We start from the raw sequence: 57671 nt of genomic DNA, 5'->3' as shown, positions 1-57671 counted from the left end.
ACACCGAAGACGAAGATTGGGATTTTTAAGCGTTCCCTATCGGTGCCCCACCCTCACTTTTATGGCATAAAAATGAGGCGATCCACATCCACTGGCAGCCGCAGCAAGGCTGCCCTCTATTTGGTGATGATTTAATGCCTCAATCACCTTGTAAACTCACCACCACTCATCCGCTATATTTACCTACGCAATGAACAGAACCACAACTAAAAACTGAAATTATTACCTGACTACTAATTTAGGCGCAGGCCAGTATATAAGGGGGATTCAGCATGTCTCTTGTGACGATAAAAATGTCATATCAGCACGATGACGGATGCTCAAGCCCAAGGCTGACCACAAGAAAAATCGAGGGAATATAATCAATAACAGTATATTCAATAGAATGAATATATATGGACAATATTCACGCTATTAACTGGCTAATTATAGCCCACTCAGCATATCAATATTAAGCAAGATGTGAACATCAAAAAACCACAATATTAACGTATGTAAATTAACAGATTAAAAAGATATATCCTGGGATAAGGTCTATTACAATTCAGATTATAAGAACATTGAGGGTTGTCTCAGATTCTCATTGTGTTAGGGTATATGGCGCTCTATTTTTTCATCAGGATAACATTGATCGAATAAACATAATTCAAAATTGACAGAGGAATACACCAGCTGCATGGCAATTAAACTCGAAGTAAAGAATCTATATAAAATATTTGGTGAGCATCCAGAACGGGCTTTTAAGCTGCTTGAATCAGGTAAGAATAAAGAGCAGATATTTGCCAAAACTGGTTTGTCCGTTGGCGTTAAAGATGCCAATCTGGCCATTGAAGAAGGCGAGATATTCGTCATCATGGGGTTATCCGGTTCTGGTAAATCCACCCTGGTACGCCTTCTCAATCGTCTGATAGAACCCACCCGTGGAGAAGTACTGATCGATGGCGAAGATATTGCCAAAATATCTGATAGTGCCCTGCGCACCGTACGCCGTAATAAGATCAGTATGGTCTTTCAGTCCTTTGCATTAATGCCCCATTTGAATGTTCTCGATAACACCGCATTCGGTATGGAGCTGGCTGGCGTCCCTTTGCAGGAACGTCACGACAAAGCGCTGGAAGCACTGCGTCAGGTGAGTCTGGAAAGCTACGCCCACTCCTACCCCGATGAACTTTCCGGCGGGATGCGTCAGCGCGTCGGTTTAGCCCGGGCGATGGCCAATAACCCTGACATCTTATTAATGGATGAGGCCTTTTCAGCGCTAGACCCCTTAATACGTACAGAAATGCAAGATGAGCTGGTCAAATTACAGGCCAAACATCAAAGGACCATTGTCTTTATCTCTCATGATTTGGATGAAGCCATGCGCATTGGTGATCGTATCGCCATTATGCAGGGCGGCGAAGTAGTACAGGTCGGCACCCCGGATGAAATACTGAATAATCCGGCTAATGACTATGTGCGCACCTTCTTCCGTGGCGTCGATATCAGCCACGTCTTTAGTGCCAAGGATATCGCGCGCCGTCGCCCGGTATCATTAATTCGTAAAACTCCGGGTTTCGGCCCTCGTTCAGCGTTAAAACTGCTTCAAGATGAAGACCGCGATTATGGCTATGTGCTGGAACGCGGGCAGAAGTTTATTGGCGTGGTATCGATAGATTCACTGAAAAAAGCCTTGGCGGAGAGCCAGTCGCTGGATAGTGCCTTACTGGCCGATCCAGCGCCGGTTCCCGCAGATATGCCCCTCAGTGAGTTGATTTCACTGGTTGCCCAGGCCCCGTGTGCGGTCCCTGTGGTCGGTGAAGACAACAGTTATATCGGTATTATTTCCAAAGCCATGCTGTTGCAGGCTTTAGATAAGGAGACGCCAAATGAGTGATCCAATTCAAAGCAGTACCCCCGTAGACAGTAATCCTTGGGCGACGGATGCGGCAGCTTCAGCAGCACCGGCGGCAACAGATACCGCCCCTCAGACACTGTCAGCCGCTGTTGACCCGTGGGGAGCGAGCATGGCTGAGGGTAGCCATGCCGCCAGCAGTACCAGCCATGAGGTTGCTTCTCAGGCCGTTCAGAGCACTGCGACACAAAGTACCGATTGGTTGAATAGTACTCCGGCCGCTGCTCCCGAGCATTTCAGTCTGATGGATCCGTTTCATAACACCTGGGTGCCACTGGATTCCTGGGTCACCCACGGTATCGACTGGGTTGTGCTGCATTTTCGCCCCCTGTTCCAGGGCATTCGCGTGCCGGTTGATTTTATTCTCAGTGGCTTTCAGCACCTACTACTGGGTATGCCAGCACCGATCGCCATTCTGGTTTTCGCGCTGATCGCCTGGCAGTTCTCCACCTTAGGAATGGGCGTAGCAACCCTGATATCACTGGTTGCTATTGGCGCTATCGGTGCGTGGTCACAAGCAATGGTGACACTGGCGCTGGTTCTGACTTCGCTGTTCTTCTGTATTCTTATCGGGCTACCGATGGGGATATGGCTGGCACGCAGTAATAATGCCGCACGTATAATTCGGCCGTTACTGGATGCCATGCAGACTACACCGGCATTCGTTTATCTGGTGCCCATCGTCATGCTGTTCGGTATCGGTAACGTCCCCGGCGTGGTCGTGACCATCATCTTTGCTCTGCCACCCATTGTTCGTCTGACCATTTTGGGCATCAAACAGGTACCAGAAGATCTTATCGAAGCCGCTGAATCCTTTGGTGCCAATCCACGCCAATTACTGTTCAAAGTGCAGTTACCGCTGGCGATGCCAACCATCATGGCGGGTGTGAACCAAACCCTGATGCTGGCACTGTCGATGGTAGTCATCGCCTCGATGATTGCTGTAGGGGGCTTAGGTCAAATGGTACTGCGCGGTATTGGCCGCCTTGATATGGGGCTGGCCGCAGTCGGCGGTGTCGGTATTGTGATTCTGGCGATCATCCTTGACCGCCTGACCCAATCATTAGGCCGCGATCGCCGTACCAAAGGCATTGGCCTCTGGTATACAGCCGGCCCGATTGGTCTTATCACCAAACCTTTTAGAAATACTAAGTAATTTCAAATTATTACGCTCAAATTTAAGCGTAATTGTCGCAGGCAGTTTGGACATGGACAGCGCGCAATCACCGCAATGTACACATAGTACGTAAGGATGATGAGCACTGTCCTCGTTCAAAATGGCAAGTAAAATAGCTTAAAAAGGAACAACTATGCGTTCGACAGGAATCTGGGCCTTGGCCCTCACCACACTGATCAGCACTCAGTTATCCGCCGCAGAATTACCGGGCAAAGGCATCACTGTCCAGCCGCTGCAAAGTACCATTTCGGAAGAGACCTTCCAGACCTCTCTGGTCAATAAAGCCTTGGAAAAACTCGGTTACGATGTCCAACCGACCAAAGAAGTAGATTACAACGTCGCGTATTCAACTATCGGCGCAGGTGATGCCACCTATCTGGCGGTAAACTGGGAACCACTGCATAACGACCAATATAATGCTGCCGGTGGCGATGCCAAATTTTATCGTCAGGGTAACTATATTGAAGGATTGGCACAGGGTTATCTGATCGATAAAAAAACCGCTGATAAATACCACATTACCAATATTGAGCAGCTAAAAGATCCGAAAATCGCCAAATTGTTTGATGCTAATAACGATGGTAAAGCCGATCTAACCGGCTGTAACCCAGGTTGGGGCTGTGAAGCGCCGATAAATCATCAGATCAAAGCTTATGGTCTGAGCGATACCGTTATCCATAATCAGGGTAACTATGCCGCGATGATTGCCGATACGATTACACGTTACAAAGAAGGCAAACCAATCCTGTATTACACCTGGACACCTTATTGGGTCAGTGATGTATTGGTGCCGGGCCGTGACGTAGTATGGTTGCAGGTTCCATTCTCTTCCCTGCCAGATAAAACTATCGACACCAAGCTGTCTAACGGTGCGAACTACGGCTTCCCACCGAGTGTGATGCATATCGTGGCTAACAAAAAATGGGCTGAAGCTAACCCGGCCGCCGCTAAGCTGTTCTCTATCATGAAATTATCGATTAATGATGTGAATGCTCAGAACATGCGGATGCACGCGGGTGAATCGTCAGATGCCGATATTGAACGTCATGTGAATGGTTGGATTCAGGCCCATCAGGCCACCTTTGATGGTTGGGTAAAAACAGCCGCGCAAGCAGGTAATGCGAAAGCTACGCAGTAAATTCTAAATGGGTTTATTGATGTGTTACCCAAGGGGGGAGTTCTATTATTTTGCCCCCCAGCGGCTTCAAGTACCAAGGGTATACCCAAAGTAATTGGAGTTGCAGGTAGGCAGCAAGCGAATGCATCCCAATGAGCTTACACAGTCAAGTGATTTGGGTAAGTGAGCGTAGCTAACACCCCTGCAGCTTCAAGTGCCAAGGGTATAGATACAACGAAGCCCTGAGTTAGCAATAACTCAGGGCTTCTGAATGTTGGCGGTGCGGACGGGACTCGAACCCGCGACCCCCGGCGTGACAGGCCGGTATTCTAACCGACTGAACTACCGCACCACGCTGCTGTTCCGGTTAAGAACGAGACGGATATTACGTATGGAATGCAATCTCGTCAATACTTTTTCCAGCAAAATAAGCCGGTTGCGCAGTTTTTCATCTGGAAATCATTTTATTCTGCATTTGCACTATCTTCCGATTCAAGCGGCATCCGCCACAAACAACTGCCGCCCTTCTTCATCACCAAATCCAGACGCGATTCATGGGCTGACAACTCCTCTTCAGCCGCATAAATTACTTTCAACGCAGATGCTGGCCGGGTAATACGCTGGATATTTTCAGAAGAATCATTCTGCGACTGATCACCTTCCATAGAGAAAGACAGAGACGTCTGGCCGCCGGTCATCGCCAGATAAACTTCTGCCAGAATTTCGGCATCGAGTAATGCGCCGTGCAACGTTCGCTTGGTATTATCTATCAGATAGCGATCGCATAACGCATCAAGGTTATTACGCTTGCCGGGGAACAGGCGGCGCGCCAATAACAGGCTATCGGTGATGGTACAGAAGGTTTCCGTTTTCGGAATATCCTGCTGCAACATACGGAACTCGTAATCCATAAAGCCGATATCAAACGCCGCATTATGAATGACTAGCTCAGCACCACGGATAAACTCGAGAAACTCCGGTGTAATATCAGCAAATGTGGGTTTATCGGCCAGAAACTCATCACTGATACCATGGACACCGTAGGCCTCTGGGTCGACCAGACGGTCCGGTTTCACATACACATGGAAGTTTCTGCCGGTCAGACGGCGGTTGATCACTTCAACAGCACCGATCTCAATAATCCGATGGCCTTCATAATGAACGCCCAGCTTATTCATACCAGTGGTTTCAGTATCCAGAACAATCTGTCTGGTCGGGGTAACTTGCATATTGCCAGTGCTCATAGCGCTCGTTTATGTCAGACTTAACGTTTAAACAGATAGGAAGAGTCTACCAGAGATGACTAAACAGGTAGAAATTTTCACCGACGGATCTTGCCTTGGCAATCCTGGCCCCGGTGGTTATGGCGCAATTATGCGTTACAAACAACATGAAAAGACCTTTAGTGCTGGCTACCGTTTGACAACCAACAACCGTATGGAGTTGATGGCTGCTATCGTCGCCTTGGAGGCATTGACATCACCTTGCCACGTGACGCTCAGCACTGACAGCCAATACGTGCGTCAGGGCATCACACAATGGATCCACAACTGGAAAAAGCGCGGGTGGAAAACCACAGACCGCAAACCGGTACGTAACGTCGATTTATGGCAACGGCTGGATCTGGCAATCCAAGGCCATACCGTACAATGGGAATGGGTTAAAGGCCATGCTGGCCATCCTGAAAATGAGCGCTGCGATGAACTGGCACGTCTTGCGGCCAATTCACCGACACAAGACGATATTGGTTATATCCCCAACTAACTCTTCTTACCTGACGTTGCCACGGTATTAGTGGCTTTCACACACCGAATCAAGGTTGGTCGCGATAACTTTTGGTTGCGCCAACCGCACGGCTAAACCAAGGCTTACGTGCACCAAACTTCATCGGATTAAATGTCAAAGGTATGGTGCGCTTACGGGCCACAATCAGGCTGACACACCCCAGCGCATGTAGATGGGTGCTGATAAAGCGCCCACCTTCTTTATGCCAGGGTAAAACGTGAAAGCACGACATATGCATAACTTCATAATTCAGCAAACTCAGCCAATCCAGCAAACGCATCTGAGTAAACATTCGGCTAATATAAGGCTGCCGCTGGCGTAATATTGGCACCAGCTTGCCGGCACCCAGCACACTCATCGGATTGAAGTTACTGATAATCAACCAGCCGTCATCAATAAGCACCCTATCTGCTTCACGCAAAATACGATGTGGGTCAGTGGCATAGGCTAAAGAATGAGATAACAGACAGGCGTCCACTGACTTTTCAGCAAAAGGTAACTGGTATGGGCTGGCCAGCACCTGCATATTAGTACCTTGTTCCCCCACATTAACCTGATGGGAGATAGCACATTTATCGCTGGCGATTTCCGCACTCAACTGGCCTATTTTCAACAGATGAAAACCAAATAGCTTCGGCCACCAAGGTTGTAATTGCTGTTCGAGCGCTGCGCGATAATACTCTCCCCAAGGTAACTCCGCCCAAGATGCAGGCGCATCGATCTGTTGGTGTGTTTGCGCTGGTTTCATGTTTCTACCCAATAGATTTCAAGGTGCAGGAAGGTGGCAAGTAAGTGAACCCCGATAAGCTAACCCCCGTAAGTGATGCGGATGAACGGGAGCCGCCAATACACCTGCGATTTGAAAGATGACGGGTATATTATCTTCTTTCACACTCAAGCGGTTGCCAACAAAAAAGAGGTATCCAATGAATCTTATCAGTATTCCGGCATTTCAAGACAATTACATTTGGTTATTGGCAAACCCACAAAAACACTGCGTTATTGTTGATCCGGGTGAATCAGCGCCGGTGCTGTCTGCACTGGCACAAGGCCAATACACTCCTCAGGCCATCCTGCTCACCCATCACCACAACGATCACGTCGGTGGTGTGGCACAATTACACCGCCATTTCCCCAATATTCCCGTCTATGGCCCGCAGGAAACAGCAAATAAAGGTGCGACAGTTATCGTAAATGGGGGTGATCACCTGACAATTGATGGTCAAAACTACACCATTATCGCCGTCCCTGGCCATACCCTTGGGCACATTGCATACTACAGCGAACCTTATCTTTTCTGCGGCGACACGCTTTTTTCTGCCGGCTGCGGCAGACTATTTGAAGGCACACCAGAGCAAATGTATGCGTCAATTCAACGGCTGGCGCAGCTTCCCGCTGAAACCTTAATTTGCAGCGCGCATGAATATACTCTCGCAAATCTTAAGTTTGCCCGTTTCATTTTGCCCGCAGATCAAGATATTGCTACATATCAACAACAAATCATGCAATTACGGGCAAAAAACCTACCTAGTTTGCCGGTAAAATTGCAATTAGAGCGTAAAATTAATGTTTTTTTACGTTGCGATGACATTGATTTACAAAGGAAAATAGGCGTTATCTCGCCACCAGCCTCACTTGCTTCAGTTTTTTCCGAATTACGCGCCCAGAAAGACCGCTTCTGAGCTTTTAGTTGTGTTTTTTGTCGAAGCAAAGTATGATTGGTCGTCTTTTAAGCAACTGACATTGACACACACATGAAGACCAAAGCGATATTTCTCGCCTCAGTCTTGCTTGTTGGGTGCCAGACGTCCAAGCAGGACGTACAGGTTCCCGTACAGCATGCGCAGAGTTTGTCTTCAGCAGGTCAAGAGAGTGAAGCAGGAGAGTACACAAATAGCGTCCGAGAGGGCAGCGCGCGATGGCTTGATAGTGAAAGTGGCCTCGCGCAGCAAGATTTGTGGAACTTCATTAGCGACGAGCTGAAGATGAAGGTTCCGGAAAATTCCCGGATCCGTGAACAAAAGCAAAAATACTTAAGAAATAAGAGCTATCTCCACGATGTAACATTACGGGCAGAGCCGTACATGTACCTGATAGTCGAGCAGATTAAGAAACGTAAAATGCCGATGGAACTGGTACTGCTACCCATAGTGGAGAGCGCTTTTGACCCACACGCGACATCATCCGCCAACGCCGCAGGGCTATGGCAGATAGTGCCGAGTACAGGTCGAAACTATGGCTTGAAACAAAACCAATGGTATGACGGCCGCAGAGATGTGGTTGCGTCTACCAAAGCAGCGCTTGATATGATGGAGCGCCTGAACAAAATGTTTGACGGTGACTGGTTGTTAACAGTCGCTGCTTATAACAGTGGTGAAGGCAGAGTCATGCAAGCGGTTAAGGCTAATAAGGCAAAGGGTAAACCGACCAACTTTTGGGCATTGTCGCTTCCACGTGAAACGTCAATTTATGTTCCAAAAATGCTGGCCTTGGGTGATTTAATCAAGAACAGCAAAAAGTACGGTATAAACTTGCCAGAACCCGACAAAGACCGTGCATTAGCACGTGTTGATGTAGGTCAGCAGATACAGCTAACTCAGGCGGCTGAGATGGCGGGGATGTCACTTACTAAGTTGAAATCCTTTAATTCTGGGTATAAGCGCAATGTAACGGCACCTGATGGACATGGTCCTCGTTATATTATGTTGCCAAAGGCCCATGCTGAGCAGCTTAAAGATTCATTGGCAGATACTGATATTGCCGCCGTTCAACCAACCAAGTTGGCACAGAACAGCTCAAAATCAGCATCAGGTTCGCAGTATAAAGTTCGCTCCGGTGATACCTTATCTACGATTGCCAAGCGGTTGAATATCAAGACCAGCGATTTGCAGAGTTGGAACAACTTACGTGCCAAGAGCACCTTAAAAGTTGGGCAAACCCTGCAACTGGCAAGCAATACAACGACCAGCAACAGCATCACCTATCAGGTTCGTAAAGGTGATTCTTTTGCCAGTATTGCCAAGCGTCACGGTGTAAACACCGACGATGTGATGCGATGGAATTCGGTAGTCAGCAAGGCTAATAGTTTACAACCAGGCTTGAAATTGACGTTGTTCGTTAACGGCAAATCGACCCCGGATACGTAGAGTCAGAATCGCGATTAAAGCTGTTAAAAAGCACCCTTCGGGGTGCTTTTTTTATGGCTGGAATTCAACCAGCAGTGGATTGTGATCAGAGGCTCGGGTCACTAATACCGATGCATCTGCCAGAGTAAGACCCCGATAAAAGACAAAATCAAGCGGTCGGCCAAACGCACGGCTACGGTTATCAGCCCGGAATTCAACTTCAGCTAACCCCACCACTTGGGCAAAACACTGTAAAGCATTAACCCGCTGTCGGCTCCAGGCATTAAAATCCCCCGCCAGAATCACCGGGCCACGATGCATCGCGATTTGTTCCCCAATGGGCTCGAGTTGTTTACTGTAAACATCAACACCAAGACTGAAATTCACCGCGTGAATATTCACCACCATCAATAAACGGCCGTCATGGATTGGGTAAACAGTAATTAAGGCCGATTTAGACAACCGCAGTAACGGCTCTCTCTCACGCAGGGGGCAACAGTAGACCGGATGGGTGGCTGCAAGCGTCATCACACCTGAAGGGTGCTGAGGCAGTGCAAAGGCAGGAACCTGATCGGCGGCCTGATAGTGAGACGTAGCAAACCGCACCAGCTCAGGTGTTGTTTGTGCTTCTTGCAGTAACATCAGTTGAGTATCACGCCCGAATTCTTTGAGCACCGAGAGCCATTGCGCCCGCTGTTGCTTAAAGATATTCCACACCATCACCCGCAAAAATTCAGATGTTGGCAATGGCGCGCCTGGCGGTAACCCCAGCCCCAGTTGCTTAGCAGAACCTGGGAAGATTTGTTCAACCGGTTGACCTGCAACATATCGCATTGCATATGTTCGTTTCGGCACTTTGATGGCCTATTCCTTATTCGAAATCACTCTGGCTCGAGAGGTAACAACAGCCGGTAGTTCACTGATTATACGCCCAGATGCTCCTGTCAGTAATTTCTTTTAGCCACGATATTATTCTGATGTTGGGATACACAAGCAGAGATTCAATCTATGTGATTCATAATGCACTAATAAGCCTTCTATTAACAAAGAAGCCCACAATCGCGGGCTTCAATAGATACTGGCAGGGATTTAGCTGACAGCAACTTGCCGTGGGTGCTTCTTATCCAGCTTGCCACTCAGTGTCACCAGTAATAGCGCACCAATAACAATCACGCCACCGATCCAAGGGGTCTGAGCCAACCCAACCCGGATAACTGTCTGCCCACCAATAATCGATCCTAACGCGATTCCGACATTAAACGCCGCGATATTCAGGCCCGAAGCCACGTCAACGGCATGTGGCGTATATTCTTCCGCTTTCTGCACCACATAAACTTGTAAACCGGGGACGTTACCAAAGGCAAAAATCCCCATGACCAGCAACGTAATTAATGCCGCAATACTGTGGTTAGCACTGAATTGGAAAACAAACAGTAAGACAGCAAGTGCGGTAAAAATAAAACTCAAAGCAGGTACTGCACCATGGCGGTCTGCGAGTTTACCGCCCCAGATATTGCCGATAGCGACCGATACCCCATACGCCAGTAAGATCCAACTCACTGCGGCAGGTGAGAATCCTGCCAGTTCTTGCATCACTGGCGCGAGGAAAGTAAACATGGTGAAGAAACCACCGTATCCCAAGGCGGTAATGGCATAAATCAGCAGTAAACGTGGGTGGGTGAGCACCTGTAGTTGCTGCTTTATACTGGCTGAAGCCTTATTGGGGATATTACTGGGAACCAAAATGGCGCTGGCAATAATGGCAATGACCCCAATCAGTGACACCGCAAGGAAAGTCTCCCGCCAGCCAAAATGCTGGCCGATAAATGTCCCGAGCGGAACCCCAGTCACCAGTGCCACCGTTAAACCACCAAACATAATAGCAATCGCCGACGCCGCTTTCTCCTTTGGCACCAAACTGGTAGCAATAGTCGAACCAATCGAGAAGAACACACCGTGAGCCAGACCGGTGAGTAAACGAGCAACCACCAGAGTCTCATAACCAGGTGATTGCCAGGCTAATAAGTTCCCTAGGGTGAACAAGACCATCAAGCCAATCAATAGCATTTTACGCGGTATGCGCCCGGTTAATGCGGTTAACACTGGAGCACCAATAGCAACGCCCAATGCATAGATTGAAACTAATAAACCGGCGGATGGCACAGAAACTGCCAGTTGTTCTGCGATGGTCGGAACCAGCCCGACAATCACAAATTCAGTGGTACCAATAGCGAATGCACTGATGGTCAGTGCCCATAATGCAAGTGGCATAATTACTCCAGAAATACGGGTCAATTTGATAGCGGCTATTATGTACCTATGGTTAAATGACAAAAATGCTCAAAATATCAAAATATTTTTGCTGGAGTGGCAACAATGAAAGCGCATTCAGATGAACTGATTACTTTTGTTACCGTAGTGGAATGTGGCAGTTTTAGCCGTGCGGCAGAGCAACTCGATCAAGCTAATTCAGTCGTCAGCCGGACAGTAAAAAAACTCGAAAGCAAGCTAGGGGTGACGCTGTTAAATCGCACAACCCGGCAAATCAGCCTGACACAAGAAGGCGAGCACTACTTTCGGCGAGTGCAAAATATTCTGCGGGAAATGGCCACGGCGGAAAACGAGATACTCGATAATCAGTTAAATCCCAAAGGATTGCTGCGTATCGATGCTTCTACTCCAGTGGTGTTGCACATTCTGGCTCCGCTGATGGCGGAGTTTCGTCAGCGTTATCCGTTGGTGACATTATCACTGGTTTCGTCAGAAACCTTTATTAACCTAATTGAAAGAAAGGTTGATATTGCTATCCGGGTCGGCACGTTACAGGACTCAACCTTACGAGCCAGAAAGCTGATGACCAGTTATCGCCATATTTTGGCCTCACCTGCCTACCTAAAGCAACATGGTACCCCGCAAACGGTGGCTGATTTACAGCATCATTTATGTCTGGGGTTCAATGATTTACCGGTGCTAAATCGTTGGCCGCTCGCAGGTGCTGATGGGCAACTTTATGAAATAAATTCAGATTTAACGTCAAATAATGGGGAGACGCAACGCCGCCTTTGCCTTGAGGGAAATGGCATTGCTTGCTTATCGGATTTCATGATCAGAGGCGATCTACAACGCGGGGACTTAGTGCCGCTACTGGTAGAACAGACTCTACCCGTCGTTATGCCGATTAATGCGGTGTATTACAGTGATCAGGTCGTCAGTAACCGGCTGCGTTGTTTTATTGATTTTATCAATGAACGTCTGGCACAAATGTTCCCTGCAAAATAAAAAACCACCCAACATAGGGTGGTTCAGATAATGGTTTAAAGCGTGATCAATCCCATGCAGGTGCCAGGCCTTCAGGGCTGACTAACCTCTCACCACGATCCAACGACGCTATCAGTGCCATATCTTCGGCACTCAAGCGCAATTCCTGCGCTAACATATTACTGGCCAGATTAGCGGCTTTGGTCGATGACGGGATCACACTATAGCCCAGTTGCATCGCCCAGCTTAAAATCACCTGAGCGGGAGTGGCACCATGTTGCTCCGCAATCGTTTTAATCACGGGTTCTTCTAGCGCTTTACCATAAGCCAGCGTCATATAAGAAGTGATCGCTATGCCATTTTCTCTCGCAAATTCAACGACCTTACTGTTCTGCAATAAGGGTGACAGTTCGATTTGGTTAGTAGCAATTACCTCGGCCCCCACCGCCGCAATGGCCTGTTTCATTAAATCGATGGTGAAGTTAGAAATACCAATCTGCCGGGTTAAGCCCAGCTCTTTGGCTTTCACTAATTCAGCCATAAATTCAGCGACGGGTACTTCATCGTTTGGTGAAGGCCAGTGAATCAATGTTAAATCCACATAGTCTGTTCTCAGCTTCTGCAAGCTCTCTTGCAGGCTAGGGATGAGCTTGCCCTGCGCTAAGTTAGCAATCCAAATCTTAGTGGTGATAAATAACTCATCACGCTGGATGCCGCTTTGCGCAATAGCTTGGCCAACAGCTGCTTCATTTTCATATATTTGTGCGGTATCGATAACACGATAGCCCGCGGTTAATGCCTGACTCACTGAATCAATAACAACTTGATCTTGAAGACGAAAAGTTCCCAGGCCGAATGCAGGTACGCTCATAGTAATTCCTCATTTTGAATTTTTATCGTGCTTAGACATGTTTAAAATTGGCTGATTACCGGGGGCCATTTACCCGAGCCACCCGGTAAAAATCTGAACTGATTATGCCCAGAGTTTTATTGCCAAAAAATGCCATATTCAACACAATACTTTTGATAAAAAATCAACAATGAGGAAAGCAATGGCGGTTACGGCCAGCGACGGATCACCAATGAGGTGTTAATGCCGCCAAACGCGAAGTTATTTGTCTGGAAGAATTCGGTATCAATATAACGCCCCTCGCCCATCAGGTAATCCAGGTCACCACAGGCAGGATCAGGGTCGGTCAGATTAATGGTTGGTGCGAAACGCCCGGCCCGCATCATCTCCAGACTCATCCAGGCTTCAAGAGCACCGCAAGCCCCTAAGGTATGACCAAAATAACTTTTCAAAGAGGAAATGGGGGTCCGGTTACCAAAAACAGCCGCCGTAGCCTGGCTTTCTGCAATATCGCCACGCTCAGTCGCGGTACCATGAGCACTGATATAGCCAATATCAGTGGCAGCCAGGCCCGAGCTTAGTAACGCCTTTTCAATGCAGATTTGCATGGTCTCTTTTTGTGGTTGAGTAATATGGCTGGCATCGCAATTAGTATAAAAACCAATGATTTCACCGTAAATAGTGGCACCACGTGCTTTGGCGTGATCCAGTTCTTCCAGAATCAACGTGCCAGCCCCTTCACCAATAACCAAACCATCACGTTGGCGATCAAATGGCCTTGGTGATAATTTTGGTGAATCATTTAGCTGGCTAGTAGCAAACAAGGTATCAAATACCGCCGCCTCGGAAGGACACAGTTCCTCTGCACCACCAGCAACCATCACTTTCTGGTAGCCATGACGGATTGCTTCATAGGCATAACCAATTGCCTGACTACCTGACGTACAAGCACTTGAGGTAGGAATAACCCGCCCGCGCAACCCAAAAAACAGCCCAGTATTCACCGCCGCCGTATGCGGCATCATTTGCACATAGGTCGTGCCGGTAATATTGTTGGTGTGTTTTTCGGTTAACATCGTGGCAAATTCACTCACCGGCTTAGTGCTACCGGTAGAAGAGCCATAGGCAATCCCAGTATCCCCATTGGTAAGTACATCCTCCCCCATCAGACCCGCTTGCTCTAGCGCCAGCTCAGTGGCTCTGGTGGCCAATAAGGATACCCGCCCCATCGAGCGGATGCGTTTACGGGTGTAATGTGCGGGCACCACAAAATCATCAATCGGCGCACCTAAATGGGTATTCAACCCCTGATATTCTTCCCACTGCGGCATATATTGCACCGCATTTTGACCGGCATAAATACGTGCTGAAATATCCGCCCAGTTATTGCCAAAGGCAGTGACCCCACTCATGCCGGTAATCACAACTCTATTGATGGCAACCATCCTGCTGCTCATACCATTCCTCCATTAATTGAAATCACCTGACGCGTGACATAACCGGCGATATCTGACATCAGGTAACTGGCTAAACCAGCCACCTCTTCAGCTTCTCCCATCCGTTTAAGTGGGATCATCCGCATGGCTTCTTGCAGCGCGATAGGCTCCATATTGATCATGCCAGTATCAATCAACCCAGGTGCAATACAATTCACGGTAATCTTGCGTTTAGCCAACTCCAGCGCCAAAGCCTTACAAGCCCCGATAACCCCCGCTTTAGCCGCACTGTAATTCACCTGACCACGATTCCCCACCACACCGGAGACCGAAGAAAGCGCAATAATGCGCCCGCCGTTACGTAAACCGATCATCGGCATTACGCAGGGGTGCAACACATTATAGAAACTGTCCAGATTGGTATGAATGACGCCATCCCAATCTTCTTGCGTCAATGCTGGGAATGCACCATCACGCGTAATACCGGCATTGTTCACCACACCGTAGTAAGCGCCATGAGTGGCGATATCCTGCTCGAGTACCTCTTTACACTGCGGCCTGTCGCTGATATCAAAACAGATCAAGCGCCCTTCACCACCCGCCTCAATAATCTGAGCCAGTGTCGCTTCACCGCCAGTAAGATCTTGGTGATAATGAACAACCACTAAAAAACCATCCGCAGCCAGACGGTGTGCGATGGCCCGCCCGATCCCTTTGCTGGCCCCGGTGACTAAAACAGAACGCTTCATGCGCCTTTCCTCAATGTGAGTTTTTTTATTTCTTCGGCATCTGGCTGATAAGTATTTAGCCGACCACGAGCAACCTGCTTTCCAGCCATGTTGATACTGCACTCGAAACTGCCAATTTTTTCATCTTGCAGGATTAACTGGACACAAACCTGAAGTTCGCTACCCGCAGGAAATGCCGGTAATTCACAGCTGATAGCTCGCCCACCAAGTAGCATCCCTATCGTGGGAGGTATCGCTTGCGCCAAGCCATGCCAGCCACGCCACACGCCGATAGTTTGTGCCATTAATTCGATAGCAAACCAGTTGGGGAGGCAGCCCTGAGCATCGAGGAACGGCGCAAGCACCCCATGCTTACTCAAGGTGACCCTGCATTCAGCCCCGTCCTCCCCTACCCAATGGACGTTATCCAGCATCACCATTGGTGATTGATGTGGGAGGTAATGTTCAGCGGAATACGCCATCAGCCGGCTCCTAATATCACACACGCATTGTTGCCACCAAAAGCGAATGAGTTCGACAAAATAACCGGGGTTTTAAGTACTTCCGGCTTGGTGACCAAATTAATCTCGGCCAAAGTAGTATCCCAAGAAGCATGAGAAAAATCTTGTACTGGTAAGGGTAGAGTCCGGCTTAACATCAGCCAACTGAGTGCCGCCTCTGTGGCCCCAGCGGCCCCCAGCGTATGCCCGGTAAGATGTTTAGTTGAACTACAAGGGGTCTGATGACCAAAAACCCTATTCACGACCTGCGCTTCTATCTGATCATTTAACCGCGTCGCCGTGCCATGTAGATTGATGTAGCCCACATCAGCGGGCTGCAACCCTGCCTGACGTAATGCCATCCTGATAGCCTGTTCCGCCCCATGCCCTTCAGGATGGGGGGCGGACATATGCCAGGCATCGGAGGACTCCCCAACCCCGAGTAACGCTACAGGTGAAGGTTCACGTGATAATAAAATCAACGCCGCTGCCTCACCCACGTTGATCCCTTTGCGCTCGGCGGCAAAAGGGGTACAACGCTCAGCCGAAAGTGACTCCAGGCTATGAAAACCGTTGATGGGCATACGACATAAACTGTCAGCGCCACCGACTATCGCCGCATCGACTATTCCAGACTCAATCAAACGTTTACCGCTGATAATCGCCCGTACACTGGAAGAACAAGCCGTAGACACGGTATAACTCGGGCCATTCAGCCCCAAATAACGCGAGAGGAAGATGCTAGGATCGCCTAACTCCTGCTGTTGATAGTGATACCCTGGCGGAAACTGCCCGGCGACGTCACCAGAACCAGGCTGATATTCTCTAACCGCCCGTTCCCCCTCAAAAATACCTGAGGTGCTGGTTCCCATAATCACAGCAACCCGTGATACGCCATAGCGAAGAATGCATGCGGAAACCTCAGGTTGAATCTGCGACAATGCCGCCAACAACAGGCGATTATTCCGGCTATTGTGCTGTGAAAGTGGCTCGGGCAAGGTAGGCAATTCAGTATTCACCGCACCCAGCCAAATCGGCGAATCACCCAAGAGCCACCCTTGCTGGGGAGCCATGCCTGGGGCTAACCCGGCACGAAGGCTCGCACTCACTTCAGACAATGAGCTACCTAACGCATTAACCATGCCAACAGCAGAGAAATAGACCATCGCTGTTACTCCTCCACATTTTGGATAGTAATACGGTAGTGAAAGACAAATTGCTCAATAGTGATTGGCTTACGGGTGTTACCTGATAGCTGGTAGCGAATCTCTGTCACTATTTGGTTTTTGTCATCATAGAGTCTGCGTGTATCCCCTTCATCCACCAACCGCCAATTTCCGGGTAATAACGGACGCCATGATATGATGGGCCAATAACTCAGCATAATATCGGCAAGAACCTGATTTGCTGGAGGTAATCCAACAATTTTCATGGTTTGCTCTAAATGAATACCTTGCAGGTCATAGGAAACCTTGAACAAGCGGATCCCAAGCGGCGACAGCCCAACCAAGGTTAAGCGCTGCCCATCAGCCTGAAGTAACACTAATAATGACTGCTGCTTCCCCTGCGCTGTTGCAGTCAGTAATTGCTGCTGATTGATAGGTTGTGCCAAAGTCGGTTGCGGCAAAGCGACCCGCACCCCGGGCTTAAGCCAGGCTTTAGGCTGTGTTTGGTCCGGCGAACTGGCACACCCTACAATCAATAAGGCTAAAACGAGTAACACCCCACAGCGTTTATAATTCACTCAGGCTCTCCTTTTGGCTTGGGCAGCGCCAGAGGCGCTAATAAGAAGGCTGTAAACACACCACTACTCAGCACAATGCCAAAGCTACTGATGGCTTGGGTGTGGCTAAATACCAGCATGCCGAAAGTCAGTTGCGTGGTGAACACCGCCATAAAAATAGCAAACATTGAGGTGCTAGGCGTCCCTCGGGGATTGGTAAAGAACAGGGTATAATTGATACCAATCCCCAGAACCAATATTAATGCCAGCAACGAGAAGAGATTTAACGAGTGGCCGGTAAGAGAAAGTACCGCCAGCCCCATCCCCAATGAAAGTAACGTCGGTGCCACACAATAGAGGCCGCGACGCAGACCCAGGCGCCAGCAATAGACTACAGCTATAGCAACCACTGCAATGAGTAACAACCATGATAGATAGGCGCGGTAGAGAGAAAATAGCGCATTGAACTCTGTTTTCCTGTCAACCCAAGTCACTCCTGGCACGGACTCCGCTAACTGTTGCAGTGCCGCCGGATTACTGACACCACTTACCGGCACCAACATCGCTGTGCGCCCATCAGGTAATGAGAGCCAAAGCAATCGCCAGCCCTCACTGACCACCGAGCCAAGCCATTGTTCCGGGGTCACCCATGTATGCTGGTTGCCTTGTGCTGGCAAATCTGGCAGAGAAACGCTAATACCCGCCTGTTGCAATTGGTGGATAATAGTTGGCGCGGTTTGTTCAAGTAATGCCAGATTTTGTTGCTGCCGCAATAATGATGGCAGCGGCAACACACGATAACTTTCAATCCATCCAGCCTTTTTCGCCTGTGATAGCTGTGGAGAGAATTGCTCCAGACGTTGCAATGCCTGTTCAGCATTATCACCATACACAACGAACCATTTTTGATCGCTGTGCTGACCGGTAAGTGCCGCAATGCGCTGTTCCTGTTGCTGGAACTCACGCGGCATCGCCTGCAATTCACTGATATCGTCATTAATTTTTAATGTGGCTAACCCACTGATAGTCAAAATAGCAATCAGGGCCGGCAAGCCTAAACGTAACATTCGGTTGTTTTGCCAACTCTCTAGCCACAGATAAATAAGCTTTAGGCGCGGAACCGGGCGCACCGGCAACCGTTTAGCCAATATCGGATACCAACACATCACCGTGATACAGGCGGCGGTTAGACCTGCGGCGGCAAAAACAGCCAATTGCTGCAACCCAGGGAAAGGCGCAATAAGCAGAATCAGATAGGCAATTACGGTGGTGAGTAGCGCCATTGACAGGGCTGGGAAAAGTTTTGCCAGGCTCTCCAATGGCGACGTTTGACCACCGTGCGCCATGCGGTCTGTCAGATAATAAAGTGTATAATCCGCTGAAATACCAATGATACTGGCACTCAATACCAGCGTCATTACATGGACTTCGCCAAAGACCAGTAACGTGGCAACCGCCCCAGCCAATGCCCCAATAGTTATTGATAAAAGGCATAAGGCGAGTGGCAATAGCGACTTAAACATTATCAATATCAGCAGGAATACACCGGCGACGGAGATCAAACCAATGGTCGAGATATCACTTTCAGCCTGCTGACTCGCGTAGTTACTGTAAAAAAGCGTGCCGCGTTCCAAGACTTCAGTACCGGGCCAACGCTGCTGAAGTTGCTGCTTTAATTCAGCCAATGACTCAACGGTGCTACGGGCACTGGCCATATCATAAGATGAAGCGCGTAATTCACCGTGAATCAAATACCATGGGCGTCCCTGGCTATCTTTCGCCACCAGCCAGCCCTTACTGATACTTAATGCCCCACTGTTTTGTTGTTGTGCTAATTGAGAGCCACGAACCAACAGTAAAGGATCATACTGCAACTCTTTACCACTCACGCCAGCAAATGCCGAATACGCCTGTCCCAATATCCACTGAGCCTGTGCCGCTCCACCATGGCTTAATCGCAGACGGGTAGCCTCATCCAACAATACATTACGATGCTGAAAGAAAAAGGCGCCCCACGCCTGTAAACGTTGAGCAGTCATCTCACCACTGACCTGATGCAGCGCAGGCATTTTTTGTAACTGCTGCAACCACCAGTTCACCGGAGCCAATTGGTCTTCTGCTGGGCTAACCAGCCACACTAATTGGCGATCAAGACGCTGATTAAACCCTGCGGTTAATTCGACAGGTACGCCTGCCAACTCCTGCTTGGGCAATAGTGCCAAGACACTGCTGTTAATCTGACTACGAGGGATCAGCCAGAGTAATGTTGCCAGTAACAGCAAACAGATAAGTAACCAGCCGATAGCCAGTTTTCGATGGCAATCAGTGCGCAAAAAGCTGCTGTTCGGCATGGCTCAGTATCTTAGGTTCAGTTAATTGGTTGAAAAACCGGATGTGGGTCCCATCTCCCTGCATATCTTCAATATCGATAGTTTCCAGAAAATATTGACCGTGCAACGTGATGCTTTTAAAGAGCTTATCCAATGGTGTGGTTTTCGGGGTGAGCACTAACACCCAACGATCTTGACCACTATCAGTGAAAGCTAAGGTAAAATTCTGCTCCAAAATCGACGTATCAGCATGAAATAGTGCCGTTAATAAGTGATTAAATTGGAACATTTGCGGATTGCTGTCAGCAGTAATAACCTGCGCAGGCTGGCCGGCCATGGTTTGCACCATGCGCTTATCGTCGAGTAGCAGTGTCAGAACGAAAGGTTGCTGCTGTGACCACCACAGCCCTTTATCCTGTGAAATCAGTAAATTACCACTTGATTTTAAAGGTTTATTCATTCCACTAATACTGCGCTGCTGTTCAAATTCGGCGCGCAACACCGGTTGTTCGCTGAATCGTTGTTGTAACGATGCCAACGTTACCGCATGAGCGCTGATACTGAGACACAGTAAGAGAACGGTGAATATCGATTTCATGAGACGATACCCATTCTTTCCAGCAGTACCGGCGGTGAAACAAAGCTCATTTCTTTCGTGGATGCTTTAACGGCAACCTGAATGGTGTAGCCGGTTGTCATGCGCTTCGCGCTGGTCGCATCATAAATCTGGTAACCGATACGTAAGCGGTTCTCATATTCTTCAATAGAGGCACAAATATGAATACGCTGTTCAAATTCGAGCGGGGCAATGTATTTCACTCGCGTATCAACTATTGGCCACACATAGCCTGACGCCTGCATCGCGCGGTAACCATAATCAATTTGATTCAGTAAAGCCTCACGAGCAATTTCAAAATAACGGAAATAATTGCCATGCCACACCACCCCCATAGGGTCAATATCATGAAACGGGATATTGTGAACTATCCGGGTAGTAAAACGCGGGTCATCGGGTAAATTCATGTCACTGATTTCCTTGGTTTGGCTTTTCATCGTTTAAATGCCAAAAATCATAAAAATTAAACCAATCGAGCGGCGCTAATAAACTGTAGTGCTCCAGGCGGGCGGCGTAACTCTCCACTGCCTGTTGCAATGCCGACTGACGATTTGCTCGCGGTAATATCAATGGATCGGCGAAAGGTTCAAAATAAACATGTAATCGGGCAGCAGATGCGGGATCAATAACACCTGATGGTGCAGCCTCCTTCCCCTGCCTACCGAGTTTTAAACCAAACATCAAAAACACCGGGCAGCGCAATGCCGCAGCTAACGCAAACGGCCCAACCGGGAAAGGTGCTGGGTGGCCTAAGAAGGTGCTCCAAATGACTCTTGGTTGGTTATCTCGTTGATAAGGGCTGACGGAGGTTCTATCACCAACAATCGCGACCCACTCCCCTTCATCCAGCTTCTGGCGCAATAAAATGGCAGTATCAGGTCCAATAGAGGTTACCTGGATAAGGTTAATCAGTGCGTGTGGGTTAATCTCCTGCATGACCTGATTAAAACGGGCAGCATGCTGGGTAAAGACCAATGCATTAACTTTTACACCAACAGATAGCTCAGCCAAAGCGCGACAAGATTCAATATCACCTAAATGCGATGCCAGAATTAGCGCCCCCTGACGGCTGGCGATTTGTGCCTCACAGCGCTCACGCCCAACCAAAACCACATCTTTACCCATCACTAAATCCCCTTGCCAGCTCGCCAGTTTATCGAGCATAGACTCACCAAACCGCATGAAATGGCGGAAGCTGTTTAAGGATGCCGGTAAGGGGTGATTTTGCTGTTTGGCGAAAGCCGTAAGGTGTTGTAAATAATGGTTTGATGCCTGGCGCTGACGATGTCCGGTAAGCCAAAAATAGCCAATAACAGGATATAACAACAGGTTAAAAGTTGTGCGCCCCAGAATTTTATAACTGCGTAACATCAAGCGCATCCCCCACAAACCATTGCGTTCTTTCGTCTGGGACCAATGGTGCTCGGGCTTTTGCATATTACGCTTTAGCAACGCAGGAATACGCGGCAACATGCCAAAAAATAGCCGGGTATGCATCCACGAAATACGTAAGTTGTCATGCAGCGCATCAAAATGTGAAATACCTTCTGCGGGATAGGTGACCTGTGTTGGCAAGAACCGGCTCTCAGTTCCCTGCCAATATAATCTCACCATCACCTCAGTATCAAAATCCATTCGCACACCCAATGGGTGCCGGGCAGCCAAAGCCTGTGTTTCGGCAATCGGATAAACGCGAAAACCACACATACTGTCTTTCAGCGACAAAGATAAAGTTTCGATCCATACCCAGAAGTGGGTGATATAGCGGCCATAAAGCCGCGCCTTCGGTACTGACTCATCGTAAACCGGTCGCCCTGAAATTAGATGATGGGGGTATTTTTCCGCCTCGCCCAGCATTATTGGAATATCAGATAATTGGTGCTGGCCATCAGCATCGACTTGTAGCGCATGGCTGTAACCCTGCTTTTGTGCCACGGTCAGTCCATTCAGAACGGCATGCCCTTTCCCCCGATTTTCGGGTTGTGTTATTAGCACCACCCACGGGTATTTCGCCGCCAGGCGTGTTAGCTCATTGGCAGTATCAACATCACTGCCATCATCAATTATCAGACACGGCAATTGATACATAGCCAACTGAGATAAAACACCCGCCATAGTCTCACCATGATTGAAACAAGGGATAACCACGCACGGCGCGAAAGTGGTTACTGACATAGAGATATTTTTCCACTACTGGCAGTTATTTCGCCATGGACAAGGTACTTAAACATCAGTTTATGATTTGTTCGTTGCCAATTAAGTACGAGAGTGACTTCATCATCAGGCATCAGTGGCCGCTGGAATTTTACGACATCGATACTTCTCACGACCGGCAACTGACCCAGTAACTGATTGGCGTAGTGCATAACCCAATTGATTTGTGCGACGCCGGGCAATATTGAACAGGTGGGGAAATGACCACTAAACCACAGTAAATCAGCAGGTAATAAGAGATCGATGCTGGCAAAGTGATCACCTGTTATTTGCTGACTGACGACGACGGGCAACATCATAAGAATAGCTCCTGTAAGCGGGCATAATCACGCTTCCCTTGTGGATTCAGCGGGATAACATCAATCACACGTAAACGACGAGGAACAGAGACCGGCTCAAGCCAGTGACGCAAAGTATTGCGTAAGCTTTGAGTAAAAGACCTCAATGATTCTGCTGCAAGTTGCTCTTTACCTGTGTCGGTCAATACCACAACAGCAGCAATGTTCACTCTTTCGTTTTGGCTTAAGACCAATACCGTCGCATCTGCAATTTCAGGAAGTGACATTAAGCGCTGTTCTATCTCTGTGAGTGAAACACGCTTCTCTTCTATTTTAACTATTCGATCTTTACGCCCCAGCAGATAAAAACGCTGCCGGTTATCGGATAGCTCTATAATATCGCTCATTGGTATACCTGTTGATTCAGGTATCAAGGCAGAGTAAACAGTGAAAGTATTGTCGCTGTTGATGTCCAAACTGACACCGGAGAAAAACTGCCATGCTTGTTCAGGTGCTGATTGGTGGCGATAAGCAATAACACCGGTTTCAGTGGCACCATAAATCTCTGTTGGCAATGTACCCAGTGTATTTAAAGTAGATTGCGCATCCTGATAACTGAGCGGCCCGCCCGCGGAAAATATCTGTCGACACAAAATCGGCGACAATTTTGTATCCATGCGCTTTAGAAATGCCGGACTACTGATAAATATTGGTGAGCAAGATTCAGGTAGTGACTGAAGTTGTTCATGATAACCAATCAACTCAGCCTGAAAGGGAATACCCAGCGAGAGGGGTAAAAAGATACGAAAAGTCAGCCCGTATAAATGTTGATGAGACACCGACGCAACAATTAATGGGTTATTCTTTCTATCAAAGCGCCCTCCCCATTGAACAGCCAGCCAATGGCTTTCGGTATCCAAACTCGCAACAGATTTAACGACTGCTTTTGGAGCCCCCGTAGAACCCGAGGTGAAGAGGATTAATGACGCAGCAGAAGGCCAATCAGGTAATGGATGATAGGCAGTCTCACTAGAGGCATGGCTTGCGACTATAACGCTTGGACAGGCAAGATTCAGTAATTGATCCGTCAGCAGGCCATCAAACTCATGCAATTGCTCTTTGAGAACGGCCTCACGTGCATGGCCGAAAATTACCGGCGTTTTTTGGCAATACAGCGTAGCCAGCAGCGCAACAGTAAACCAATAGCTATTTTCAAAACATAATGCCCAGCGCTGATTGGGTAAAAAATTAATTTTATTAAATAGATAGGTAACATCGCACCTAAATTGACTCAAGGTTATGGTCTTTGCGCCACACATGGCGATAACCTGGTCATCATCCCGAGAATGATCCAACCAATTCGCCATGGGTAGATTTACTGCTGTTGAACCCTTTTCCTGATTATCCATTCCAGACCCATCAAAGAACCAATAAGTAAATAGCTCAAGCCACCGTTATATAAAGCCCATATATGCATATTGCCGTATAAACAGGTTGCCAGAGCAATGGTGCCATTTACTGCAAAAAATCCGCACCATACCTGTGTCACCTTTCGGGTATAAGCCACCGCTCGGGAAGATAATTCAGGCTCGGACAGCCTTGCCAATCTTTCAATGATGGGTGGGGGGCGAAATAAAGAATAGGAAAACAGCACCAGTAAAATGATGTTTACCGCGACAGGATAAAACAACAACCACTGCGCCTTGCCTAAACCCCAGCTTGCCAAAGACAGAATAATGCCAGCAAGCGCCAGCGCTTTACCTAACCAAAGTTGTTGCTTAATTTTGCTGCGCACGGCAAAGAGGCGCAATGTAAACATTAATAACAATATTGGCGCTAATACCTGCATTCCCCAGCGCGATAAACCAAACCATACCGCCAGTGGGTAGGCTGTAAGTGCAATAACGGTGAGGATTTTGAGCAAAACAGTCAGGCGACCAATGAATAAATTACGCTGATTAGCTGTCACCTGATTTCACCATTTACGACTTGGTGTTTAATAAATTATCGACGGCATCGACAATATCTTGAACCGTTCGAACGGATTTGAACATTTCCGGCATTATTTTTTTACCCGTCACTTTCTGCAAATGTACAACCAGATCGACAGCATCAATACTGTCTAGCTCTAACTCTTCATAAAGCCGTGATTCTGGTTTGATGTCAGCTTCATCAATTTCAAATAACTTAACCAGAAGAGCTGTAATTTGCTGATAAATTTCTTGTTTTTCCATTATGACAATATCCTGTTAGTTACGCTGTTGAGAAATAAATTTCGCGAGCGTTTCTACCGAATAAAAGTGCTGACGCATATCTTCACTCTCAGCAGAGAGTACAACGCTATATCGGTTTTTGAGTGCTAATCCCAGTTCTAGCGCATCGATTGAATCTAAGCCTAAACCGTCACCAAATAATGCAGCCTGTGAGTCAATATCATCCACCGACATACCTTCCAGATTTAGGGCATCAATAATTAGCTGTTTAATCTCACAACTTAGTAATTCCATTAACTCTTTCTCTTAGATTCAGGCATTAATGCACAGGTTAAATGTTTAGTAAGTCGTCGTGCAGCAAGTGCTAACGATAAATCGCTATCTTGAATAAAGTCATTACTATTGATTTTATTTTGAACAATAATATTAAATTGAGGTTTTACCGGCGGTATATTATACCATTTTAGTTCTTTCGTCAGCATTGGTGGGTTGCAATCAATATATACTACGCGAATATCACACCCACTATGTAGCGCGATATTCGCCGCTCCTCGTTGCAAACTCAGTGCACAACCTGCGGTTGTCCTGGTCCCTTCAGGAAATATAAGGATACTTCCTCCTCGGCCTAAACGCGCTTTACAGTGTGCTAATAATTTATCTGATTCAGCATTAACTAAGTATCCTGCGGATTTAATCACACCGGAAACAAATATGTTATTTAACAACGCTTCTTTGACAATACAATCACATCTTGGCATGTGTGCTGCCAACAGCACATAATCTAATAAGCTAGGATGGTTAGCAACAATCAGACACCCCGAGTCCTCACAAAACAGCTCATTATTTTCTATTTGATAATCAAAAACACCCAGAAATTTAGCAATACGCAAGAACAGTTGAAAACTATAACGAATACTTTGCTGAGTGATCTGGTTACGCACTACTTCAGAGCGAACAATTAGGCGCAGAGAGGTAAACCATAGAATAGATAATAACAGCCCACCTAGGCCAAAAAGTGCAAAACAAAAACCGGTTGCAGCCACTCGCCATAACCGATTTAGCAAAGAAGAATGTTGGGGTGCAGTTTGTACTGCAAGAGAACTGTCCATCACTGACTCCAGTGCCAATTATTATGCTGGCCTTGTATAACGAAAGAACCCTTTTTGCTCAACCAATTACGTAAAAAACTAAGACCCTGAGGCAATTCAGAATTATTAACATCAATCTTAGAAATACGTTCACACTGTAAATCATCGCCGGTGGTTAACACTAATGCCAAGGCATAGGGCAACCCTATTGGAGAAGTCTGAGAATGATAAAAATCAGGCATTACTCCATCGAAATCGACCAATAACACACGCTCAGCGCCGCAAGCCAGCATCCCCATAGCTTCGACTATACCTTGTTGAAAACTATCTATGCCTGCGGCAAGAGACGTCACTGGCATGGTATTGCTCGCCATGATAGTTAACCAGCCGGAGGCAGTATTATGCACTGACATAGCAAAATCTGTTGGCGAAATATTCTGCTGCTGATGGAGGGATTGCAATATTTTATAAGTGCGCTCTAATTCCCCATGGCGACTGGTAAATATCGCCATATCAGCCGTGTCTTCCTCTAGTAACGAAAGCCCCGCTTCAACAGCTAGTCGGCTGCCTGTACTCATTCTTCTAGCGGACATCATAGGGATATGCGATGACTTGGGTAAATCCCCTTGCCATATCGCCGAGAGTGCCTCCTCCTGTGCCCAGGCAAGCCAGTGCTCTTGCGACTCCATACCAGGAGCCAAAGCACGCCAGTTCAATACATTCAATGAATGAGCCACGATATCAGAACTTCCAGACAGCAAAGCGAGATAATTTATTCTATTTTTAGGTAAAAAGCATTTAAAAACTTTATCTATTATCTTTTGGTTTAATTATCGGCCATTCACATCGCATTTTTTTAAAAATTAAAAAGTAAAATATTTTATTTATCGGCATAGCTTCAACATTCTTTAGATAAAAACTCAATAAAAGTAATTATAATTTTAAAATAAAAAATGACGCAAAATAACAATATAAATTTTACATTTATTTAAAACAAAACAAACATAAGAATATTTGTGTATTAGAATAAGTCAGAGTATTTTATCTCTGCTATTTAGCATTCTTCCGTTACTCCTATCATGGGTTAACATGAAAATCATTAATTAATTGGATCATCATGAAACTATTAAAAGCACTCTTGGTCGGGTTGGTATCTATCACATTTATTGTTGGATGTGCAGGTACGACGCCTATCCAAAACGTTAACCAAACGATAATTGGTAGTCACACGACTTCAGAAGTACAAAAAGCGATTCTGGCTGGTGGGATAAACCGTGGTTGGGTAATGATACCTGGCGCTGAAGGCGTGATTAACGGGAAGTTAATAAATCGCGATCACACTGTTGAAATCCAAATTAATTACAATGCTAATAATTACCAAATCAAATATATTGGCAGTACTAACATGGATGCCAAAAATGGGAAAATACACTCAAAATATAATCGCTGGATCGCTAACTTGAATAAAGATATCCAGATTCAACTAAATCGCCTGTCAATATAAAAACATTATATAACAAATAGTTATCTTAATTTTATGCTCACCATTAAAGCTGAATAATGCTAAATGGTGAGCTATTACCTGAATTACGAGGACGTAAGCTTGCGCTACGGATATGATAAAGACCAAATTAGTGCTTTGGCGGCAATCACTGAAGCTCAGAAAATAGCTTTTGCCCCTATGCTATTTCAAGCTGCGCTTAACCTGAGAGAGTCAGGAATTTTAGCTGCATTAGATGAATCAGGTAAAGGTGGTATTACACTCGATGAGCTTCAGACTCATTGCACACTAAGCCGATATGCAATCAGCATCCTGCTAGACATGGGGCTTAGCGGTAATATCCTCTACCAACAGGAAAACCGATTTTATCTGGGCAAGGTCGGTCACTACTTATTGCATGATCAAATGACCCGCGTAAATATGGACTTCACTCAGGACGTTTGTTATCAGGGTTTATTCAATCTAAAAGAAGCACTAGAGAAAGGAAAGCCAGCCGGATTATCCGTATTTGGTGAATGGCCTACTATTTACCCTGCACTAAGCGAGTTGCCGACTGCCGCACGTGAAAGTTGGTTCGCCTTTGATCATTTTTATTCCGATAATGCCTTTCAGCTTGCGCTAAAAGCTATTTTTGATCTTGAACCAAAACATATATATGACATTGGTGCAAATACTGGGAAGTGGGCTTTACAGTGTGCGGCCTATGACCCTGATGTGAAAATAACATTGCTGGATTTGCCACAACAGTTAGTCTTAGCTAACGAGAACGTCAAAAGCAAAGGCTATAGCGACCGTATCAGTACATATCCTGTGGATCTGTTATTAGCTGATCGATTGCCAGCAGAAGCAGACGTTTGGTGGATGAGTCAGTTTCTAGACTGCTTTAGTGAAGAACGAATCGTCCATATTCTTAAGCTTATTCATCATGCAATGAAGCCCGATAGTTACGTATGCATCATGGAGATATTTTGGGATAGGCAACAATTTGAAGCTGGTGCATTCAGTTTGAATGCCTCATCTCTTTATTTTACATGTATGGCTAACGGTAATAGCCGTTTTTATCATTCAGATACTTTTTACCAGTGCTTATCTACCGCTGGATTCTACGTTGAGAAAGATATTGATGGTCTTGGTATTGGGCATACATTATTAATTTGCCGTAAAGAACCCGCATAACATTAAGCCCTCTGTCTGAGGGCTTACCCCATCAAGAATCGATATTTCCTTATTCCTATAGTGTATCCAGGCTGCTCTTAACCATTCTGTTCTGTTAAAAGTGTGGTAAATAACCCATTGAATTAAAATTATAAATAGCACAGAGAGCCAGATGGTGGAGTCGCAAACTGACAATAAGAGAGTTGTGGTTGGGTTTTGTCGCAGAAATATATCCAGCAGATCAACAATATATAAAAATTACAATGCAAAAAACCCTGAATCAGAGATCCAGGGTTTTGCAATAAGTGGCGGAACGGACGGGGCTCGAACCCGCGACCCCCTGCGTGACAGGCAGGTATTCTAACCAACTGAACTACCGCTCCACCGATTCTTTTACGCGTATCTTCCCGATACTTACCCTTGACAGGGCCAGCGCTCCGCGCTGTGCAAAACCGCTCTAAGCGATTTTGTCAGTTACCAGATGTCACTCTGGTAACTCGTGTTTGATGCCTGGCAGTGTCCTACTCTCGCATGGGGAGACCCCACACTACCATCGGCGCTACGGCGTTTCACTTCTGAGTTCGGCATGGGATCAGGTGGTACCACCGCGCTAAGGCCGCCAGGCAAATTCTGTCTAAACTAACCCGCTATATGTCTCCACACAGCCAGCCAGCCCAATCTCGGAACTTCGCTGAAAATTTCTATCTCTCAAATCTAAAACACCTTTGGTGTTGTAAGGTTAAGCCTCACGGATCATTAGTACTGGTTAGCTCAATGCATCGCTGCACTTACACACCCAGCCTATCAACGTCATAGTCTTTAACGTTCCTTCAGGGGGCTTAAAGCCCCAGGGAAGACTCATCTCGAGGCAAGTTTCCCGCTTAGATGCTTTCAGCGGTTATCTCTTCCGAATTTAGCTACCGGGCAATGCCATTGGCATGACAACCCGAACACCAGTGATTCGTCCACTCCGGTCCTCTCGTACTAGGAGCAGCCCCTCTCAATCTTCCAACGCCCACGGCAGATAGGGACCGAACTGTCTCACGACGTTCTAAACCCAGCTCGCGTACCACTTTAAATGGCGAACAGCCATACCCTTGGGACCTACTTCAGCCCCAGGATGTGATGAGCCGACATCGAGGTGCCAAACACCGCCGTCGATATGAACTCTTGGGCGGTATCAGCCTGTTATCCCCGGAGTACCTTTTATCCGTTGAGCGATGGCCCTTCCATTCAGAACCACCGGATCACTAAGACCTACTTTCGTACCTGCTCGAGCCGTCACTCTCGCAGTCAAGCTAGCTTATGCCTTTGCACTAACCTCACGATGTCCGACCGTGATTAGCTAACCTTCGTGCTCCTCCGTTACTCTTTGGGAGGAGACCGCCCCAGTCAAACTACCCACCAGACACTGTCCTCACCCCGGATCACGGGGCCGAGTTAGAACATCAAACATTAAAGGGTGGTATTTCAAGGTTGGCTCCATGCAGACTGGCGTCCACACTTCGATGCCTCCCACCTATCCTACACATCAAGGCTCAATGTTCAGTGTCAAGCTATAGTAAAGGTTCACGGGGTCTTTCCGTCTTGCCGCGGGTACACTGCATCTTCACAGCGAGTTCAATTTCACTGAGTCTCGGGTGGAGACAGCCTGGCCATCATTACGCCATTCGTGCAGGTCGGAACTTACCCGACAAGGAATTTCGCTACCTTAGGACCGTTATAGTTACGGCCGCCGTTTACTGGGGCTTCGATCAAGAGCTTCGCCTTGCGGCTGACCCCATCAATTAACCTTCCAGCACCGGGCAGGCGTCACACCGTATACGTCCACTTTCGTGTTTGCACAGTGCTGTGTTTTTATTAAACAGTTGCAGCCAGCTGGTATCTGCGACTGGCTTCGGCGCCGAGAGCAAGTCTCTTTACCTAATGCCAGCGTGCCTTCTCCCGAAGTTACGGCACCATTTTGCCTAGTTCCTTCACCCGAGTTCTCTCAAGCGCCTGAGTATTCTCTACCTGACCACCTGTGTCGGTTTGGGGTACGATTTAATGTTACCTGATGCTTAGAGGCTTTTCCTGGAAGCTTGGCATCAACTACTTCACCACCGTAGTGGCTCGTCATCACACCTCAGCGTTGATAAGCAACCGGATTTACCAAGTCACTCCGCCTACATGCTTAAACCGGGACAACCGTCGCCCGGCTAGCCTAGCCTTCTCCGTCCCCCCTTCGCAGTAACACCAAGTACAGGAATATTAACCTGTTTCCCATCGACTACGCTTTTCAGCCTCGCCTTAGGGGTCGACTCACCCTGCCCCGATTAACGTTGGACAGGAACCCTTGGTCTTCCGGCGTGCGGGTTTTTCACCCGCATTATCGTTACTTATGTCAGCATTCGCACTTCTGATACCTCCAGCAACCCTCACAGGTCACCTTCAACGGCTTACAGAACGCTCCCCTACCCAACAACACCTAAGTGTCGCTGCCGCAGCTTCGGTGCATGGTTTAGCCCCGTTACATCTTCCGCGCAGGCCGACTCGACCAGTGAGCTATTACGCTTTCTTTAAATGATGGCTGCTTCTAAGCCAACATCCTGGCTGTCTATGCCTTCCCACATCGTTTCCCACTTAACCATGACTTTGGGACCTTAGCTGGCGGTCTGGGTTGTTTCCCTCTTCACGACGGACGTTAGCACCCGCCGTGTGTCTCCCGTGATAACATTCTTCGGTATTCGGAGTTTGCATCGGTTTGGTAAGTCGGGATGACCCCCTAGCCGAAACAGTGCTCTACCCCCGAAGATGAGTTCACGAGGCGCTACCTAAATAGCTTTCGGGGAGAACCAGCTATCTCCCGGTTTGATTGGCCTTTCACCCCCAGCCACAAGTCATCCGCTAATTTTTCAACATTAGTCGGTTCGGTCCTCCAGTTAGTGTTACCCAACCTTCAACCTGCCCATGGCTAGATCACCGGGTTTCGGGTCTATACCTTGCAACTAGACGCCCAGTTAAGACTCGGTTTCCCTACGGCTCCCCTATTCGGTTAACCTTGCTACAAAATATAAGTCGCTGACCCATTATACAAAAGGTACGCAGTCACCCAACAAAGTAGGCTCCCACTGCTTGTACGTACACGGTTTCAGGTTCTATTTCACTCCCCTCGCCGGGGTTCTTTTCGCCTTTCCCTCACGGTACTGGTTCACTATCGGTCAGTCAGGAGTATTTAGCCTTGGAGGATGGTCCCCCCATATTCAGACAGGATGTCACGTGTCCCGCCCTACTCATCGAGTTCACAGCAAGTGTGTTTTGGTGTACGGGACTATCACCCTGTACCGTGCGACTTTCCAGACGCTTCCACTAACACACAAACTGATTCAGACTCTGGGCTCTTCCCCGTTCGCTCGCCGCTACTGGGGGAATCTCGGTTGATTTCTTTTCCTCGGGGTACTTAGATGTTTCAGTTCCCCCGGTTCGCCTTGCATGGCTATGTATTCACCATGCAATAGTGCAACGAATTGCACTGGGTTTCCCCATTCGGGTATCGTCGGTTATAACGCTTCATATCAGCTTACCGACGCTTTTCGCAGATTAGCACGCCCTTCATCGCCTCTGACTGCCTAGGCATCCACCGTGTACGCTTAGTCGCTTAACCTCACAACCCAAAGGTGTTTCTTATGTTCAAGTCGGTTGCGCGTCGTCAATACAGCGTTGTGCGGTACTCGGAATACTCATGAACATGAAGTTCACTCCGCTTCCTCCGTGCCGTACGCCTTGCCTTCACTTAGCTCACGCGACTCTCTTCATCAGAATGCACATTGGCATTGCGATTATTTGAGAGACTCTATTACAGGTTACTTTTTATCTCAGTACATCTACGGAGAGATAAATTTCAGCTGTAATGTTTCAATTTTCAGCTTGTTCCAGATTGTTAAAGAGCAATATTTCACAACACACTGTGCCTTACGGCCGCAGTACGTTTTGAAATAGTTTTTTTATATGGTGGAGCTAAGCGGGATCGAACCGCTGACCTCCTGCGTGCAAGGCAGGCGCTCTCCCAGCTGAGCTATAGCCCCATATAAAAAGCAAAATACCTTATCGGCATAACTCATTCTCAGACAAGGCGCAGTCACGCGACGTTTATGGGTATAAACGAGTGTGTCTGTAACGCACTATGAGGATGAGTTGGTGGGTCTGAGTGGACTTGAACCACCGACCTCACCCTTATCAGGGGTGCGCTCTAACCACCTGAGCTACAGACCCAACAAGGTACTAAAGCCCGACTAATCTCTCAGTCCGGCCTTATTTGCTCGTTACTTTCTATCAGACAATCTGTGTGGACACTGCGCAATGCGTATCGTTAGGTAAGGAGGTGATCCAACCGCAGGTTCCCCTACGGTTACCTTGTTACGACTTCACCCCAGTCATGAATCACAAAGTGGTAAGCGCCCTCCCGAAGGTTAAGCTACCTACTTCTTTTGCAACCCACTCCCATGGTGTGACGGGCGGTGTGTACAAGGCCCGGGAACGTATTCACCGTAGCATTCTGATCTACGATTACTAGCGATTCCGACTTCATGGAGTCGAGTTGCAGACTCCAATCCGGACTACGACAGACTTTATGTGGTCCGCTTGCTCTCGCGAGTTCGCTTCACTTTGTATCTGCCATTGTAGCACGTGTGTAGCCCTACTCGTAAGGGCCATGATGACTTGACGTCATCCCCACCTTCCTCCGGTTTATCACCGGCAGTCTCCCTTGAGTTCCCACCATTACGTGCTGGCAACAAAGGATAAGGGTTGCGCTCGTTGCGGGACTTAACCCAACATTTCACAACACGAGCTGACGACAGCCATGCAGCACCTGTCTCACAGTTCCCGAAGGCACCGAAGCATCTCTGCTAAGTTCTGTGGATGTCAAGAGTAGGTAAGGTTCTTCGCGTTGCATCGAATTAAACCACATGCTCCACCGCTTGTGCGGGCCCCCGTCAATTCATTTGAGTTTTAACCTTGCGGCCGTACTCCCCAGGCGGTCGACTTAACGCGTTAGCTCCGGAAGCCACGCCTCAAGGGCACAACCTCCAAGTCGACATCGTTTACAGCGTGGACTACCAGGGTATCTAATCCTGTTTGCTCCCCACGCTTTCGCACCTGAGCGTCAGTCTTTGTCCAGGGGGCCGCCTTCGCCACCGGTATTCCTCCAGATCTCTACGCATTTCACCGCTACACCTGGAATTCTACCCCCCTCTACAAGACTCTAGCTTGCCAGTTTCAAATGCAGTTCCCACGTTAAGCGCGGGGATTTCACATCTGACTTAACAAACCGCCTGCGTGCGCTTTACGCCCAGTAATTCCGATTAACGCTTGCACCCTCCGTATTACCGCGGCTGCTGGCACGGAGTTAGCCGGTGCTTCTTCTGCGAGTAACGTCAATCAACCGTGCTATTAACACGATTGCCTTCCTCCTCGCTGAAAGTGCTTTACAACCCGAAGGCCTTCTTCACACACGCGGCATGGCTGCATCAGGCTTGCGCCCATTGTGCAATATTCCCCACTGCTGCCTCCCGTAGGAGTCTGGACCGTGTCTCAGTTCCAGTGTGGCTGGTCATCCTCTCAGACCAGCTAGGGATCGTCGCCTAGGTGAGCCATTACCCCACCTACTAGCTAATCCCATCTGGGCACATCCGATGGCGTGAGGCCCTAAGGTCCCCCACTTTGCTCTTGCGAGGTCATGCGGTATTAGCTACCGTTTCCAGTAGTTATCCCCCTCCATCAGGCAGTTTCCCAGACATTACTCACCCGTCCGCCGCTCGCCGGCGAAGTAGTAAACTACTTCCCGCTGCCGCTCGACTTGCATGTGTTAGGCCTGCCGCCAGCGTTCAATCTGAGCCATGATCAAACTCTTCAATTTAAGATTTGTTTGATTTGCTGCTAATAAAAGCAGCGATGCTCAAAGATTACTTTCTGCAAATATGCATTCGAACCGAAGTTCAAATGTGTACTGCTTTGGTCACTCTTCAAGACTTTGATATTTCTTCTGCCTGTCGAAACAGGCTTCGATATCGTCTTGCGAGTGCCCACACAGATTGTCTGATAAATTGTTAAAGAGCGTTCGTTACCCGTTTGCCTTTCGGCGAATCTTACGGTAACGCGGGAGGCAGATAATACGCTTTCCCGCTACAGAGTCAACCACTTAATCAGTTAATTTTCTCTGTTCTTCCCGGCCACTCTGTGAAGTTGCTCACAGCGCCGTGTCGATGGATGCGCATTATAGGGAGCCGCCTCAGAATGGCAAGAGTTTATCTTAAAGTTTTTTCCAACTGCTGATTATTTGAACGCAAAGACTACTTATGACGCGTTTTTATCGCTTTTGGCAGGTCAGCCAGACTATTTAGCACCCAATCAGCTAGCGCCTCTCCTTCTGCGCTAACAGGCTTACCAGTGCGAACTAACACTTTAGTGCCGACATTAGCCGCTAATGCTGCCTGCATATCTTCAATTTTGTCACCAACCATATAAGAAGAAGCCATATCAATGTTCAATTCGCTTTGTGCTTGCAGTAACATGCCAGGCAGCGGTTTACGGCATTCACATGTTTCACTGAACTCCGCTACACTGCCATCGGGGTGATGCGGACAGAAGTAGATGCCGTCCAGGTCAACACCACGGTCAGCCAGAGACCAATCCATCCACTCGGTGAGACTTACAAATTGCTCTTCGGTAAACATACCGCGTGCAATACCTGATTGATTGGTTACCAATACCAAAGCGAAACCCATTTCTTTCAATTCACGACAAGCATCAATAACACCGTCTATAAACTGGAAGTTATCAATTTCGTGGACATAACCGTGATCAACATTAATTGTACCATCACGATCTAAAAATATTGCGGGGACGGGCTGAGTCACTTATCTGCTCCTGAGGGCTGTAAACCCCACTAGTATCGCATGTTTCATTACCGATTGAGAATGGAAGAGAATCGGTGTTGCCAGTTGACTTGGCCGTCTAGACGCCTTAACATCCAATCTATACTTTGGTTCCGCTGAAGTTTACTTTTTATCTAGCCACGGAAACGACGATAAAATAAGAATAATATGATTAAACTTTCTCACATCAGCAAAGTGTTCCAACAGGGTTCGCACACTATTACCGCACTTACAGACGTGAGTCTACACGTCCCTGCTGGACAAATTTATGGCGTTATCGGTGCATCAGGTGCGGGTAAAAGTACACTGATTCGCTGTGCCAATATGTTAGAGCGCCCTACCAGCGGCCAGGTTCTGGTTGATGGGCAAGATCTGACAACCTTATCTGAAGGTGAACTGACGCGCGCGCGTCGTCAAATCGGCATGATTTTTCAGCATTTCAATTTACTGTCATCTCGCACGGTGTATGGCAATATTGCGTTGCCTCTTGAGCTGGATAACACGTCACGCGCAGATATAAAGAAGAGAGTTACCGAACTGTTGGATCTGGTCGGTTTAGCGGATAAGCAAGATGCTTACCCGGCTAACTTGTCGGGCGGTCAGAAGCAGCGTGTTGCTATCGCGCGTGCTTTAGCCAGTAATCCAAAAGTCTTGTTGTGCGATGAAGCCACCAGCGCATTAGACCCGGCAACCACTCGTTCGATTCTGGAGCTACTTAAGGACATTAATCGTCGTCTGGGGCTGACTATTTTGCTTATTACTCATGAAATGGATGTGGTGAAACGCATCTGTGATCAGGTTGCTGTAATAAGTGAAGGCAAATTGATTGAGAAAGACAGTGTCAGTGAAGTGTTCTCGCATCCGAAAACTCCGCTGGCGCAACAATTTATCCAATCAACACTCCATTTGGATATTCCAGAAGATTACGCCCAGCGTATGACGCAGGAACCAACTGCAGATCGCGTTCCACTGCTGAAATTGGAGTTCACCGGTCAGTCCGTTGACGCACCACTCATTTCACAAGCGGTGCGCCGTTTCAATATTGATATCGGGATTCTCAGTTCGCAGATGGATTATGCCGGTGGCGTTAAGTTTGGTGTCATGTTAGCAGAGCTGCATGGCGACGATCAGGATGGCCTCGCTGCCATCAAGTTTTTGCAAGATCATCATGTAAAAGTAGAGGTTCTGGGTTATGTCTGAGGCAATGATGTGGTTAATGGGCCGAGGCGTCTGGGAAACTCTAATGATGACTTTTGTGTCTGGTTTCTTTGGCTTTGTGCTAGGGCTACCGGTTGGGGTGCTGCTGTATGTCACCCGCCCAGGGCAAATTATCGCTAACAATAAGATTTACCGCACCCTGTCTGGAGTTGTGAATATTTTCCGTTCCATACCTTTTATTATCTTATTGGTGTGGATGATTCCATTCACTCGAATGATTGTCGGTACATCGATTGGGTTACAGGCGGCGATTGTGCCACTAACGGTCGGTGCAGCCCCCTTTATTGCTCGTATGGTGGAGAATGCCCTACTAGAGATTCCATCTGGTTTGGTTGAGGCTGCCCGTGCGATGGGAGCGACCCCAATGCAAATTATTAAAAAGGTGTTGTTGCCCGAAGCCCTACCCGGCTTGGTGAATGCCGCCACTATTACATTAATTACCCTGGTCGGTTATTCCGCGATGGGTGGTGCAGTCGGTGCCGGTGGCTTAGGCCAGATCGGTTATCAGTATGGTTACATTGGCTATAACGCCACGGTAATGAATACTGTATTAGTATTATTAGTAATTTTGGTTTACCTGATTCAGTTCAGTGGCGATCGGATCGTAAAAGCCGTTACCCACAAATAGTTCTTAACACATCAATTACCCAAAGGAATTGATGTTGCAGGTAGGCGGCAAGCGAACATATCCCGATAAGCTTATTCAAGTAAGTGATTCGGGTAAGTGAAAGTTGCTAACAACCCTGCAGCGCCAAGTACCAAGGGTATAGCGACTGCCTCACACAGCGGCGCATCTTAACGAATGTCTATAGAGGAAGGGATATGTCTTTAAAATTCAAATCTATCGCGGCAGTCAGTGCACTGATTGGTACCTTGGCTCTGGTGGGTTGCGGCCCGGCAGAGAAAGATCCAAACCACATTAAAGTTGGTGTCATTGTGGGTGCCGAGCAGCAAGTTGCTGAAGTTGCTCAAAAAGTGGCAAAAGACAAATATGGTCTGGATGTTGAACTGGTTACCTTTAACGACTATGTATTGCCAAACGAAGCATTGAGCAAAGGTGATATTGACCTGAATGCCTTCCAGCACAAGCCTTATCTGGATCAGCAAATTAAAGATCGTGGCTACAAGTTAGTGTCTGTGGGTAACTCATTCGTTTATCCAATTGCTGGTTACTCTAAGAAAATCAAATCATTGGAAGAGTTACAACCAGGTTCTCAGGTTGCACTGCCAAATGACCCGACCAATCTGGGCCGTTCTCTGTTGCTGCTGCAAAAAGTGGGGCTGATTAAACTGAAAGACGGCGTTGGTCTGCTGCCAACCGTGTTGGATGTGGTTGAGAATCCTAAAAACCTGAAACTGGTTGAACTGGAAGCCCCTCAGTTACCACGTTCTTTGGATGACCAACAAATCGCCTTGGCGATTATCAATACCACCTACGCCAGCCAGATTGGCTTAACACCTGCTAAAGATGGCTTGTTCGTGGAAGATAAAGAGTCACCTTACGTCAATCTGATCGTGGCTCGCGAAGACAATAAAGATGCGGAAAACGTGAAGAAATTCGTTCAGGCATATCAGTCTGATGAAGTTTACGATGCAGCAAACAAAGCATTCAACGGTGGTGCAGTGAAAGGCTGGTAAGTGTTAATTGGCTATTTTGCTGAATATGGCGTTAGCTAAAATCAGTGTTTGCTAAATATATTGCAAGACGGGCTATGGCCCGTCTTGTTATTTGCATCATAGATTGCTTCAATAGCGCCTCTTAAATAAAAAAGGCTGAGGAATCTCTATGCGTGCGTTACCTCTGTGTCTGTTAGCACTTTCGCTAACTGGATGCTCCATGCTTCAATCAAAGCCATCCACCACAGAAAGTCCGGTTAAGCAACCACCTCCGGTGACTAAACCCAGCCCAACGGCAGCCCCTCGTCCGGCACCGGTAAAACTTTATAAAAGTGCTGAAGAACTTGTTGGCAAGCCTTTCCGCGACTTAGGCGAAGTATCCGGTGAGTCTTGCCAATCTACCGTTCAAGACTCTCCAGCCAGTATCGCCACCGCCCGTAAGAGAATGCAGACCCGTGCTTCTTATATGAAAGCCAATGCGGTGCTGCTACACGGATGTGAAATACAAAGTGGCGTTCCTGGCTGCTATCAACAAGCGGTGTGCCAAGGTTCTGCACTGAACGTTTCATCAAAATGAGTGTATTTTCCTTCAATCAGATCGGGGTGATTCGCTCACCCTATAAAGAAAAGTTTGCGGTGCCAAGGCAGCCCGGTCTAATTGAAGATGGCGGTGGTGAGTTACAGTTAGTGGCTCCCTATAATCAGCCGGAAGCCGTGCGTGGGTTATCTGACTTCAGTCATGTATGGGTGATGTTCGTTTTCCATCAAACCATGGCGGGGGGTTGGCGTCCGACGGTTCGCCCGCCACGTTTAGGCGGTAATACACGGATGGGCGTATTTGCCACTCGCTCCACTTTCCGGCCAAATCCTATCGGCATGTCGTTGATTGAGCTGAAAGGGATACGTTGCCAGGGCGCAGAGGTGATTCTGGAGTTGGGTAGTCTGGATCTGGTTGATGGTACCCCGGTGATTGACATTAAACCCTATCTGCCTTTTGCAGAGAGCCAGCCACTGGCGCGCGCTGGTTTTGCGCAGACAGCCCCAGATGCAGGTATGCCGGTGTGTTTCTCCGCCACCGCTGAGCAACAGTTAGTACAGCAGCAGACGCGTTATCCACATTTGCGGCGTTTTATCAGCCAGGTTTTGGCACAAGACCCCCGCCCAGCCTACCGTAAAGACGATAATGAAAGTCGTGAATACGCGGTTCTGTTGCTGGAATTTAATGTGCGTTGGCGGGTTATGGGCCAGCAAACAGAAGTGTTGTCGCTCGACCCACGCTAAATTTCAGCCAGTTCTCTTTTGACAACCCGTACTCGCTGGTAAACTAAACCACTTTTTACTTTTTGGACTGCCTCTACTTGTTGCAGTGCTAATGGAACCAAAACATCATGCGTACTAGCCAATATCTGCTCTCCACTCTAAAGGAGACACCTGCCGATGCTGAAGTGATCAGTCACCAACTGATGCTTCGTGCCGGGATGATCCGTAAACTGGCATCAGGTCTTTATACCTGGTTACCGACCGGAGTTAGGGTGTTGAAGAAAGTCGAAAACATCGTGCGCGAAGAAATGAATAACGCCGGTGCTATTGAGGTTTCAATGCCCGTCGTACAACCGGCTGATTTGTGGCAGGAGAGTGGTCGCTGGGAACAGTATGGTCCTGAGCTATTGCGTTTTGTCGATCGCGGCGAACGCCCTTTTGTGCTCGGTCCAACTCATGAAGAAGTAATTACTGACCTGATTCGCGGTGAGATCAACTCTTACAAACAGTTGCCGCTGAATTTTTTCCAAATCCAGACCAAGTTTCGTGATGAAGTTCGCCCACGTTTCGGCGTGATGCGTGCTCGCGAGTTCCTGATGAAAGATGCTTACTCTTTCCATACCACTCAGGAATCGTTGCAGGAAACTTACGACGCGATGTATGCGGCCTACAGTAAGATTTTCTCTCGTATGGATCTGAATTTCCGTGCAGTTCTGGCAGATACCGGTTCAATTGGTGGCAGTGCATCGCATGAATTCCAAGTGCTGGCCGAGAGTGGCGAAGACGACATTGTGTTCTCAACCGGTTCTGATTATGCCGCTAATATTGAGTTTGCTGAAGCAGTGGCTCCTGGTGAACCACGGGCTAGCGCCACGGAAGAGCTGCGTATCATTGATACCCCGAATGCAAAAACCATCGCTGAATTGGTCGAGCAGTTCAACCTTCCAATAGTGAAAACAGTGAAAACCTTATTGGTGCATGCTCACGAAGAGAGTGGTCACAAGCTGGTTGCGTTGCTGGTTCGCGGTGATCATGAACTCAATGAGATTAAAGCAGAGAAACTGCTACAAGTCGCCAAACCACTGACCTTTGCCAGCGAAGAAGAGATTCGTGCAGTGATTGGCGCAGGTCCAGGTTCATTAGGCCCGGTTAATTTGCAGTTGCCAATCGTGATTGACCGCAGTGTGGCAGCGATGAGTGATTTTGGTGCTGGCGCGAATATCGACGGCAAACACTACTTTGGTATTAATTGGGAGCGTGACTTACCGCTGCCACAAATTGCCGATTTACGTAATGTGGTTGAAGGCGATATCAGCCCTGATGGCAAAGGCACATTACTTATCAAGCGTGGTATTGAAGTCGGTCATATCTTCCAGCTAGGCACTAAATACTCGGAAGCGATGAAAGCCACGGTTCAGGGCGAAGATGGCCGTAACCAAGTGATGACCATGGGTTGTTACGGTATTGGCGTATCCCGTGTAGTAGCAGCGGCCATTGAGCAGAATCATGACGACCGTGGCATTATTTGGCCGGATGCGATTGCACCGTTCCAGGTAGCCATTTTGCCAATGAATATGCACAAATCTTTCCGCGTGAAAGAGTTGGCGGAAGAGCTGTATGCCACTCTGCGTTCCCATGGTATTGACGTGATTCTCGATGACCGCAAAGAACGCCCAGGCGTGATGTTTGCCGATATGGAGCTGATTGGCGTGCCACACAATATCGTGATTGGTGACCGCAATCTCGACAGCGAAGAGGTGGAATATAAAAACCGCCGTATTGGTGAGAAGCAGATGATTAAAACCAGCGAAATCATTGAGTTCCTGCTGGGCCAAATCAAGCGCTAATTGACCCTAAGTAAACCGCTGAGCCGCTGGATAGTTAACTCACTACCAGCGGCTTTTTATTGCAGCAACGGATAGATTCTATTTACTGCCGCAACTCTTACTGGCATTAAACTTAATGTTATCAGCCGGAATCAGCGTTTTGTCTGATTGCCCTTCTTCCATCGATGGCCGCACATCAAAATGGCCATTAAGGGTTAAAAATACCGGTTCACCGACCTTTTTACGGGCTTTTAAATATCCGGTTTCCAGTGCAATATTATTCTCGACTGGGAAGGTTCGGCCGGTAGCACAATCGGTAAATACGGCAGCATCAGCAAAATACTTATACATACCGCTCAACGGCATCGGCGTTTTGGGTAACGGCTGATCACTCGGGGTAAGCTGATAATTCAATGCTGACTGAATCGCCAATCCTTGTTGGTCGAGCATCACCAGATTTTTACCTACCGGCCGAAAGTAGCGTTTCTCCCCTTGCCCATTAGTAAGTACCAACTTATCAGCAGTACGCGCCCACTGACCGTATTCAGCAAAGGTTTGATCGCTCTCGTTGTTATCGCCAGCATGAGCAGTGCCACGATAAATTTCCTTCAGGATAAAAGTCCCATCGCTATCAAGGAACAGTGAGGTATCCAAACCACTGCAATCCGCGCAGGGTAATACGCCCTGATAGCTTTGCTGCATAGGTTGTAAAGCCTGTTCAACCGGTTGATGTCGATTGTTGCAACCTAATAATGACAGTGCACCTACTGCCAAAAATAGCGTTATTGTTAATTTTTTCACAGTCATTCTCCCATACTGTGTCCGATATATAAGGAATGAAGCCACATTAGTCACAATGTATAAATCCCAGGCTAAATAATGGCATCACTCCTGATGTATTTTGCCGCGCAGTGCTTTGGTCGCACCTTTGCGGACTTTGCCCTCGACTCGCCTTATTTTTGAGCCTTTGGTCGGTTTTGTCGCCCGACGAGCCTTTTCTACCACCATTGCCTGATGGATTAATGCCACCAGCCGCGCCAATGCCGCTTCGCGGTTCATATCTTGACTGCGGTATTCTTGCGCTTTGATGATAACGACACCCTCTGCCGTCATCAAATGGCTATTTAGCAATAATAACCTTTCTTTATAGTACTCTGGCAGGCTTGAAGCCTTAATGTCAAAGCGCAAATGAATGGCAGTTGAGGTTTTATTGACGTGCTGTCCCCCCGCGCCCTGCGCCCGGATCGCCGTCAGCTCAATCTCACTGTCAGGTAGACTGACATAATTAGATATAATCAGCACGCTTATTGCCCGTCGCCTTGCCATTCATCAAAACTAATTTCCAGATTATTCTGAGCATCCGACAACCAAATAGTTCCCTCTTGCAACGTAGCCTGTAACGACATATTACGATTCGCAAGTGCCGCCAACTTGGCCATCTGTTCATCACCCAAGAAGCGCACCCGCAAATTACGGTGCCCGGATAACTTATCTCTGGCTTGTGGCCACCACACCTTGGCGGCGCGTTCACTGTAGGCATACAGCACCACTTGCTGTGACTGATTACAGGCTTTACGCAGACGTTTCTCCTCTGGTAACCCCAGCTCAACCCACAATTCAATACCGTTATGGTCATTATGACGCCAAATCTCCGGCTCATCGTCAGCGCTCAGGCCTTTAGTAAACTGCAAACGCTCATCAGCATGGCAGATCCATGCGAGTAACCTCAGCATCATACGTTGGTCAGTTTCGGAGGGGTGCTGCGCGATAGTCAGGTTAACATCCTGAAAAAAATTACGATCCATATCCGCAATGTTAACAGCAGCTTTATGGATGGTTGCTTTTAGTGCCATGGGTGACCTCTTAATTATCTGGCAGACAGTGTACTTGATCCAGTCTGCCAGCAGCCAGCCAACCCTGCATAAAGAGAACGATTAGTGGCATCAATGCGAAAAAGAAACCTTGTGCCACACTCTAATATCTCTATCACTCCTGTGCTATAGTCCTTATAAGTTCAGAGTTTATCTTCGTAGGTTGACAGTGTGTCGCTTCCGCTGAGAATCTACTGGGTTAAACTTTTCCAGGAGGATTACTGTGCAGCAATACTGTGAATTAGTACGCCGTTTTTATGCCCAAATTGGAAGTGGCGATCTGGGTTACGTACCAGACGCATTGCGCTGTGTATTGAAAGCATTGGACGAAGTTGCGGCTAACGACGCACTACCGTCCTCCGTTAGAGAACAGGCGGCCTTTGCCGCCGCTAACTTATTGGTGAGCGATTATGTCGATGAGTGAAGAGTATCAACCCATCAATTGTGATGACTACGATAATCTAGAGCTCGCCTGCCAACATCACCTGATACTGACGTTGAAGTTGAGAGGCGGTGAGATCGTAGAAGGTAAAGCCAGCGATCTGCTGCTGAGAAAAAAGGTCGAATACCTGATTATCGAGCAAGAAGGAACAATGCGCGAGTTGCGTCTGGACTATATTGCCAGCTTCAGTCACCCCGAGATAGGGACTGTTGTGGTGAGTGCATCATAGCTTCATCCCATTATATTGATGACGGGCCGCTGAAGAGTGGCCCGTTTTGCATTCAGGGCAGACCAAACCGAATCAAGGTTTTAAACTGGCATAGTAAGCCGCCAAATCAGAGAAATCCTCGTCGGTTAAAGGCACAACATAAGCCTGCATCACTCCAGCTTGCCCACCAGTACGCTCTCCTTTTTTATACGCTTTTAATGATTGTTCTAAATACATGGCATTTTGCCCAGCCAGATTAGGATACATCGGCACCGAAACCTTACCTTGTGCACCATGACAAGCCACACAACTGGCAGACTTAACTCGCCCCGCTTCGATATCATTTTTTGCCAACGCCGAGAAACTACTCAATCCCCATAACATCATTACACTGACGACTAATTTCATCATTGCTCCTCAAAATAGACTGTTCTGCGTGTTGTTATTTTATTATTCCGCGTTGGTCCAATTTAGGTACCAACAAGGTTCGCCTTCTTTTGCCTGGCCTGCCTGAGCCACAAACACTCCAGCCGCAGCAATTAATTGTTCGCCAAAGTAGAGTAGCGGAATACGCTCCCGTTGCCACGGCGGTACCCCCAACTCTTGCCAAATCTTTTTGCTATGGCGCGAATGATGCCGCCCGACAATCTTGATATCACCTTGTAAACCGAAACGGATGCTGATTACCTCGCCGGTTGCCGCAGCCCTGACCGCTTGCCCCCCTTCAGTAATAAAACTCAATACCCCCAGATTGGCAGGTAGAATCAAAGGGCCAGGGGGGATTGCGACATGATTAGGCCCAGCCTCAATGTTGGCCCAAGGTAGATGCCGTATATTTATTTCAGCCAGCGGTGGCAATAGATATAAATATTGCCGGAAGCGGCGAACCTGATGTGCCCCCAAAGTAAGCTGAGGCTCTGCATCTTGCCTTGCCATAGCAACTTCTAACCACAAACGTTGCAGTTGGTTTTGCGATGGCATCACTGCCCCCCATCTAGCCAGCCAACGGCGTAATATCGCCCCCCGTTTGGCTTCTGAGGCCAGTAATAACCCCTCAATAGAAAGCGCGCCATCCGGACTTTGCATTTGTTGCAGATTATCTGCCAACAACTCATCCAATAATTGTTCCTGCTCAGCGCACAGACTTGCACTGCGCGCCGTCGCTTGAGCAAAATGCGGCCAGCGCTGATGAAGCAGAGGCAACACACTTAATCGCAAGAAGTTACGATCGAAACGATGGTCCTGATTGCTGTCATCTTCAATCCACCGTAGTTGCTGTGCTTGAGCATAGTTCTCAAGCGTTGCGCGGGAAAAGGCCAACAATGGTCGCAACAACTGGCTATGGGCAAACGGCATTCTGCCTGCCATTGAGGACAGCCCCGCCGGACCACTGCCCCGCTTAAGTGCCAGTAAGAAGGTTTCACACTGGTCATCCAGATGTTGAGCCGTAAGTAGCACTTCATTGGCAGCTAAATGTAAGGAAAATGCCTGATAGCGAGCCGTTCTAGCGGCAGCCTCTATTCCATTGTGTCGCGGATCAATCTTCACTCGCACCACTTCAAGTGGAACTTCCCATTGATCACACTGCTGCTGGCAATGTTTTACCCAACTGTCTGCCAATGGGTTTAATCCGTGATGAATATGAATCGCACGAACTTTCAGCTCAGGGAGCAATTGTTGGCGCAGGCTAACCAATAAATGCAGTAATACACTGGAATCCAACCCACCACTGAACCCCACCAGCACATGGCGATGATCACCCAATTGTGCGAACAAAGGATTGAGTAACACATTAGGCATAAAGGTGGCTGAGTTCATGTCATTCCAGCGTTATTTCGTATAGCTCCAGAGGTAAACCATCTGGATCAGTAAAGAAAGTAAAACGTGCTTGGGTATAGGGATCAATGCGAACCGCTTCGCAAATCACACCGGTAGCCCCCAGTTCACTGACTGCCTGCTCAATATTATCAACCTGAAAAGCCAGGTGACGTAAACCACAAGCCTCTGGGCGGCTAGGCCGTGTTGACGGGGAGGGAAAAGAAAACAACTCGATAGTATATTGCCCATTTAAGGCTAAATCAGCTTTCCATGAGTCGCGTTCTTCACGATAGACCTCGCTTATCAAGCTGAACCCCAGCACCTCACAGTAGAATTTTTTACTGACCTGATAATCTGAGCCAATGATTGCAATATGATGTATCTGACGTATTGCTAACATGTATTACTCCAGTTTAATCATTTGTCTTCAGCACATTGACCCAATAGCGACCATCATCATCACGTTTAGCTCCGTGAATGTCGGTTTCAAACCCAGGGTAATGCGCGCCAATGGCACACAGCATCAGCAGGAAGTCCAAGACTGCGCGGCTCTCTTCACTGATCATTTCACCTGGCATAACCAACGGTACCCCCGGTGGGTAAGGCAGGATCATGTTGGCCACGACTTTGCCTATCAAATCACGCATTTCGCAGGCCGCTATATTACCGCGAATCTGCTGTTGGAACATGTCATACGGCGTGAGTTTCATCTCTGGCAGTACATCAAAAGACTGACGCATCAAACGGGGCAAGTCGTGTTTACGGATCAATTGGTGGATACCGGCGGCCAACTCCTGAATGCGCATATGGCGGTAAAAATCGGGATCTTCAGCAAACAGATCCGGCAGCATATTTTTAACCCGCAAGTTAAGATCATAAGCGCGTTTAAATTCAGTGAGGCCGCGTAATAAGCTCATCGACTTGGTTTTATCAATGCCAATACTGAACAGGAACAGTAAATTATATGGCCCGGTTTTCTCTACCACAATGCCGCGTTCATCGAGAAATTTAGCGACTAATGCCGCAGGGATCCCTTCGTCTTCAAGTTCCCCCTCACTGCTCATACCCGGCGTCAGGATGGTCACTTTGATCGGATCCAGATACATATGGTCTGCATCCGCATTACTAAAGCCATGCCACTTTTGCCCCGGTTGCAACGGCCAACAGGCTATTTCGTCAATATCTTCTGGCTGCCAGACATCAAAGAACCAGTTGTCACTTTGTAAACGTAAACGGCGAACTTCTTTGCGAAAATGCATCGCACGCTCAATGGAGCGCATAATCATGCGCCTGCCCGGTTTACCACGCATCATTGCTGCGGCAGTTTCCATTGATGCCACAATGCCGTAATTCGGAGAGGTGGTGGTATGCATCATATAAGCTTCGTTAAAAGTGCCTTCATTGTAATCACCTTTAATATGAATCATCGAAGCTTGAGAGAATGCGGCCAACAATTTATGTGTCGATTGCGTTTCATAGAAAACTTTACCCGCAATCCGTTCCCCGCTCATGCCACTTTTCCCTTCATAGATCTCATGGAAATTGGTATAAGGCACCCAGGCGGAATCAAAGTGAATTGAAGGGACGTCCAGTGTCTGCTTAATATAATCAGTATTATAGAGCAGCCCATCATAGGTTGAGTTCGTTATCACCGCATGCACTGGCCAGCTGGCATTCTTGGTTTGTGCAATTTTCTCAGTAATAGATTCGCGCGTAAATTCGTGCTGCGGGATGCCGCCCAAAATACCGTAAGCATTACGGGCCGGGCGCAAATATAGCGGAATGATATTGGTCATCATCAAAAGATGTGTCAGAGACTTATGACAATTACGGTCAATCAATACCGTACTGCCCGAAGGGGACGAATACATGCCAATGATTTTATTTGCCGTTGATGTCCCGTTCGTCACCATATAACTCTGCTCAGCATTGAAAGTACGGGCAATATACTCTTCGGCTTCCAGATGCGGGCCACTGTGGTCTAATAGTGATCCGAGTTCAGTCACTGAAATCGACACATCAGCCTTGAGGGTGTTAGCACCAAAGAAATCATAGAATAAGCTGCCTACCGGGCTTTTTTGAAATGCCGTCCCCGCCATATGCCCCGGCGTACAGAAGGTATATTTCCCTTCTTTGACGTAATTAAATAACGCCTTGGTTAGCGGCGGAGTGATGCTATCCATATACTCAGCGGTATATTGTTCAATATGCTGGGCAATATCATCTGCCGCATTTAACGTATATTCAAAGAAATAAAGAGCCATGCGCATTTCATTCAAACTGACATCCAATGAGGAGGTCGTATTGATAAATGCGTAAAGTGGGAGATATTCGTTCAGATCATTAATTTCAGTGCAAAGCTCATTACTGTGCTGGTCCCAATCGAAAATCACACCAATAATCCGCGCATTATGCTCGATCAGTTTAAGCAGATCACCACGATCCTGAGGGTAGATCAACTGAAAACCTTTAGCCAGCAGGGCATCGTTTAACTCACGAATAGGTTCATCTTTGTAGTAAACCCCCATCGGCCCCATGATTGCGATGATATTCATCGGTGAATCCTCATATTGTTCGCCAATTACCTATAACAACATGAAATTAAATTTTTGCCAAAATTATTATGGGGTTAGATATTATGACTCAGAATCTATAAGTAAAAAATCCGGCTCATAATATATGAGCCGGATTTCAATATTTCTCTGCGATGCCCAATAAATCGGGCATGCTTAATCAGCAATAACCGTAATTCATCAGACGCTGATAACGACGATTCAATAATTCTTCGTCATTCAAAACATCCAGATCACTAAGATCAGCCAACAGTTGCGCCTTCAAAGCAGCAGCAATAGTGATGTAATCACGGTGTGCGCCGCCTAAAGGTTCAGGGATAACCGAGTCAATCATCTTTAATTCTTTCAGACGATGAGCCGTAATACCCATGGCCTCTGCGGCTAACGGTGCTTTATCAGCACTTTTCCACAGAATAGATGCACAGCCCTCTGGGGAGATAACGGAATAGGTGCTGTATTGCAGCATATTCACTTTATCGCCAACACCAATGGCTAATGCGCCGCCTGAGCCACCTTCACCAATAACGGTACAGACGATAGGAACACTCAGGCGTGACATCTCACGCAGGTTACGTGCGATGGCTTCAGATTGACCACGCTCTTCTGCGCCAACACCAGGATATGCCCCCGGTGTATCAATGAAAGTAATGATTGGCAGCTTAAAGCGCTCAGCCATCTCCATCAGACGCAGTGCCTTACGATAACCTTCAGGCGCTGGCATACCAAAGTTACGGCGAATTTTTTCTTTGGTTTCACGGCCTTTTTGATGACCAATGATCATCACCGGGCGACCATCCAGACGAGCAATACCACCGACAATAGCTTTGTCGTCGGCATAAGCGCGATCTCCCGCCAGTTCTTCGAAATCAGTAAAGATATTAGCGATATAATCCAGGGTATAAGGACGACGAGGGTGGCGTGCCAGTTGGGCAATCTGCCATGCGCCGAGGTCCGAGAAAATTTTCCGCGTCAGCTCAACACTTTTCTCACGCAGACGCTGGACCTCTTCATCCAGATTAATATCTAATTTTTCGTCTTGACGGCTGACTGCAGTCAGCGAGTCAATTTTCGCTTCCAGCTCTGCAATCGGCTGTTCAAAATCAAGAAAATTCAGACTCATAGCATTCCTATTTTAGTCAAATTCCAGTTCCACCTGCTCATTACCTACCAGCGTTCGCAAATCTATCAATAAGCGATCGGTGGGCGTCACGCGCCATGTGGCTCCAAACCGCAGCCGGGCGCGAGCATCTTCCCGTTGGTAATAAAGATGCACTGGGATCGTCCCCGCTCGATGGGGTTCCAACGACTGACGGAGACGGTTCAAAAGCTGGTCATCAATTTGCCTGTCGGTCAGCGATATAGCAAGCCCACGGGCATATTTTTCACGAGCTTCACTGATGTCCATTAACTCACGGGCGGTCATTTTAAGTCCACCACTAAAGTCATCAAAGCTGACCTGTCCAGTGGCTATCAGGATACGGTCTTTTTCCAATAAATGCTGATATTTTTCCAATGCATCGGTGAATAGCATCACCTCCAGACGCCCGGAGCGGTCATCCAAAGTACAAATACCAATGCGATTCCCGCGTTTTGTTACCATAACCCTTGCAGCGATTACCAGCCCTACCGCAGTGGTCATTTTGCCCCGATCCGTCGGATGCATATCTTTCAAACGCAGCCCGCCAGCATAACGTTCGATTTCCTTTAGATATTGAGTAATCGGGTGGCCGGTTAGGTATAACCCCAGCGTTTCCCGCTCACCGTCTAAAACAATTTGTTCCTGCCACCGCGGCACATTAGCATAAGATTGCTCAACCTGCTCAGGTGCATCAGCCAATACGCCAAACATATCGGCCTGACCAATGGCCTCTGCTTTCGCATGTTGGTCTGCGGCTTTTAACGCTTCGCCTAAGGAGCTCATTAATGCGGCACGGTGCGGCCCCAAACGGTCAAAAGCACCGGACATGATTAACTTTTCTAATATCCGCCGATTCAGCTTTTTCGTATCGACGCGGGCACATAAATCAAACAAATCTTTGAAGTGACCGCCCTCTTTACGCGCCTCCAGTATCGCGTCGATCGGCGCCTCACCAACCCCCTTGATAGCACCAATCCCGTAAACAATTTCACCCTCATCATTTACATGGAAGTGATACAGGCCACTGTTAATTTCTGGTGGCAGAATCTTCAGCCCCATACGCCAACATTCATCAACCAGGCCAACGACTTTATCGGTGTTATCCATATCGGCGGTCATTACCGCAGCCATAAATTCAGCCGGATAATGTGCTTTTAACCACAACGTCTGGTAGGACACCAAAGCATAAGCAGCGGAGTGAGATTTGTTAAAACCATAACCGGCAAACTTCTCTACCAAGTCAAAGATTTTTATCGCCAATTCACCGTCAACGCCCTGACTTTTGGCCCCATCTTCGAATACCGAACGCTGTTTTGCCATCTCTGCTGGGTTTTTCTTACCCATAGCTCGACGCAACATATCCGCGCCGCCAAGGGAGTAACCAGACAGAACCTGCGCAATCTGCATAACCTGTTCCTGATACAGGATGATGCCATAGGTCGGCTCCAGTACAGGCTTCAGGGATTCATGTTGCCATTCGATATCAGGATAGGACAGTGCTTCACGACCATGTTTACGGTCAATAAAGTTATCTACCATCCCTGATTGCAGCGGACCGGGGCGGAATAATGCCACCAGAGCTATCATATCCTCGAAGCAGTCTGGCTTCAGCCGCTTGATAAGATCCTTCATACCTCGGGATTCAAGCTGGAATACTGCTGTCGTTTCCGAACGTTGCAGCATATCGAAGCTTTGCTTATCTTCCAGCGGAATAGAGGCGATATCTATCGGTTCTAGCCCAGTTTTGGCGCGCTTGGCATTGATCATCTCCAGCGCCCAATTAATGATAGTTAGCGTACGCAAACCGAGGAAGTCGAACTTCACCAGACCGGCATATTCCACATCATTTTTATCGAACTGAGTAACCGGGTTTTTGCCTTCCGCATCACAATATAGCGGTGCAAAATCAGTAATTTTGGTCGGAGCAATAACCACCCCACCGGCGTGTTTCCCAGCGTTACGTGTTACCCCCTCCAGCTTACGCGCCATATCAATCAGCGCCCTAACCTCTTCATCGGCTTCATAAATTTCAGGAAGTTGCGGTTCAGCGGCAAAGGCTTTTTCCAGCGTCATTCCAGGATCTGGTGGCACCAATTTTGAGATACGATCGACAAAACCATAAGGGTGGCCCAGCACGCGACCCACATCGCGGATAACCGCTTTGGCAGCCATCGTACCGAAGGTAATAATCTGAGAAACTGCATCGCGTCCATACATTTCGGCCACATGTTCAATCACCAGATCACGTTTCTCCATACAGAAGTCAACGTCGAAGTCGGGCATTGATACACGTTCAGGGTTGAGAAAACGTTCGAACAGCAGGTCAAATTCCAGCGGATCCAGATCGGTAATCTTGAGCGCATATGCCACCAGAGAGCCTGCACCTGAGCCTCGCCCTGGCCCTACCGGAACACCATTATCTTTAGACCACTGGATAAATTCCATTACTATCAAGAAGTAACCAGGGAATCCCATCTGGTTGATAACTTTTAGCTCAATATCGAGCCGCTCGTCATACTCTGGCCGTTTTTGCGCCCGCACTTGCGAGTCGGGGAAGAGGAATTCCAACCGTTCTTCCAAACCTTGCTTTGATTTTTCTACCAAAAAATCTTCCGTGCTCATCTCACCGGTAGGGAACTGCGGTAGAAAGTATTCCCCAAGGCGGATGGTGACGTTACAACGTTTGGCTATTTCAACACTGTTGAGCAGCGCTTCAGGAATATCCGCGAACAGCTCACACATCTGTTCTTCATCGCGCATAAACTGCTGAGGACTATAATTTTTAGGCCGCTTAGGATCAACCAATGTAAAACCGTCATGAATAGCAACGCGGATCTCATGGGCGTCAAAGTCAGACTCAACGATAAAACGCACATCATTGGTCGCAACAACTGGCAGGCCGCGCTCAGTCGCTAGCGCGACTGCCGCATGAAGATAGTTCTCTTCGTCTGGCCGACCGGTACGGATTAGCTCCAAATAGTAACTGTCAGGGAAATGCTCTTGATAAAACTCAAGACACTGATCAACCTGAGTCTGATTACCGCGCAGCATAAACTTGCCGACATCCCCCATCCGGCCACCGGATAGCAGAATCAGCCCCTCTTTATGCTTGATCAGCCAATCGCGATCAATTATCGGACCAGCTGCGCCATAACCACGTTGATAAGCTTCGGAGATCAATAAGGTAAGGTTTTGATAACCTTCATTATTGCGTGCCAACACAGTAAGGTGAGCCAACTCATCACCCAAGATTTCACTTTGCACGTAGAAATCTGCGCCAATGATGGGTTTAATCCCAGCACCGTGGGCGCTACCGTAGAATTTCACCAAACCACAAAGGTTAGTGAAGTCAGTAATGGCCAGAGCGGGCATACCTAATGCAGCAGCTCTCTTCACCAAGGGTCCAATCTTGGCTAATCCATCGATCATGGAGTAATCGCTGTGAACACGCAGGTGGACAAAACGAGGTTCGGCCATATCCAGATACCAGAAATTAGTGGATTGAATCACACCCGCAGAACAGAGTGTCTGAGGGCATCATAACTATGAGTGTCTTTCAGCGACAATACCGGCTTATATCAGCCCTAGCACGCGCTTAACCGGGCCAAAGCTGCGCCGATGGTGCTCAGTTGCGCCTAGTGCTGCCAGCCGCTCCAGGTGGAATGCTGTCGGGTAGCCTTTGTGCTGCGCAAAACCATACTCGGGGAAAATGAGATCCAGTTCAGTCATTTCACGATCACGGGTCACTTTAGCCAGAATAGAGGCGGCACTGATCTCTGCAACTCGGCTGTCCCCTTTTACAACGGCTAATGACGGCATCGCCAGTTTTGGACAGCGATTACCATCAATCAACACATAATCGGGTGTGATATGTAATCCTGCTACCGCTCTTTGCATTGCCAGCATTGTTGCATGCAATATATTTAGGTGATCAATCTCTTCTGGCTCAGCGCGACCAAGGCTCCAGGACAGGGCCTTATCCGTAATTTCGTCATAAAGTGATAGACGCCGCTTCTCACTCAGTTTTTTCGAGTCTGCCAAACCGACAATTGGCCGTGTCGGATCGAGAATAACCGCCGCAGTGACAACAGCCCCCACTAATGGGCCACGGCCAACTTCATCCACACCGGCAATAAAATTCGCCTGCGGGTATATAAAAATATCTGTCATCGACCTGCTAACTCCAATACCGCCTGTGCTGCCTGTTCATCCGCGCCACAACGGATGCTCTGATGCAAAATCAGGAAACGTTCTTTTAACGCCTCAACTGCATCACCACCTTGTAATAGCGGTAACAATGCATCGGCTAATGTTTGTGGTTGGCACTCTTGCTGCAACAATTCTGTCACCAGCTCTTCGCCTGCCAACAGATTCGGTAATGAGACATAAGGTGTTTTAACTAATCGTTCTGCTAACCAGAAAGTGAAGGGTTTCATACGATAACCTACCACCATGGGGCATTTAGCCAACATGCATTCCAACGCCGCAGTGCCCGAGGCGAGCAAGGTAGCATCACTGGCAATCATCGCCACCCGGGCATTGCCATCTAATAAATGGACGGATAAGTCAGGGGCAATTTCAGCTTTAATTCGTTCGAACTGCTCACGACGCTTGCTGTTAACCAATGGAACCAGCACTTCCAGCTCAGGCAGCTGTTGCCTCAAGATGGCAGCAGTACGCAGAAAATCGGCACTGAGCATTTCCACTTCTGAATGGCGACTACCCGGCAACAGGGCCAGACATGGCGCATGTAACGCAATCCCCAATTCTGTTCTTGCCGCTTGCTTATCAGGGATTAAAGGCATGGCATCAGCCATGGTATGACCAATAAAGCGACATGGAACATTGAAACGATCGTAAAACGCTTTTTCAAAAGGAAGAAAAGCCAACACCATATCGGTCGCTTTACCAATTTTGAAAACGCGTTTTTGTCGCCAGGCCCAAACAGAGGGGCTGACATAATGAATGGTTCGGATGCCACGCTGTTTCAAACGCCCTTCGAGGGTGATATTGAAATCAGGCGCATCGATACCCACGAAAACATCTGGGGAGAGTTCACTAAAGCGTTGGGTCAGATCTTTGCGGATCTTGAGTAACCGTGGCAAGCGTTCTAATACTTCAACAACGCCCATCACTGCCAACTCTTCCATCTCATACCAGGCTTCACATCCCTCAGCTTGCATCAACGGCCCAGCAACACCAACAAAGCGGGCATCGGGAACCTGAGCTTTCAGCGCACGAATCAACCCAGCGCCTAAGATGTCGCCAGAAGTTTCTCCGGCGACTAAACCGATAGTTAAAGGACGCCCGGTATTCGACGGACAATCAACAGCTAATGGGCTATTTTGCATAAGTTAGCGAATAATGCCGCGAGTAGAGCGCGCAAAGAAATCACTGAATGCCTTAACCGCCGGAACCTGCTCCGCCAATTCGGCAATTTCTGGTTTCACTTCATCCAGCGTCCGACCACTGCGGTACAACAACTTGTAAGCATTACGGATCGCATGAAGTGATTCTTTGTCAAAACCGCGACGTTTTAACCCTTCAATATTGATACCAAATGGTGTTGCATGGTTGCCCTGAGCAATGACATAAGGAGGCACATCCTGAGCAACGCCTGAACAACCGCCCACCATCACATGCGCACCAATCACGCAGAATTGATGGATAGCCGTCATTCCGCCAATGATGGCAAAATCGTCAATTTCCACATGACCACCCAAAGTTGCATTGTTCGCAAGAATGCAACGATCACCAATGATACAGTCATGGGCGATATGGGCATTAATCATCAGCAAATTGTCGCTGCCTACTTTAGTTAATCCACCACCTTGGACCGTACCACGGTGGATAGATACGCTTTCACGGATACGGTTACGCGAACCGATCTCAACGCGAGTAGGCTCGCCTGCATATTTCAGATCCTGATTCGCCTCACCAATGGAGGCAAATTGGTAAATCTGATTGTCACAGCCAATCTTGGTTACACCATTAACGACGACATGGGATTTCAGTTCCGTGCCAGCGCCAATTTCCACCTGAGATCCGACAAAGCAGAAGGGGCCAATACGAACGCCGGCACCAATAATGGCACCTTCTTCGACGATAGAACTTGGATGGATAATGGCGGTTTTGTCAATCACGTATCAGGACTCCTTAACTGCGGGTTCGACAACAACAGACTTTGCAACAACAGCTTCTGCTGGTGGGGTTACTGGTCTGCTACGAGCACACATCATCGTGGCAGTACAGACGATTTCACCATCGACTTTCGCAACACCAGTAAAACGGGTCAGACCACGGCGTTCTTTAACGAACTGAACTTCCATGATCATTTGATCACCAGGCACTACCGGACGTTTGAAGCGAGCTTCATCAATGCCAGCAAAATAATAAAGTTCACCCGGCTCAAGTTTACCGCGGCTTTTAAATGCCAAGATACCGGTCGCCTGCGCCATCGCCTCTAAAATCAGCACGCCTGGGAAGATAGGTTTACCCGGGAAATGGCCTTGGAAAAATGGCTCGTTGAAAGAGACGTTCTTCACTGCACGCAGAAATTTTCCTTCTTCGAAATCAAGGACACGATCTACCAGCAAGAACGGAAAACGGTGCGGGAGTAGATCCAAAATCTCTTCAATATGCAGAGTATGAGTGTCAGTAGTCAAAATACTCTTCCTGTCTAAAAAACTAATGCTATCAACAACACGGCCTGCACTGCCCCAAAAGGGAGGCATTAGGCAGGCCGCAAATTAGGAACTCTGTATACCCTTCGAACTTGACGCAACAACGGCGTAACTGCACGTATTTACCTGAATCACTTGACCACATAAGTTCATCAAGATTGATTTATTTTGTCAGGCTGCGACACCAATTTCTTTAAGTATCTACTTTTGGCATCACTTGCCAATAAGCTTAATTATTGACTCAGAGTATCAGTCTTGAGTGACTACTCTTTATCGATTTTACGCTCAATAGCTTTTAAGCGTTTATTAATTCCATCGATATTCATCACTAAAGCAGCGGTCTTGCGCCAAACTTTATTTGGTTGTAACGGAATGCCGGAGGAGTATAACCCAGGTTCAGTGATTGGGCGCATCACCATTCCCATTCCGGTGATGGTGACTTTGTCACAAATCTCCATATGACCATTGATCACACTCGCGCCGCCTATCATACAATAGCGGCCAACTTTCAGACTGCCTGCCATGATAACACCACCCGCAACTGCGGTATTGTCGCCAATCACAACGTTATGTGCAATCTGACATTGGTTATCAATGATGACGCCATTACCAATAATGGTATTATCTAGTGCACCACGGTCAATCGTGGTACAAGCGCCAATCTCAACACGGTCACCAATATGCACTGAACCGAGCTGTGGAATTTTTATCCAATTACCACGATCATTTGCATAACCAAAACCATCTGCACCAATGACCGTACCGGATTGAATCAAGCAGTTCTGCCCAATAACAACTTCATGATAAACGGAAACATTGGCCCACAAACGGCTACCAGCACCAATGTGAGTATTCTTGCCAATAAAGCAGCCAGCACCGATAACCACATTATCGCCTAGCACAACACCGGACTCTATCACTGCATTTGCACCGATAGAAACCTTCTCTCCCAACGTTACCAGTGGAGCGATAACTGCACTCGGTGCAATATCCTGGGCCGGTTGAGGTGTGGTATCCATTATCTGAGCCATACGTGCATAGGTTAAATACGGATTTTTAACCACTAGAGCTGCAGATTTACAGAAAGGTAAGTCAGCCTCAGTCAATACCACCGC

At 47.8% G+C, this 57671-nt stretch carries 54 protein-coding genes, 4 tRNA genes and 3 rRNA genes (1 of these 61 running past the window's edge); 18 read left to right on the top strand and 43 right to left on the bottom strand.

All coding sequences use genetic code 11. The features are described from left to right. From nrdF to proX, 4 genes are all read left to right on the top strand, one after another. Positions 1-29: the 3' end of a class 1b ribonucleoside-diphosphate reductase subunit beta gene (nrdF, locus tag V2A84_RS01320; RefSeq protein ID WP_083164116.1), read on the top strand. It extends 943 nt beyond the left edge of the window; 29 of the gene's 972 nt are visible here — the last part of the coding sequence; the start codon falls outside the window, past its left edge; its stop codon occupies positions 27-29. Positions 30-676: 647 nt separating this feature from the next. Beyond that, complete coding sequence (gene proV, locus V2A84_RS01315) at positions 677-1876, top strand: glycine betaine/L-proline ABC transporter ATP-binding protein ProV (RefSeq protein ID WP_083163015.1); 1200 nt, start codon at positions 677-679, stop codon at positions 1874-1876. Next, positions 1869-3050, top strand: a complete 1182-nt coding sequence (proW, locus tag V2A84_RS01310) for a glycine betaine/L-proline ABC transporter permease ProW (RefSeq protein ID WP_083163013.1) — start codon at positions 1869-1871, stop codon at positions 3048-3050. The genes proV and proW overlap by 8 nt, the downstream gene beginning before the upstream one ends. Before the next feature lie 154 nt (positions 3051-3204). After that, the gene (gene proX, locus V2A84_RS01305; protein ID WP_083163011.1) at positions 3205-4209 is read left to right on the top strand and encodes a glycine betaine/L-proline ABC transporter substrate-binding protein ProX; all 1005 of its coding nucleotides are present in this window, start codon (positions 3205-3207) and stop codon (positions 4207-4209) included. A gap of 254 nt (positions 4210-4463) precedes the next feature. On the opposite strand, the gene V2A84_RS01300 is transcribed toward proX, so the two are convergent. Together V2A84_RS01300 and dnaQ are read right to left on the bottom strand one after the other, a co-directional pair. Further along, positions 4464-4540 (bottom strand) — tRNA-Asp (locus V2A84_RS01300). A gap of 112 nt (positions 4541-4652) precedes the next feature. Next, on the bottom strand, positions 4653-5417 hold the full coding sequence (gene dnaQ, locus V2A84_RS01295; RefSeq protein WP_083163009.1) for a DNA polymerase III subunit epsilon: 765 nt from the start codon (positions 5415-5417) through the stop codon (positions 4653-4655). Positions 5418-5487: 70 nt separating this feature from the next. Here dnaQ and rnhA point away from each other — a divergent pair, with 70 nt between their 5' ends. Next, complete coding sequence (gene rnhA, locus V2A84_RS01290; RefSeq protein WP_050074222.1) at positions 5488-5952, top strand: ribonuclease HI; 465 nt, start codon at positions 5488-5490, stop codon at positions 5950-5952. Between the two features lie 49 nt (positions 5953-6001). Here the strand turns inward: rnhA and V2A84_RS01285 are convergent, their stop codons facing one another. Next, positions 6002-6721, bottom strand: a complete 720-nt coding sequence (locus V2A84_RS01285; RefSeq protein ID WP_083163007.1) for a class I SAM-dependent methyltransferase — start codon at positions 6719-6721, stop codon at positions 6002-6004. A gap of 178 nt (positions 6722-6899) precedes the next feature. Between V2A84_RS01285 and gloB the strand changes: the two genes are divergently transcribed. Both gloB and mltD read left to right on the top strand, forming a co-directional pair. Next, positions 6900-7655, top strand: a complete 756-nt coding sequence (gene gloB / locus V2A84_RS01280) for a hydroxyacylglutathione hydrolase (RefSeq protein WP_420073214.1) — start codon at positions 6900-6902, stop codon at positions 7653-7655. A 72-nt stretch (positions 7656-7727) separates the two neighbouring features. Then, positions 7728-9119, top strand: a complete 1392-nt coding sequence (gene mltD, locus V2A84_RS01275; RefSeq protein WP_083163003.1) for a murein transglycosylase D — start codon at positions 7728-7730, stop codon at positions 9117-9119. 51 nt (positions 9120-9170) lie between these two features. Here the strand turns inward: mltD and V2A84_RS01270 are convergent, their stop codons facing one another. After that, positions 9171-9953 (bottom strand): endonuclease/exonuclease/phosphatase family protein, encoded by a 783-nt coding sequence (locus tag V2A84_RS01270; RefSeq protein ID WP_083163001.1) that lies wholly within the window; start codon positions 9951-9953, stop codon positions 9171-9173. A 234-nt stretch (positions 9954-10187) separates the two neighbouring features. Next, complete coding sequence (locus V2A84_RS01265) at positions 10188-11369, bottom strand: MFS transporter (RefSeq protein ID WP_083162999.1); 1182 nt, start codon at positions 11367-11369, stop codon at positions 10188-10190. A gap of 105 nt (positions 11370-11474) precedes the next feature. Between V2A84_RS01265 and yafC the strand changes: the two genes are divergently transcribed. Then, positions 11475-12377, top strand: a complete 903-nt coding sequence (gene yafC / locus V2A84_RS01260; RefSeq protein ID WP_083162996.1) for a DNA-binding transcriptional regulator YafC — start codon at positions 11475-11477, stop codon at positions 12375-12377. A gap of 46 nt (positions 12378-12423) precedes the next feature. Here the strand turns inward: yafC and dkgB are convergent, their stop codons facing one another. From dkgB to V2A84_RS01175, 17 genes are all read right to left on the bottom strand, one after another. Next, complete coding sequence (gene dkgB, locus V2A84_RS01255; RefSeq protein ID WP_083162994.1) at positions 12424-13227, bottom strand: 2,5-didehydrogluconate reductase DkgB; 804 nt, start codon at positions 13225-13227, stop codon at positions 12424-12426. A 188-nt stretch (positions 13228-13415) separates the two neighbouring features. Further along, positions 13416-14651 (bottom strand): beta-ketoacyl-ACP synthase, encoded by a 1236-nt coding sequence (locus V2A84_RS01250; protein WP_193784870.1) that lies wholly within the window; start codon positions 14649-14651, stop codon positions 13416-13418. A gap of 8 nt (positions 14652-14659) precedes the next feature. After that, positions 14660-15391, bottom strand: a complete 732-nt coding sequence (locus V2A84_RS01245; RefSeq protein WP_083162990.1) for a 3-ketoacyl-ACP reductase FabG2 — start codon at positions 15389-15391, stop codon at positions 14660-14662. Further along, positions 15388-15852, bottom strand: a complete 465-nt coding sequence (locus V2A84_RS01240; protein ID WP_083162988.1) for an ApeP family dehydratase — start codon at positions 15850-15852, stop codon at positions 15388-15390. Before V2A84_RS01240 ends, V2A84_RS01245 begins: the two co-directional genes overlap by 4 nt. Further along, positions 15852-17036, bottom strand: coding sequence for a beta-ketoacyl-[acyl-carrier-protein] synthase family protein (locus V2A84_RS01235; protein WP_083162986.1), 1185 nt, complete (start codon positions 17034-17036; stop codon positions 15852-15854). Before V2A84_RS01235 ends, V2A84_RS01240 begins: the two co-directional genes overlap by 1 nt. Positions 17037-17041: 5 nt before the next feature. Beyond that, positions 17042-17614 carry a DUF3261 domain-containing protein gene (locus tag V2A84_RS01230; protein ID WP_083162985.1) on the bottom strand — a complete coding sequence of 191 codons (573 nt, stop codon included), beginning with the start codon at positions 17612-17614 and terminating at the stop codon, positions 17042-17044. Next, positions 17611-19944, bottom strand: coding sequence for an MMPL family transporter (locus V2A84_RS01225; RefSeq protein WP_442848515.1), 2334 nt, complete (start codon positions 19942-19944; stop codon positions 17611-17613). The genes V2A84_RS01230 and V2A84_RS01225 overlap by 4 nt, the downstream gene beginning before the upstream one ends. Continuing rightward, the gene (locus V2A84_RS01220; RefSeq protein ID WP_083162984.1) at positions 19916-20521 is read right to left on the bottom strand and encodes a LolA family protein; all 606 of its coding nucleotides are present in this window, start codon (positions 20519-20521) and stop codon (positions 19916-19918) included. Before V2A84_RS01220 ends, V2A84_RS01225 begins: the two co-directional genes overlap by 29 nt. Continuing rightward, entirely contained in the window at positions 20518-20946 is a 429-nt protein-coding gene (locus tag V2A84_RS01215; protein ID WP_193784792.1) for an acyl-CoA thioesterase, read from the bottom strand. Before V2A84_RS01215 ends, V2A84_RS01220 begins: the two co-directional genes overlap by 4 nt. Position 20947: 1 nt before the next feature. Next, the gene (locus V2A84_RS01210; protein ID WP_372569526.1) at positions 20948-22714 is read right to left on the bottom strand and encodes a glycosyltransferase family 2 protein; all 1767 of its coding nucleotides are present in this window, start codon (positions 22712-22714) and stop codon (positions 20948-20950) included. Beyond that, entirely contained in the window at positions 22705-23052 is a 348-nt protein-coding gene (locus tag V2A84_RS01205; RefSeq protein ID WP_372569527.1) for an ApeI family dehydratase, read from the bottom strand. The genes V2A84_RS01210 and V2A84_RS01205 overlap by 10 nt, the downstream gene beginning before the upstream one ends. Continuing rightward, entirely contained in the window at positions 23049-24398 is a 1350-nt protein-coding gene (locus V2A84_RS01200; protein ID WP_193784869.1) for an AMP-binding protein, read from the bottom strand. Before V2A84_RS01200 ends, V2A84_RS01205 begins: the two co-directional genes overlap by 4 nt. Before the next feature lie 8 nt (positions 24399-24406). Beyond that, entirely contained in the window at positions 24407-25000 is a 594-nt protein-coding gene (locus V2A84_RS01195) for a hypothetical protein (RefSeq protein WP_083162979.1), read from the bottom strand. Between the two features lie 13 nt (positions 25001-25013). Then, positions 25014-25265, bottom strand: a complete 252-nt coding sequence (locus V2A84_RS01190; RefSeq protein ID WP_083162978.1) for an acyl carrier protein — start codon at positions 25263-25265, stop codon at positions 25014-25016. Between the two features lie 15 nt (positions 25266-25280). Further along, the gene (locus tag V2A84_RS01185) at positions 25281-25538 is read right to left on the bottom strand and encodes a phosphopantetheine-binding protein (protein ID WP_083162977.1); all 258 of its coding nucleotides are present in this window, start codon (positions 25536-25538) and stop codon (positions 25281-25283) included. Beyond that, complete coding sequence (locus V2A84_RS01180; RefSeq protein ID WP_442848514.1) at positions 25538-26353, bottom strand: lysophospholipid acyltransferase family protein; 816 nt, start codon at positions 26351-26353, stop codon at positions 25538-25540. The genes V2A84_RS01185 and V2A84_RS01180 overlap by 1 nt, the downstream gene beginning before the upstream one ends. Continuing rightward, on the bottom strand, positions 26353-27069 hold the full coding sequence (locus V2A84_RS01175) for a beta-ketoacyl synthase chain length factor (RefSeq protein ID WP_372569528.1): 717 nt from the start codon (positions 27067-27069) through the stop codon (positions 26353-26355). The genes V2A84_RS01180 and V2A84_RS01175 overlap by 1 nt, the downstream gene beginning before the upstream one ends. A 380-nt stretch (positions 27070-27449) precedes the next feature. Here V2A84_RS01175 and V2A84_RS01170 point away from each other — a divergent pair, with 380 nt between their 5' ends. Both V2A84_RS01170 and V2A84_RS01165 read left to right on the top strand, forming a co-directional pair. Then, on the top strand, positions 27450-27836 hold the full coding sequence (locus V2A84_RS01170; protein WP_083162974.1) for a hypothetical protein: 387 nt from the start codon (positions 27450-27452) through the stop codon (positions 27834-27836). Positions 27837-27899: 63 nt separating this feature from the next. After that, positions 27900-29009 (top strand): methyltransferase, encoded by a 1110-nt coding sequence (locus V2A84_RS01165; protein WP_442848513.1) that lies wholly within the window; start codon positions 27900-27902, stop codon positions 29007-29009. 285 nt (positions 29010-29294) lie between these two features. On the opposite strand, the gene V2A84_RS01160 is transcribed toward V2A84_RS01165, so the two are convergent. From V2A84_RS01160 to gmhB, 7 genes are all read right to left on the bottom strand, one after another. Beyond that, a tRNA-Asp gene (locus V2A84_RS01160) sits at positions 29295-29371 on the bottom strand. Positions 29372-29496: 125 nt separating this feature from the next. Then, a 5S ribosomal RNA gene (gene rrf, locus V2A84_RS01155) occupies positions 29497-29612 on the bottom strand. A gap of 111 nt (positions 29613-29723) precedes the next feature. Further along, a 23S ribosomal RNA gene (locus tag V2A84_RS01150) occupies positions 29724-32631 on the bottom strand. Positions 32632-32976: 345 nt separating this feature from the next. Continuing rightward, positions 32977-33052, bottom strand: a tRNA-Ala gene (locus V2A84_RS01145). A 110-nt stretch (positions 33053-33162) separates the two neighbouring features. Further along, positions 33163-33239, bottom strand: a tRNA-Ile gene (locus V2A84_RS01140). Positions 33240-33341: 102 nt separating this feature from the next. Next, a 16S ribosomal RNA gene (locus tag V2A84_RS01135) occupies positions 33342-34884 on the bottom strand. The 16S, 23S and 5S rRNA genes sit together here with 3 tRNA genes alongside, the layout of an rRNA operon. 433 nt (positions 34885-35317) lie before the next feature. Further along, positions 35318-35884, bottom strand: a complete 567-nt coding sequence (gmhB, locus tag V2A84_RS01130) for a D-glycero-beta-D-manno-heptose 1,7-bisphosphate 7-phosphatase (RefSeq protein WP_083162970.1) — start codon at positions 35882-35884, stop codon at positions 35318-35320. 186 nt (positions 35885-36070) lie between these two features. On the opposite strand from gmhB, the gene metN reads away from it, so the two are divergent. From metN to proS, 6 genes are all read left to right on the top strand, one after another. Beyond that, a complete protein-coding gene (gene metN, locus V2A84_RS01125) occupies positions 36071-37102 on the top strand; it encodes a methionine ABC transporter ATP-binding protein MetN (RefSeq protein ID WP_083162968.1) in 1032 nt (343 codons plus the stop codon). After that, entirely contained in the window at positions 37095-37748 is a 654-nt protein-coding gene (locus V2A84_RS01120) for a methionine ABC transporter permease MetI (RefSeq protein ID WP_050078607.1), read from the top strand. The genes metN and V2A84_RS01120 overlap by 8 nt, the downstream gene beginning before the upstream one ends. A gap of 194 nt (positions 37749-37942) precedes the next feature. Further along, entirely contained in the window at positions 37943-38758 is an 816-nt protein-coding gene (locus tag V2A84_RS01115; protein ID WP_042569242.1) for a MetQ/NlpA family lipoprotein, read from the top strand. A 148-nt stretch (positions 38759-38906) separates the two neighbouring features. Continuing rightward, positions 38907-39314, top strand: a complete 408-nt coding sequence (gene rcsF / locus V2A84_RS01110; RefSeq protein WP_083162966.1) for an Rcs stress response system protein RcsF — start codon at positions 38907-38909, stop codon at positions 39312-39314. After that, entirely contained in the window at positions 39311-40018 is a 708-nt protein-coding gene (gene tsaA, locus V2A84_RS01105; RefSeq protein WP_083162964.1) for a tRNA (N6-threonylcarbamoyladenosine(37)-N6)-methyltransferase TrmO, read from the top strand. Before rcsF ends, tsaA begins: the two co-directional genes overlap by 4 nt. Positions 40019-40125: 107 nt before the next feature. Further along, positions 40126-41844 carry a proline--tRNA ligase gene (proS, locus tag V2A84_RS01100; protein WP_083162962.1) on the top strand — a complete coding sequence of 573 codons (1719 nt, stop codon included), beginning with the start codon at positions 40126-40128 and terminating at the stop codon, positions 41842-41844. A 78-nt stretch (positions 41845-41922) separates the two neighbouring features. On the opposite strand, the gene nlpE is transcribed toward proS, so the two are convergent. The 3 genes from nlpE to V2A84_RS01085 form a co-directional block, all read right to left on the bottom strand. Beyond that, entirely contained in the window at positions 41923-42624 is a 702-nt protein-coding gene (gene nlpE, locus V2A84_RS01095) for an envelope stress response activation lipoprotein NlpE (protein ID WP_193784790.1), read from the bottom strand. A gap of 84 nt (positions 42625-42708) precedes the next feature. Continuing rightward, entirely contained in the window at positions 42709-43125 is a 417-nt protein-coding gene (gene arfB, locus V2A84_RS01090) for an alternative ribosome rescue aminoacyl-tRNA hydrolase ArfB (RefSeq protein ID WP_083162958.1), read from the bottom strand. Positions 43126-43127: 2 nt separating this feature from the next. Continuing rightward, positions 43128-43676 carry a YaeQ family protein gene (locus V2A84_RS01085; RefSeq protein WP_083162956.1) on the bottom strand — a complete coding sequence of 183 codons (549 nt, stop codon included), beginning with the start codon at positions 43674-43676 and terminating at the stop codon, positions 43128-43130. 241 nt (positions 43677-43917) lie between these two features. Here V2A84_RS01085 and V2A84_RS01080 point away from each other — a divergent pair, with 241 nt between their 5' ends. Together V2A84_RS01080 and rof are read left to right on the top strand one after the other, a co-directional pair. Beyond that, positions 43918-44118 carry a YaeP family protein gene (locus tag V2A84_RS01080; RefSeq protein ID WP_005185672.1) on the top strand — a complete coding sequence of 67 codons (201 nt, stop codon included), beginning with the start codon at positions 43918-43920 and terminating at the stop codon, positions 44116-44118. After that, on the top strand, positions 44105-44365 hold the full coding sequence (gene rof / locus V2A84_RS01075) for a Rho-binding antiterminator (RefSeq protein WP_083162954.1): 261 nt from the start codon (positions 44105-44107) through the stop codon (positions 44363-44365). The genes V2A84_RS01080 and rof overlap by 14 nt, the downstream gene beginning before the upstream one ends. A gap of 72 nt (positions 44366-44437) precedes the next feature. On the opposite strand, the gene V2A84_RS01070 is transcribed toward rof, so the two are convergent. From V2A84_RS01070 to lpxD, 11 genes are all read right to left on the bottom strand, one after another. Beyond that, positions 44438-44755, bottom strand: coding sequence for a c-type cytochrome (locus V2A84_RS01070; RefSeq protein ID WP_442848512.1), 318 nt, complete (start codon positions 44753-44755; stop codon positions 44438-44440). A 39-nt stretch (positions 44756-44794) separates the two neighbouring features. Then, the gene (tilS, locus tag V2A84_RS01065; RefSeq protein WP_442848511.1) at positions 44795-46162 is read right to left on the bottom strand and encodes a tRNA lysidine(34) synthetase TilS; all 1368 of its coding nucleotides are present in this window, start codon (positions 46160-46162) and stop codon (positions 44795-44797) included. A gap of 1 nt (position 46163) precedes the next feature. Next, entirely contained in the window at positions 46164-46562 is a 399-nt protein-coding gene (locus tag V2A84_RS01060) for a VOC family protein (RefSeq protein WP_442848510.1), read from the bottom strand. Between the two features lie 13 nt (positions 46563-46575). Then, positions 46576-48717, bottom strand: coding sequence for a lysine decarboxylase LdcC (locus V2A84_RS01055; RefSeq protein ID WP_442848509.1), 2142 nt, complete (start codon positions 48715-48717; stop codon positions 46576-46578). Positions 48718-48895: 178 nt separating this feature from the next. Continuing rightward, positions 48896-49855, bottom strand: coding sequence for an acetyl-CoA carboxylase carboxyl transferase subunit alpha (accA, locus tag V2A84_RS01050; RefSeq protein ID WP_083162942.1), 960 nt, complete (start codon positions 49853-49855; stop codon positions 48896-48898). Positions 49856-49867: 12 nt separating this feature from the next. Then, the gene (dnaE, locus tag V2A84_RS01045) at positions 49868-53350 is read right to left on the bottom strand and encodes a DNA polymerase III subunit alpha (RefSeq protein WP_083162940.1); all 3483 of its coding nucleotides are present in this window, start codon (positions 53348-53350) and stop codon (positions 49868-49870) included. Positions 53351-53446: 96 nt separating this feature from the next. Continuing rightward, a complete protein-coding gene (gene rnhB, locus V2A84_RS01040) occupies positions 53447-54043 on the bottom strand; it encodes a ribonuclease HII (RefSeq protein ID WP_083162939.1) in 597 nt (198 codons plus the stop codon). Continuing rightward, positions 54040-55224, bottom strand: a complete 1185-nt coding sequence (gene lpxB / locus V2A84_RS01035; RefSeq protein ID WP_083162937.1) for a lipid-A-disaccharide synthase — start codon at positions 55222-55224, stop codon at positions 54040-54042. Before lpxB ends, rnhB begins: the two co-directional genes overlap by 4 nt. A 3-nt stretch (positions 55225-55227) precedes the next feature. Next, a complete protein-coding gene (gene lpxA / locus V2A84_RS01030; RefSeq protein ID WP_083162935.1) occupies positions 55228-56016 on the bottom strand; it encodes an acyl-ACP--UDP-N-acetylglucosamine O-acyltransferase in 789 nt (262 codons plus the stop codon). Positions 56017-56019: 3 nt separating this feature from the next. Beyond that, complete coding sequence (gene fabZ, locus V2A84_RS01025) at positions 56020-56538, bottom strand: 3-hydroxyacyl-ACP dehydratase FabZ (RefSeq protein ID WP_083164110.1); 519 nt, start codon at positions 56536-56538, stop codon at positions 56020-56022. A 281-nt stretch (positions 56539-56819) separates the two neighbouring features. Next, positions 56820-57671: UDP-3-O-(3-hydroxymyristoyl)glucosamine N-acyltransferase (gene lpxD / locus V2A84_RS01020; RefSeq protein ID WP_442848508.1), on the bottom strand; the 852-nt coding region annotated here is incomplete at its 5' end.

The organism is Yersinia sp. 2553 StPb PI (assembly GCF_052217105.1).
Classification (GTDB): domain Bacteria; phylum Pseudomonadota; class Gammaproteobacteria; order Enterobacterales; family Enterobacteriaceae; genus Yersinia; species Yersinia enterocolitica_E.
Note: the sequence above shows the minus strand (reverse complement) of the source record. Positions and strands in the feature narration are given on the sequence as shown.

Excerpts from the sequence above, each read along its gene's own strand:
- proV (WP_083163015.1), top strand. The coding sequence starts at position 677 with ATGGCAATTAAACTCGAAGTAAAGAATCTATATAAAATATTTGGTGAG.
- proW (WP_083163013.1), top strand. The coding sequence starts at position 1,869 with ATGAGTGATCCAATTCAAAGCAGTACCCCCGTAGACAGTAATCCTTGG.
- proX (WP_083163011.1), top strand. The coding sequence starts at position 3,205 with ATGCGTTCGACAGGAATCTGGGCCTTGGCCCTCACCACACTGATCAGC.
- dnaQ (WP_083163009.1), bottom strand. The coding sequence starts at position 5,417 with ATGCAAGTTACCCCGACCAGACAGATTGTTCTGGATACTGAAACCACT.
- rnhA (WP_050074222.1), top strand. The coding sequence starts at position 5,488 with ATGACTAAACAGGTAGAAATTTTCACCGACGGATCTTGCCTTGGCAAT.
- V2A84_RS01285 (WP_083163007.1), bottom strand. The coding sequence starts at position 6,721 with ATGAAACCAGCGCAAACACACCAACAGATCGATGCGCCTGCATCTTGG.
- gloB (WP_420073214.1), top strand. The coding sequence starts at position 6,900 with ATGAATCTTATCAGTATTCCGGCATTTCAAGACAATTACATTTGGTTA.
- mltD (WP_083163003.1), top strand. The coding sequence starts at position 7,728 with ATGAAGACCAAAGCGATATTTCTCGCCTCAGTCTTGCTTGTTGGGTGC.
- V2A84_RS01265 (WP_083162999.1), bottom strand. The coding sequence starts at position 11,369 with ATGCCACTTGCATTATGGGCACTGACCATCAGTGCATTCGCTATTGGT.
- yafC (WP_083162996.1), top strand. The coding sequence starts at position 11,475 with ATGAAAGCGCATTCAGATGAACTGATTACTTTTGTTACCGTAGTGGAA.
- dkgB (WP_083162994.1), bottom strand. The coding sequence starts at position 13,227 with ATGAGCGTACCTGCATTCGGCCTGGGAACTTTTCGTCTTCAAGATCAA.
- V2A84_RS01250 (WP_193784870.1), bottom strand. The coding sequence starts at position 14,651 with ATGGTTGCCATCAATAGAGTTGTGATTACCGGCATGAGTGGGGTCACT.
- V2A84_RS01245 (WP_083162990.1), bottom strand. The coding sequence starts at position 15,391 with ATGAAGCGTTCTGTTTTAGTCACCGGGGCCAGCAAAGGGATCGGGCGG.
- V2A84_RS01240 (WP_083162988.1), bottom strand. The coding sequence starts at position 15,852 with ATGGCGTATTCCGCTGAACATTACCTCCCACATCAATCACCAATGGTG.
- V2A84_RS01235 (WP_083162986.1), bottom strand. The coding sequence starts at position 17,036 with ATGGTCTATTTCTCTGCTGTTGGCATGGTTAATGCGTTAGGTAGCTCA.
- V2A84_RS01225 (WP_442848515.1), bottom strand. The coding sequence starts at position 19,944 with ATGCCGAACAGCAGCTTTTTGCGCACTGATTGCCATCGAAAACTGGCT.
- V2A84_RS01220 (WP_083162984.1), bottom strand. The coding sequence starts at position 20,521 with ATGAAATCGATATTCACCGTTCTCTTACTGTGTCTCAGTATCAGCGCT.
- V2A84_RS01215 (WP_193784792.1), bottom strand. The coding sequence starts at position 20,946 with ATGAATTTACCCGATGACCCGCGTTTTACTACCCGGATAGTTCACAAT.
- V2A84_RS01210 (WP_372569526.1), bottom strand. The coding sequence starts at position 22,714 with ATGTCAGTAACCACTTTCGCGCCGTGCGTGGTTATCCCTTGTTTCAAT.
- V2A84_RS01205 (WP_372569527.1), bottom strand. The coding sequence starts at position 23,052 with ATGATGTTGCCCGTCGTCGTCAGTCAGCAAATAACAGGTGATCACTTT.
- V2A84_RS01200 (WP_193784869.1), bottom strand. The coding sequence starts at position 24,398 with ATGGCGAATTGGTTGGATCATTCTCGGGATGATGACCAGGTTATCGCC.
- V2A84_RS01190 (WP_083162978.1), bottom strand. The coding sequence starts at position 25,265 with ATGGAAAAACAAGAAATTTATCAGCAAATTACAGCTCTTCTGGTTAAG.
- V2A84_RS01185 (WP_083162977.1), bottom strand. The coding sequence starts at position 25,538 with ATGGAATTACTAAGTTGTGAGATTAAACAGCTAATTATTGATGCCCTA.
- V2A84_RS01180 (WP_442848514.1), bottom strand. The coding sequence starts at position 26,353 with ATGGACAGTTCTCTTGCAGTACAAACTGCACCCCAACATTCTTCTTTG.
- V2A84_RS01170 (WP_083162974.1), top strand. The coding sequence starts at position 27,450 with ATGAAACTATTAAAAGCACTCTTGGTCGGGTTGGTATCTATCACATTT.
- V2A84_RS01165 (WP_442848513.1), top strand. The coding sequence starts at position 27,900 with ATGGTGAGCTATTACCTGAATTACGAGGACGTAAGCTTGCGCTACGGA.
- metN (WP_083162968.1), top strand. The coding sequence starts at position 36,071 with ATGATTAAACTTTCTCACATCAGCAAAGTGTTCCAACAGGGTTCGCAC.
- V2A84_RS01120 (WP_050078607.1), top strand. The coding sequence starts at position 37,095 with ATGTCTGAGGCAATGATGTGGTTAATGGGCCGAGGCGTCTGGGAAACT.
- V2A84_RS01115 (WP_042569242.1), top strand. The coding sequence starts at position 37,943 with ATGTCTTTAAAATTCAAATCTATCGCGGCAGTCAGTGCACTGATTGGT.
- rcsF (WP_083162966.1), top strand. The coding sequence starts at position 38,907 with ATGCGTGCGTTACCTCTGTGTCTGTTAGCACTTTCGCTAACTGGATGC.
- tsaA (WP_083162964.1), top strand. The coding sequence starts at position 39,311 with ATGAGTGTATTTTCCTTCAATCAGATCGGGGTGATTCGCTCACCCTAT.
- proS (WP_083162962.1), top strand. The coding sequence starts at position 40,126 with ATGCGTACTAGCCAATATCTGCTCTCCACTCTAAAGGAGACACCTGCC.
- V2A84_RS01085 (WP_083162956.1), bottom strand. The coding sequence starts at position 43,676 with ATGGCACTAAAAGCAACCATCCATAAAGCTGCTGTTAACATTGCGGAT.
- rof (WP_083162954.1), top strand. The coding sequence starts at position 44,105 with ATGTCGATGAGTGAAGAGTATCAACCCATCAATTGTGATGACTACGAT.
- V2A84_RS01070 (WP_442848512.1), bottom strand. The coding sequence starts at position 44,755 with ATGATGAAATTAGTCGTCAGTGTAATGATGTTATGGGGATTGAGTAGT.
- tilS (WP_442848511.1), bottom strand. The coding sequence starts at position 46,162 with ATGAACTCAGCCACCTTTATGCCTAATGTGTTACTCAATCCTTTGTTC.
- V2A84_RS01060 (WP_442848510.1), bottom strand. The coding sequence starts at position 46,562 with ATGTTAGCAATACGTCAGATACATCATATTGCAATCATTGGCTCAGAT.
- V2A84_RS01055 (WP_442848509.1), bottom strand. The coding sequence starts at position 48,717 with ATGAATATCATCGCAATCATGGGGCCGATGGGGGTTTACTACAAAGAT.
- accA (WP_083162942.1), bottom strand. The coding sequence starts at position 49,855 with ATGAGTCTGAATTTTCTTGATTTTGAACAGCCGATTGCAGAGCTGGAA.
- dnaE (WP_083162940.1), bottom strand. The coding sequence starts at position 53,350 with ATGGCCGAACCTCGTTTTGTCCACCTGCGTGTTCACAGCGATTACTCC.
- rnhB (WP_083162939.1), bottom strand. The coding sequence starts at position 54,043 with ATGACAGATATTTTTATATACCCGCAGGCGAATTTTATTGCCGGTGTG.
- lpxB (WP_083162937.1), bottom strand. The coding sequence starts at position 55,224 with ATGCAAAATAGCCCATTAGCTGTTGATTGTCCGTCGAATACCGGGCGT.